Annotated in this window: 57 protein-coding genes and 1 pseudogene (1 of these 58 cut by a window edge); 38 read left to right on the top strand and 20 right to left on the bottom strand. The window is 49.8% G+C overall.

The features are described from left to right. Positions 1-310, bottom strand: partial view of an NUDIX hydrolase gene (locus tag HMPREF2700_RS04445; protein WP_070590524.1) — the beginning only. It extends 581 nt beyond the left edge of the window; the window shows 310 of its 891 coding nt (coding positions 1-310); the start codon lies at positions 308-310; its stop codon lies off the left edge, out of view. Positions 311-433: 123 nt separating this feature from the next. Here HMPREF2700_RS04445 and HMPREF2700_RS04440 point away from each other — a divergent pair, with 123 nt between their 5' ends. The 13 genes from HMPREF2700_RS04440 to HMPREF2700_RS04380 all read left to right on the top strand — a co-directional run bounded on the left by HMPREF2700_RS04440 (position 434) and on the right by HMPREF2700_RS04380 (position 15,867). Further along, on the top strand, positions 434-1,018 hold the full coding sequence (locus HMPREF2700_RS04440) for a beta-class carbonic anhydrase (RefSeq protein WP_004520226.1): 585 nt from the start codon (positions 434-436) through the stop codon (positions 1,016-1,018). An 18-nt stretch (positions 1,019-1,036) separates the two neighbouring features. After that, positions 1,037-1,642, top strand: coding sequence for a nicotinate-nucleotide adenylyltransferase (nadD, locus tag HMPREF2700_RS04435; RefSeq protein WP_003749340.1), 606 nt, complete (start codon positions 1,037-1,039; stop codon positions 1,640-1,642). A 58-nt stretch (positions 1,643-1,700) separates the two neighbouring features. Continuing rightward, positions 1,701-2,087, top strand: coding sequence for a ribosome silencing factor (gene rsfS / locus HMPREF2700_RS04430; RefSeq protein WP_002246503.1), 387 nt, complete (start codon positions 1,701-1,703; stop codon positions 2,085-2,087). 108 nt (positions 2,088-2,195) lie between these two features. After that, the gene (hrpA, locus tag HMPREF2700_RS04425; protein WP_083303949.1) at positions 2,196-3,590 is read left to right on the top strand and encodes an ATP-dependent RNA helicase HrpA; all 1,395 of its coding nucleotides are present in this window, start codon (positions 2,196-2,198) and stop codon (positions 3,588-3,590) included. Between the two features lie 473 nt (positions 3,591-4,063). After that, on the top strand, positions 4,064-4,282 hold the full coding sequence (locus HMPREF2700_RS04420; RefSeq protein WP_049359303.1) for a hypothetical protein: 219 nt from the start codon (positions 4,064-4,066) through the stop codon (positions 4,280-4,282). Between the two features lie 54 nt (positions 4,283-4,336). Further along, positions 4,337-4,624 carry a helix-turn-helix domain-containing protein gene (locus tag HMPREF2700_RS04415; RefSeq protein WP_003684799.1) on the top strand — a complete coding sequence of 96 codons (288 nt, stop codon included), beginning with the start codon at positions 4,337-4,339 and terminating at the stop codon, positions 4,622-4,624. Continuing rightward, the gene (locus HMPREF2700_RS04410; RefSeq protein ID WP_239665059.1) at positions 4,614-5,573 is read left to right on the top strand and encodes a reverse transcriptase family protein; all 960 of its coding nucleotides are present in this window, start codon (positions 4,614-4,616) and stop codon (positions 5,571-5,573) included. The genes HMPREF2700_RS04415 and HMPREF2700_RS04410 overlap by 11 nt, the downstream gene beginning before the upstream one ends. Positions 5,574-6,006: 433 nt before the next feature. Next, entirely contained in the window at positions 6,007-6,675 is a 669-nt protein-coding gene (locus HMPREF2700_RS04405) for a hypothetical protein (protein WP_070590522.1), read from the top strand. A 157-nt stretch (positions 6,676-6,832) separates the two neighbouring features. Then, entirely contained in the window at positions 6,833-8,410 is a 1,578-nt protein-coding gene (gene lpt3 / locus HMPREF2700_RS04400) for a lipooligosaccharide phosphoethanolamine transferase (protein ID WP_210389863.1), read from the top strand. Between the two features lie 395 nt (positions 8,411-8,805). Beyond that, the gene (locus HMPREF2700_RS04395; RefSeq protein ID WP_070590516.1) at positions 8,806-9,888 is read left to right on the top strand and encodes a reverse transcriptase family protein; all 1,083 of its coding nucleotides are present in this window, start codon (positions 8,806-8,808) and stop codon (positions 9,886-9,888) included. Between the two features lie 24 nt (positions 9,889-9,912). Then, positions 9,913-12,777 (top strand): DUF3418 domain-containing protein, encoded by a 2,865-nt coding sequence (locus tag HMPREF2700_RS04390; protein WP_070590512.1) that lies wholly within the window; start codon positions 9,913-9,915, stop codon positions 12,775-12,777. Between the two features lie 58 nt (positions 12,778-12,835). Further along, the gene (locus HMPREF2700_RS04385) at positions 12,836-14,443 is read left to right on the top strand and encodes an AAA family ATPase (RefSeq protein WP_070590509.1); all 1,608 of its coding nucleotides are present in this window, start codon (positions 12,836-12,838) and stop codon (positions 14,441-14,443) included. After that, positions 14,434-15,867 (top strand): VWA domain-containing protein, encoded by a 1,434-nt coding sequence (locus HMPREF2700_RS04380; protein WP_070590467.1) that lies wholly within the window; start codon positions 14,434-14,436, stop codon positions 15,865-15,867. Before HMPREF2700_RS04385 ends, HMPREF2700_RS04380 begins: the two co-directional genes overlap by 10 nt. 90 nt (positions 15,868-15,957) lie before the next feature. Here the strand turns inward: HMPREF2700_RS04380 and HMPREF2700_RS04375 are convergent, their stop codons facing one another. The 3 genes from HMPREF2700_RS04375 to HMPREF2700_RS04365 all read right to left on the bottom strand — a co-directional run bounded on the left by HMPREF2700_RS04375 (position 15,958) and on the right by HMPREF2700_RS04365 (position 18,002). Next, positions 15,958-16,728, bottom strand: a complete 771-nt coding sequence (locus HMPREF2700_RS04375; RefSeq protein WP_070590463.1) for a ParA family protein — start codon at positions 16,726-16,728, stop codon at positions 15,958-15,960. 67 nt (positions 16,729-16,795) lie between these two features. Continuing rightward, complete coding sequence (gene rsmG, locus HMPREF2700_RS04370; RefSeq protein WP_070590460.1) at positions 16,796-17,425, bottom strand: 16S rRNA (guanine(527)-N(7))-methyltransferase RsmG; 630 nt, start codon at positions 17,423-17,425, stop codon at positions 16,796-16,798. Positions 17,426-17,507: 82 nt separating this feature from the next. Then, a complete protein-coding gene (locus HMPREF2700_RS04365; protein ID WP_070590457.1) occupies positions 17,508-18,002 on the bottom strand; it encodes a hypothetical protein in 495 nt (164 codons plus the stop codon). Between the two features lie 431 nt (positions 18,003-18,433). Here HMPREF2700_RS04365 and HMPREF2700_RS04360 point away from each other — a divergent pair, with 431 nt between their 5' ends. From HMPREF2700_RS04360 to HMPREF2700_RS04350, 3 genes are all read left to right on the top strand, one after another. Beyond that, positions 18,434-19,906: a malate:quinone oxidoreductase gene (locus tag HMPREF2700_RS04360; RefSeq protein ID WP_070590454.1), complete on the top strand. Its 1,473-nt coding sequence runs from the start codon at positions 18,434-18,436 to the stop codon at positions 19,904-19,906. Positions 19,907-20,049: 143 nt separating this feature from the next. Continuing rightward, positions 20,050-20,832: an indole-3-glycerol phosphate synthase TrpC gene (gene trpC, locus HMPREF2700_RS04355; protein ID WP_070590452.1), complete on the top strand. Its 783-nt coding sequence runs from the start codon at positions 20,050-20,052 to the stop codon at positions 20,830-20,832. Between the two features lie 63 nt (positions 20,833-20,895). Next, positions 20,896-21,267 (top strand): DUF488 domain-containing protein, encoded by a 372-nt coding sequence (locus tag HMPREF2700_RS04350; protein ID WP_070590450.1) that lies wholly within the window; start codon positions 20,896-20,898, stop codon positions 21,265-21,267. A 72-nt stretch (positions 21,268-21,339) separates the two neighbouring features. On the opposite strand, the gene HMPREF2700_RS04345 is transcribed toward HMPREF2700_RS04350, so the two are convergent. From HMPREF2700_RS04345 to argG, 5 genes and pseudogenes are all read right to left on the bottom strand, one after another. After that, entirely contained in the window at positions 21,340-21,972 is a 633-nt protein-coding gene (locus HMPREF2700_RS04345) for a DUF421 domain-containing protein (RefSeq protein ID WP_070590448.1), read from the bottom strand. Between the two features lie 12 nt (positions 21,973-21,984). Next, on the bottom strand, positions 21,985-22,434 hold the full coding sequence (locus HMPREF2700_RS04340) for a DUF3290 domain-containing protein (RefSeq protein ID WP_070590445.1): 450 nt from the start codon (positions 22,432-22,434) through the stop codon (positions 21,985-21,987). Positions 22,435-22,562: 128 nt separating this feature from the next. Beyond that, a complete protein-coding gene (locus HMPREF2700_RS04335) occupies positions 22,563-22,778 on the bottom strand; it encodes a hypothetical protein (protein ID WP_049330864.1) in 216 nt (71 codons plus the stop codon). Then, positions 22,771-22,990, bottom strand: a pseudogene (locus HMPREF2700_RS04330) (DUF4177 domain-containing protein). The gene HMPREF2700_RS04335 and the pseudogene HMPREF2700_RS04330 overlap by 8 nt, the downstream one beginning before the upstream one ends. 42 nt (positions 22,991-23,032) lie before the next feature. Beyond that, entirely contained in the window at positions 23,033-24,376 is a 1,344-nt protein-coding gene (argG, locus tag HMPREF2700_RS04325; RefSeq protein ID WP_049322465.1) for an argininosuccinate synthase, read from the bottom strand. Positions 24,377-24,486: 110 nt separating this feature from the next. Here argG and HMPREF2700_RS04320 point away from each other — a divergent pair, with 110 nt between their 5' ends. The 3 genes from HMPREF2700_RS04320 to HMPREF2700_RS04310 are packed head-to-tail and all read left to right on the top strand — an operon-like array spanning position 24,487 to position 26,876. Then, positions 24,487-25,287, top strand: a complete 801-nt coding sequence (locus HMPREF2700_RS04320; protein WP_070590443.1) for a competence/damage-inducible protein A — start codon at positions 24,487-24,489, stop codon at positions 25,285-25,287. After that, positions 25,287-25,913: a phosphatase PAP2 family protein gene (locus HMPREF2700_RS04315; RefSeq protein ID WP_070590441.1), complete on the top strand. Its 627-nt coding sequence runs from the start codon at positions 25,287-25,289 to the stop codon at positions 25,911-25,913. Before HMPREF2700_RS04320 ends, HMPREF2700_RS04315 begins: the two co-directional genes overlap by 1 nt. Positions 25,914-25,925: 12 nt before the next feature. Continuing rightward, the gene (locus HMPREF2700_RS04310) at positions 25,926-26,876 is read left to right on the top strand and encodes a YheT family hydrolase (protein WP_070590438.1); all 951 of its coding nucleotides are present in this window, start codon (positions 25,926-25,928) and stop codon (positions 26,874-26,876) included. Positions 26,877-26,970: 94 nt separating this feature from the next. Here the strand turns inward: HMPREF2700_RS04310 and HMPREF2700_RS04305 are convergent, their stop codons facing one another. From HMPREF2700_RS04305 to HMPREF2700_RS04280, 6 genes are all read right to left on the bottom strand, one after another. Then, the gene (locus HMPREF2700_RS04305) at positions 26,971-27,264 is read right to left on the bottom strand and encodes a helix-turn-helix domain-containing protein (protein ID WP_003684039.1); all 294 of its coding nucleotides are present in this window, start codon (positions 27,262-27,264) and stop codon (positions 26,971-26,973) included. Between the two features lie 404 nt (positions 27,265-27,668). Then, complete coding sequence (gene map / locus HMPREF2700_RS04300) at positions 27,669-28,448, bottom strand: type I methionyl aminopeptidase (RefSeq protein WP_003683983.1); 780 nt, start codon at positions 28,446-28,448, stop codon at positions 27,669-27,671. 63 nt (positions 28,449-28,511) lie between these two features. Further along, the gene (locus HMPREF2700_RS04295) at positions 28,512-29,117 is read right to left on the bottom strand and encodes a prolipoprotein diacylglyceryl transferase (RefSeq protein WP_070590436.1); all 606 of its coding nucleotides are present in this window, start codon (positions 29,115-29,117) and stop codon (positions 28,512-28,514) included. Between the two features lie 67 nt (positions 29,118-29,184). After that, positions 29,185-29,796, bottom strand: coding sequence for a BON domain-containing protein (locus tag HMPREF2700_RS04290; protein ID WP_039862284.1), 612 nt, complete (start codon positions 29,794-29,796; stop codon positions 29,185-29,187). A gap of 73 nt (positions 29,797-29,869) precedes the next feature. Further along, complete coding sequence (locus HMPREF2700_RS04285; protein WP_003749391.1) at positions 29,870-30,463, bottom strand: phosphoheptose isomerase; 594 nt, start codon at positions 30,461-30,463, stop codon at positions 29,870-29,872. 4 nt (positions 30,464-30,467) lie between these two features. After that, positions 30,468-30,815: a YraN family protein gene (locus tag HMPREF2700_RS04280; protein WP_070590433.1), complete on the bottom strand. Its 348-nt coding sequence runs from the start codon at positions 30,813-30,815 to the stop codon at positions 30,468-30,470. 65 nt (positions 30,816-30,880) lie between these two features. Here HMPREF2700_RS04280 and rsmI point away from each other — a divergent pair, with 65 nt between their 5' ends. Together rsmI and HMPREF2700_RS04270 are read left to right on the top strand one after the other, a co-directional pair. After that, positions 30,881-31,768, top strand: coding sequence for a 16S rRNA (cytidine(1402)-2'-O)-methyltransferase (rsmI, locus tag HMPREF2700_RS04275; protein WP_070590431.1), 888 nt, complete (start codon positions 30,881-30,883; stop codon positions 31,766-31,768). A 217-nt stretch (positions 31,769-31,985) separates the two neighbouring features. Further along, complete coding sequence (locus tag HMPREF2700_RS04270; RefSeq protein WP_070590430.1) at positions 31,986-32,606, top strand: DUF1269 domain-containing protein; 621 nt, start codon at positions 31,986-31,988, stop codon at positions 32,604-32,606. 233 nt (positions 32,607-32,839) lie between these two features. Here the strand turns inward: HMPREF2700_RS04270 and HMPREF2700_RS04265 are convergent, their stop codons facing one another. The 3 genes from HMPREF2700_RS04265 to HMPREF2700_RS04255 form a co-directional block, all read right to left on the bottom strand. After that, positions 32,840-33,649 carry an alpha/beta hydrolase gene (locus tag HMPREF2700_RS04265; protein ID WP_070590427.1) on the bottom strand — a complete coding sequence of 270 codons (810 nt, stop codon included), beginning with the start codon at positions 33,647-33,649 and terminating at the stop codon, positions 32,840-32,842. Positions 33,650-33,763: 114 nt separating this feature from the next. Next, positions 33,764-34,753: a peptidylprolyl isomerase gene (locus tag HMPREF2700_RS04260; RefSeq protein WP_070590425.1), complete on the bottom strand. Its 990-nt coding sequence runs from the start codon at positions 34,751-34,753 to the stop codon at positions 33,764-33,766. Beyond that, positions 34,750-37,149, bottom strand: a complete 2,400-nt coding sequence (locus HMPREF2700_RS04255; RefSeq protein ID WP_349267191.1) for an LPS-assembly protein LptD — start codon at positions 37,147-37,149, stop codon at positions 34,750-34,752. Before HMPREF2700_RS04255 ends, HMPREF2700_RS04260 begins: the two co-directional genes overlap by 4 nt. 69 nt (positions 37,150-37,218) lie before the next feature. Here HMPREF2700_RS04255 and amgK point away from each other — a divergent pair, with 69 nt between their 5' ends. The 3 genes from amgK (at position 37,219) to HMPREF2700_RS04240 (ending at position 41,808) form a co-directional block, all read left to right on the top strand. After that, a complete protein-coding gene (gene amgK, locus HMPREF2700_RS04250; protein WP_003749406.1) occupies positions 37,219-38,223 on the top strand; it encodes an N-acetylmuramate/N-acetylglucosamine kinase AmgK in 1,005 nt (334 codons plus the stop codon). Positions 38,224-38,305: 82 nt separating this feature from the next. Further along, on the top strand, positions 38,306-40,201 hold the full coding sequence (mnmG, locus tag HMPREF2700_RS04245; protein ID WP_070590418.1) for a tRNA uridine-5-carboxymethylaminomethyl(34) synthesis enzyme MnmG: 1,896 nt from the start codon (positions 38,306-38,308) through the stop codon (positions 40,199-40,201). A 140-nt stretch (positions 40,202-40,341) separates the two neighbouring features. Then, a complete protein-coding gene (locus tag HMPREF2700_RS04240; RefSeq protein ID WP_070590415.1) occupies positions 40,342-41,808 on the top strand; it encodes a KAP family P-loop NTPase fold protein in 1,467 nt (488 codons plus the stop codon). A 76-nt stretch (positions 41,809-41,884) separates the two neighbouring features. On the opposite strand, the gene HMPREF2700_RS04235 is transcribed toward HMPREF2700_RS04240, so the two are convergent. Next, complete coding sequence (locus tag HMPREF2700_RS04235; protein WP_070590412.1) at positions 41,885-42,478, bottom strand: 5-formyltetrahydrofolate cyclo-ligase; 594 nt, start codon at positions 42,476-42,478, stop codon at positions 41,885-41,887. Positions 42,479-42,556: 78 nt separating this feature from the next. Between HMPREF2700_RS04235 and HMPREF2700_RS04230 the strand changes: the two genes are divergently transcribed. From HMPREF2700_RS04230 to HMPREF2700_RS04170, 13 genes are all read left to right on the top strand, one after another. Beyond that, the gene (locus HMPREF2700_RS04230; protein ID WP_070590410.1) at positions 42,557-42,799 is read left to right on the top strand and encodes a hypothetical protein; all 243 of its coding nucleotides are present in this window, start codon (positions 42,557-42,559) and stop codon (positions 42,797-42,799) included. Between the two features lie 177 nt (positions 42,800-42,976). After that, a complete protein-coding gene (gene rpsB / locus HMPREF2700_RS04225; protein ID WP_002230071.1) occupies positions 42,977-43,705 on the top strand; it encodes a 30S ribosomal protein S2 in 729 nt (242 codons plus the stop codon). 123 nt (positions 43,706-43,828) lie between these two features. Continuing rightward, positions 43,829-44,683 (top strand): translation elongation factor Ts, encoded by an 855-nt coding sequence (tsf, locus tag HMPREF2700_RS04220; protein WP_012779539.1) that lies wholly within the window; start codon positions 43,829-43,831, stop codon positions 44,681-44,683. A gap of 216 nt (positions 44,684-44,899) precedes the next feature. Beyond that, entirely contained in the window at positions 44,900-45,619 is a 720-nt protein-coding gene (gene pyrH, locus HMPREF2700_RS04215) for a UMP kinase (RefSeq protein ID WP_002243681.1), read from the top strand. Positions 45,620-45,782: 163 nt separating this feature from the next. Then, a complete protein-coding gene (gene rlmH, locus HMPREF2700_RS04210) occupies positions 45,783-46,253 on the top strand; it encodes a 23S rRNA (pseudouridine(1915)-N(3))-methyltransferase RlmH (protein WP_049329270.1) in 471 nt (156 codons plus the stop codon). A gap of 170 nt (positions 46,254-46,423) precedes the next feature. Further along, complete coding sequence (gene pyrE, locus HMPREF2700_RS04205; RefSeq protein ID WP_003682682.1) at positions 46,424-47,065, top strand: orotate phosphoribosyltransferase; 642 nt, start codon at positions 46,424-46,426, stop codon at positions 47,063-47,065. A 99-nt stretch (positions 47,066-47,164) separates the two neighbouring features. Continuing rightward, positions 47,165-47,560: an MJ0042-type zinc finger domain-containing protein gene (locus HMPREF2700_RS04200; RefSeq protein WP_039862294.1), complete on the top strand. Its 396-nt coding sequence runs from the start codon at positions 47,165-47,167 to the stop codon at positions 47,558-47,560. Continuing rightward, positions 47,557-48,870 carry an amino-acid N-acetyltransferase gene (gene argA, locus HMPREF2700_RS04195; protein ID WP_070590408.1) on the top strand — a complete coding sequence of 438 codons (1,314 nt, stop codon included), beginning with the start codon at positions 47,557-47,559 and terminating at the stop codon, positions 48,868-48,870. The genes HMPREF2700_RS04200 and argA overlap by 4 nt, the downstream gene beginning before the upstream one ends. Positions 48,871-48,914: 44 nt before the next feature. Beyond that, positions 48,915-49,694: an exodeoxyribonuclease III gene (locus tag HMPREF2700_RS04190; protein ID WP_003684015.1), complete on the top strand. Its 780-nt coding sequence runs from the start codon at positions 48,915-48,917 to the stop codon at positions 49,692-49,694. Continuing rightward, entirely contained in the window at positions 49,681-50,025 is a 345-nt protein-coding gene (locus HMPREF2700_RS04185) for a hypothetical protein (RefSeq protein WP_003682692.1), read from the top strand. The genes HMPREF2700_RS04190 and HMPREF2700_RS04185 overlap by 14 nt, the downstream gene beginning before the upstream one ends. Positions 50,026-50,035: 10 nt before the next feature. Further along, positions 50,036-50,569, top strand: coding sequence for an alpha/beta hydrolase (locus HMPREF2700_RS04180; protein ID WP_070590404.1), 534 nt, complete (start codon positions 50,036-50,038; stop codon positions 50,567-50,569). Between the two features lie 159 nt (positions 50,570-50,728). Next, positions 50,729-52,840, top strand: coding sequence for a TonB-dependent receptor (locus HMPREF2700_RS04175; protein WP_070590401.1), 2,112 nt, complete (start codon positions 50,729-50,731; stop codon positions 52,838-52,840). A gap of 170 nt (positions 52,841-53,010) precedes the next feature. Continuing rightward, complete coding sequence (locus HMPREF2700_RS04170) at positions 53,011-53,706, top strand: thiol:disulfide interchange protein DsbA/DsbL (RefSeq protein ID WP_070590399.1); 696 nt, start codon at positions 53,011-53,013, stop codon at positions 53,704-53,706. A 165-nt stretch (positions 53,707-53,871) separates the two neighbouring features. Here the strand turns inward: HMPREF2700_RS04170 and ffh are convergent, their stop codons facing one another. Further along, a complete protein-coding gene (gene ffh / locus HMPREF2700_RS04165; protein WP_070590396.1) occupies positions 53,872-55,242 on the bottom strand; it encodes a signal recognition particle protein in 1,371 nt (456 codons plus the stop codon). Positions 55,243-55,423: 181 nt separating this feature from the next. On the opposite strand from ffh, the gene ccsA reads away from it, so the two are divergent. Further along, a complete protein-coding gene (ccsA, locus tag HMPREF2700_RS04160) occupies positions 55,424-56,236 on the top strand; it encodes a cytochrome C assembly family protein (RefSeq protein WP_070590394.1) in 813 nt (270 codons plus the stop codon). Positions 56,237-56,284 lie beyond the last annotated feature (48 nt).

Raw genomic sequence — 56,284 nt, 5'->3', positions numbered from 1 at the left:
ACTTTTCACCGCGCCAACCTTTGAGCCAACCGCACTCGCGCCATTGTTGCGCCAGCGTTTGCAAACTGTCGCCCATTTCCGGCCAGCTGTCTGTTTTCAAATTCAGGCCGTCTGAAAGGGTCGACTGCCTGCCTGTCCAATCTTGCCCGAGGCGTTCGCGCCATAACGGGTTCAGACGGCCTAAAGGCAGGCCGTTGAGATACAGAATGCACCAATCGTCGGATGCGCCATAGCTTGTCTGCGCCCAATCCCACAATGCGTCGTGGACATCGGGGGTGAATACCTGTTCAAAACGGAAAGACTGAGACATGGCACATCCTCCAAAAGAACTAAAGATACGTCGATTTTAGCCGTTTACGGCGAATTTGCAAAACGACCATACCCCTTGAAAACCGCTATAATAGAGTAAACCATCCGAAACGAGCACATCATCATGAGTGAATTGACCGATATCCTTTCCTACAACCAACATTTCGTTGAATCGGGAGAGTACGAAAAATATTTCACCAACAAATACCCCGGCCGCGAGCTGGCCATTCTTTCCTGCATGGACGCACGCATTATCGAATTGTTGCCCAATGCCTTGGGCTTGAAAAACGGCGATGCCAAGCTCATCAAAAACGCCGGCGCGCTGGTGACCCACCCTTGGGGTTCGGTAATGCGCAGTTTGTTGGTGGCCGTATTTGAACTCAAAGTCAAAGAAATCATGGTCATTGCCCACCACGACTGCGGTATGCGCGGATTACACGCCGAAGAGTTCCTCCAACGCGTACACGACAGCAATATCCCCGACGACCGTATCGAAACCCTGCGCAATGCCGGTATCGATTTGGACGGCTGGCTGACCGGTTTTGACAACGTTGAAGACAGCGTGCGCCATACCGTTGAGCTGATTCGCAAACATCCGCTGATGCCCGACAACATCGCCATCCACGGCTTGGTCATCCACCCGACCACAGGCAAGCTCAACCTGATTGTTGACGGCAGCCTGCCTGCTTCAGACGGCCAAAACATCTAACTCAGATACCACCACGAAATGAAAAACATCGGATTATTCGGCGGCACGTTTGACCCCATCCACAACGGCCACCTCCACATCGCCCGCGCCTTTGCCGACGAAATCGGTTTGGACCTTGTCGTCTTCCTGCCGGCAGGCGACCCGTACCACAAAGACAGCACGCGCACGCCGGCACAAGAGCGCCTTAATATGGTCGAACTCGCCATCGCCGACGAGCCGAAATTCGCCGCCAGCGACTGCGACATCGTCCGTGACGGCGCGACCTATACGTTTGACACCGTCCAAATCTTCCGCCAGCAGTTTCCCGGCGCGCAACTGTGGTGGCTGATGGGCAGCGACAGCCTGATGCAACTGCACACATGGAAAAAATGGCAAACCCTCGTGCGCCAGACCCATATCGCCATCGCCATGCGACAGGGCGACAACCTCAACAAAACCCCGCGCGAATTGCACGCATGGCTCGGCGAAGCCCTGCAAAACGGCAGCGTCCGCATCCTCAACGCGCCGCTGCACAACACCAGCTCCACCCAAATCCGTGCCAATCTCGCCAAAACCCACCATTCAGACGGCCTGCCACAACCCGTTGCACAATACATCCGCCAACACAAACTCTATGAAAAATAGCGTTTATTCAGGCAGATAAGCTATAATGCCGTCTGAAAACATTTCAACTAGGAAAATAATGAACGAACAAGAATTGCAAGACCTGCAAAAAATGGTCGAAGTGGCCGTAAACGCCCTCGAAGACATTAAAGCTAAAGACATCTCTGTTTTGGAAACCCAAGACAAAACCTCCCTGTTCGCCCGCATGATTATTGCCAGCGGCGACAGCACACGCCAAGTCAAAGCACTGGCGAACAACGTTGCCGTCGATTTGAAAGAAGCCGGTTTCGAAATCCTCAGCACCGAAGGCGACAGCGGCGAATGGACGCTTGTTGACGCAGGCGACCTCGTTGTCCACGTCATGCTCCCTGCCGTGCGCGACTTCTACGATATCGACACCTTGTGGGGCGGAGAAAAACCGAGTTTCCACGCCGGTATGCAAAAACCTTGGCACGCCGCCGACTAAAACGGTTTATCCATACAAAGGCCGTCTGAAACTTGAAAGCAAGCAAGTTTCAGACGGCCTTTTGCTATAATTCCATTCTTTTCACATTATTTAATTCATTGCACCATCATGCCGCATCCCGATTTCGCCCAAACCCTCTCAAAAGACCGCCATTTTCTGCGATCTGCCTTTAAAAACCCCAATAAATACGGCGGCTTGGCCAAGGTTGAGGAAAAATATAAAAAATCGCACGACCTCTATCTGCAACGCCTGTCCAAACTGCCCAAGCCCGAATTTGACAACACGCTGCCCGTTCACGAAAAACTCGACGAAATCAAAAAAGCCATTGCCGAGAATCAGGTAACGATTATTTGCGGCGAAACCGGTTCGGGCAAAACCACGCAGTTGCCCAAGATTTGTTTGGAACTCGGACGCGGGGCGGCAGGATTGATCGGGCATACCCAGCCGCGCCGTTTGGCCGCGCGTTCCGTGGCGGAGCGGATTGCTGAAGAGCTGAAATCCGAAATCGGCAGCGCGGTCGGCTATAAAGTACGCTTTACCGACCACACCTCGCGCGATGCCTGCGTCAAGCTGATGACCGACGGCATCCTGTTGGCGGAAACCCAGACCGACCGTTATCTCGCCGCCTACGACACGATTATCATTGACGAAGCGCACGAACGCAGCCTGAACATCGACTTCCTCTTGGGCTATTTGAAACAACTGCTGCCGCGCCGCCCCGATTTGAAAGTCATCATCACCTCGGCAACGATAGACGCAGAACGCTTCTCCCAACACTTCAACGGCGCCCCCGTTTTAGAAGTGAGCGGACGGACGTATCCCGTCGAAATCCTCTACCGACCGCTGACCAGCAAAGACGAAGACGACGCAGAAGTTGAGCTGACCGACGCGATTGTTGATGCAGCCGACGAATTGGCACGCTATGGCGAAGGCGATATTTTGGTGTTTCTGCCAGGCGAACGCGAAATCCGCGAAGCCGCCGAAGCCCTGCGCAAATCCACGCTGCGCCGCAACGACGAAATCCTGCCCCTGTTTGCACGCCTGTCGCACGCCGAGCAGCACAAAATCTTCCACCCCTCCGGCGCAAAACGCCGCATCGTGCTGGCGACCAACGTCGCTGAAACCTCGCTCACCGTGCCGGGCATCAAATACGTCATCGACACCGGCCTCGCGCGCGTCAAACGCTATTCCGCACGGGCGAAAGTGGAGCAGCTTCATGTCGAAAAAATCTCCCAAGCCGCCGCCCGCCAACGCTCCGGCCGCTGCGGCCGCGTCTCCGCAGGCGTATGTATCCGACTGTTTTCAGAAGAAGATTTCAACAGCCGCCCCGAATTTACCGACCCAGAAATCGTCCGCAGCAACCTCGCCGCCGTCATCCTGCGTATGGCATCACTGAACTTGGGCGACGTAGCAGCATTCCCATTTTTAGAAATGCCCGATTCGCGGTATATCAATGACGGGTTTCAGGTGTTGTTGGAATTGGGGGCGGTGGAGGCCGTCTGAAAAGTAAAGCCCTTAGTTTGCATTGGTAAACCCAAATATCTCAGACGGTATTGGGTTTTGTATCAGTCTTCAAAAAGACTTACTCAGAAAGCAACATTTTTTAACTGACAGTCAAAAAATGTTGCACTTAAAAAGCGTGTCTGCTATTATGCCAACCTGTGGACGAGCTGCAATCGGCTCGATGCATTTCAAAAGATAATAATCTGATGTACCGAACATGACAGTGGCACTTTCGTGTCGTTTACCCTAAAAGGTAAACTACTTCCTCGTTCTGATTAGGAATGGGTAGCCAAAGCAAAGTTAGCAACCTAAGCCTAAAAAAATCAAATAAACGACTGGAAGCTGCTTATTGCATTGAACGCAATGCAATAAGCAGCAATATGAAAGCAACCTGTGCTATCCATACTATTTCTTAACAGTTCGGTATTGTTTGACGACTGGGCAATGTCGCCCTGTTAAACGAAAGATTTATTATGAAAATTCTTTTGAAAAATACCATTGATACTTTGAAACAGTTGAAAATGGAAATGCATGATGGTATGGATAGCAGCACACAAGCAAAACTAGACCAAGTTATTCAGGATTTAGAACAGCATAATGATTTAACAAAATCTAAATTGCTGCAAATTTTGGGAGAAATTTTGGAGTGGTTGCCGGTAATTCGCGGCATTATGCAATTACTGGATAAATAGTAGGCTTGGGTGCAACAGGTTGCTTTTTATTATTCTATGATAAGGAGCTAGATAATGAATATTGGTAGGGCGATTAAATTATGTCGCAACCAAAAAGGATTTACCAAAACTAAACTGGCAGAAAATTCTGGATTATCAGTTTCTTATTTAACGCTGTTAGAACAGGGTAAGCGAGACCCAAATTTATCTACACTTGAAAAAATCTGTCTAGCTTTACAAATTCCATCAACGGTTTTAATGTTTTTGGCAGCAGATGCAGATGAAAAAGCTGGTATGAGTACAGAATTATCAGAAAAATTATCAGCATTGGCTTTATCTGCAATTGGTGACAATGATGAATAAACCTGTTTCTTTTTGCTATCCACACAAACCCATAGCCAGTTTAGAAAAACTGGCTATTTGCTTGGGCATTACATTAGAAGAGTTGTTTTATTTACGGCAATATTCTGATTCATTCTATTTCTTGCATGAGCATAAATTAAAACCTGATGGTACTTTTCGGGATACCTATAATGTTCGTGATAGATTAAAAATTATTCACGAAAAAATTGCTAAAAAATTTTTCAAAATATTGAATTACCCCGAATATTTGCAAGGAGGAATTCAAAAACGCAGCAGTATAACTAATGCTAAAGAACACATCGGAATGAACATTCTCATTAAAGAAGACATTTCTAATTTTTTTCCAAGTATCAGCAAAAAAATAGTTCATCAAGTATGGACTGGATTTTTCCACTTTCCTCATGATGTTGCCGATTGCTTAGCTGAATTGGTAACTTATCAAGGATACTTGGTGCAGGGAAGTAAGGTTAGTGGCTTTTTGTGTAATTTGATTTGGTGGCAGCGTGAAGCAGATTTGGTTGCTGAATTTCAAAAACAAGGACTTGTTTATACCAGGTTTGTTGATGATGTAACGGTTTCTACCAAAAGGAATTTAAGCAAAGCAGAAATGCAAAAAATTATCAGTAAAATTTATTCACTCTTTCATAGTGTTGATGCAAAACCTAATCGAAAAAAGCACAAGGTTATGCATAAAGGTCACCAGCAAACTGTGAATAATATGAATGTTTCAGTAGACAAGCCAACACTACCAAAAGAAAAACGAAAAGAAATTCGCTCCATAGTTTTTAAATGCGAACAGGCCTTTAAACATAAGGAAATACATGTTACCACTTATGAAAAACTGTTTAATTCAGCAAAAGGCAAGGTACTTTATTTAAAACAATTTCATATAGCACAAGCCGAACAATTATTACAACGATTGGAGAATATACAACCAAAATACTTTTAGTAGTCTAAAAATGCTTAAATGCCTATCTGAAAAATAAAAGACCGTCTAAAAAACGGCCGAGAATTGATGTCCGACCTAGAATCATGCAGAACACAAAAAACAACTACAACACACCCTCCACCCCCCATAGGCAGCCTACCCCATACAAATAAACCAGACCTACCTAAAAGTCACTCACTCTACCGCCTGATCAGACTCAGCGAATAAACGGCACATCTACTCAGTAACACAAAATTTACTTACATTTTGTCGTTTACTTTCCTGTTTTTGAAAATGCCCGATTCGCGGTATATCAATGATGGTTTTCAGGTGTTGTTGGAATTGGGGGCGGTGGAGGCCGTCTGAAAATAAGTAGGGCAGGCATTTATGTCTGACGAAAACCGGAGAACGCCAACATAATTACTTTATCATACAAATATTGAAGGAATAGTAAATGAGCGATATTTTAGAAAAACTCAGCAACGGATTATTACAGAGATTGATGAGACTCGAATGGTTTTTGGCATCATTGCTGATAATTTCATTTTTCGATATGTATTTAAATTTAAGACATGGATTTTCTATTACAGCACTTTTAAATAAACAGAAAAATTTAGACCTGTACAGCATTTTTGAATCTGTTATCCTTTTTTCTTTTATTTTTTCTGTAATTGTTCCTATTATTCAAGGAATTTATTTTTCTGTTATCTTAACTATTCTATCAAAACTTAATATTTATATGTTTGAAAACGAAAATACAGATTATAGAAAATCATTGTACCGATTAAGAAGAAAAGCAGTGAAAGAAAATAATTCTGTATTATGGAGTGCTTATCAAGAAGAAAAAGCAAATTTACAAAAAATAAACTTTATTTTTTCTGCAACATGGGGAATTCTCATTTTTTCGATCCTAGGTTGCTTTGGAAAGTCTGGTAAATCCATATTGATAGATATCGTGATAATACTGAATTCCGTTGCAGAAAATAATATTTTATTAGGCATGGTTATATATTTTTTATTTTTTATAATATCTTTTTGGTGTTTTTCCATATTGCAGCGTTCCTTTTATTTGCGTGAAGACATATTGCCATATTGGGAAGATGACAAAAAAGCTAACTCCTAATTTTTTGTTGGGCACAAATACCCGACACAATCCGACAAACAACAAAACCGTTTCAGACGACCTCATTCTTGAAAAACAATCTGTAAACAGATAGCTGCTGAAGAATACCGTTGCCGAGTCCCCAAACCCAGCCCGCAACTTTTATTGTGAACTTCCCATTATGAAAAAATCCCTTTTCGTTCTCTTTCTGTATTCATCCCTACTTACTGCCAGCGAAATCGCCTATCGCTTTGTATTCGGGATTGAAACCCTGCCGGTTGCGAAAATTGCGGAAACGTTTGCGCTGACATTTGTAATTGCTGCGCTGTATCTGTTTACGCGTTATAAGGCGACACGTTTGTTGATTGCGGTGTTTTTCGCGTTCAGCATTATTGCCAACAATGTGCATTACGCGGTTTATCAAAGTTGGATGACGGGTATTAACTATTGGCTGATGCTGAAAGAAGTTACCGAAGTCGGTAGCGCGGGCGCGTCGATGTTGGATAAGTTGTGGCTGCCTGTGTTGTGGGGTGTGGCGGAAGTCGTGTTGTTTTGCAGCCTTGCCAAGTTCCGCCGTAAGACGCATTTTGCCGCCGATATATTGTTTATTGCGGCGATGTTGCTGATTTTTGGACGTTCATTCAGTACGACGCAGGAACACGGTATTTCGCCCAAGCCGACATACAGCCGCATCAAAGCCAATTATTTCAGCTTCGGCTATTTTGTCGGGCGTGTATTGCCGTATCAATTGTTTGATTTAAGCAAGATTCCTGTTTTCAAACAACCTGCGCCAAGCAAAACCGGACAAGGCAGTGTTCAAAATATCGTCCTCATCATGGGCGAAAGCGAAAGCGCGGCGCATTTGAAACTGTTTGGCTACGAACGTGAAACTTCGCCGTTTTTAACCCAGCTTTCGCAAGCCGACTTTAAGCCGATTGTGAAACAAAGCTATTCCGCCGCGTTGATGACGGCTGTGTCCCTGCCCAGCTTTTTTAATGCGATACCGCATGCCAACGGCTACGAACAAATCAGCAGCGGCGATACCAATATGTTCCGCCTTGCCAAAGAGCAGGGCTATGAAACGTATTTTTACAGCGCGCAGGCGGAAAACGAGATGGCGATTTTGAACTTAATCGGTAAGAAATGGATAGACCATCTGATTCAGCCGACGCAGCTTGGCTACGGCAACGGCGACAATATGCCTGATGAGAAGCTGCTGCCGCTGTTCGACAAAATCAATTTGCAGCAGGGCAAGCATTTTATTGTGTTGCACCAACGCGGTTCGCACGTCCCATACGGCGCATTGTTGCAGCCGCAAGATAAAGTATTCGGCGAAGCCAATATTGTGGATAAGTACGACAACACCATTCATAAAACCGACCAAATGATTCAAACCGTATTCGAGCAGCTGCAAAAGCAGCCTGACGGCAACTGGCTGTTTGCCTATACCTCCGATCATGGCCAGTATGTGCGCCAAGATACCTACAATCAAGGCACGGTGCAGCCTGACAGCTATCTTGTGCCGCTGGTGTTGTACAGCCCGGATAAGGCCGTGCAACAGGCTGCCAACCAGGCTTTTGCACCTTGCGAGATTGCCTTCCATCAGCAGCTTTCAACATTCCTGATTCACACGCTGGGCTACGATATGAAGGTTTCAGGTTGTAGCGAAGGTTCGGTAACGGGCAATCTGATTACAGGCGATGCAGGCAGCTTAAACATTCGCGACGGTAAGGCGGAATATGTTTATCCGCAATAAGCGGCGTGAAAAACAATAAAGACAAATTATCTTATTTATCTTGCGGTAGGTTTAAATTTTAGCTAGAATAGAAGAGATGTATATCAATAAGTCTCACAATATATTTTAAGCAAAATATTTGCTTGGGGCTATTGCCCTAATAGGAAAGCATGTACCAGGTGGGCTTCGCCCATTACTGATGTTGTAAAATTAGAAATAGGGAAATATTCAAACTTTTATTGGTTCTATTTGGTGAGAAATCATTGTTGGAGATAGCGCTTAATCCATCATTGATGAATAGGGCTCTAATGTACATTAGGTTTGGGCAATTGAAAATTGTTAGGTATTTCCCAAGCTGGAGAAGGACGCTTTTCCAGAGCGGCAGCCGTTCAGGCTGCCTTTTTTTTAGGATAATTATGGATATTTTGTTTGCTCCTGCTGTACCTGCATGTGCATATAGGCAAGAAGAGAGTTTGTTCAAACCAAAATTAAGCCACTCCAAATCATACGAATGGTTTAATAGCCCGCTATTTAAGATTCGGTATGAAAAAGCATTATTTGTAGTTCTGAGGACAACAGATAAGATATTCTTTATTATTGATAATAAGAACATTTATTATAATATGATTGAGACAAAAGGGAGAGTATGTCATACGCCTTGTTATGAATTAAAAGGGCTTCATTCTCGTTTAGCTCAATTTTTAGTACGTATAAAAAAGCCTAGGTATCTTTATTCTGGAGTAAAAGGTTTATCTTATTTGGATAATGCCCGTGTGCATTCGGTTTATTATGAAACATTCAAAACGGATATTTTGGGGTTTTATTCGGCTACAACTCAAGCTATTGTTTTTAAATTTTTTAGAAATAAAATGCAATGTAGCCATAAGGTTGCTAATATTTTAGCAGAATTATGTACACTAGAAGGAAAGTTACCAACCGGCAGTCAGCTTAGTATGATTCTAGCCTTTTGGGCAAATTCAGATATGTTTGAGCAGTTAAACCAACTTGCTCAAGAACATCATTTGGTAATGACAGTTTATGTTGACGATATTACATTTTCGGGTGCAAAAATTCCTGCTGGGTTTCGTCAACAAGTCGCACAGATAATGTCAGAGCATGGTCATACCATGAATAAAAAGAAAACACGACTATATCAGGCTAATTCTCATAAAGAAATTACAGGTTTGATTATTAATAGAGCTGGTGACAGTCCTATTCCTCCTAATCGATTTTATTTAAAGTTACACAATAAATTAGCAGAATTTAATCAAATTTATGCTGAAATAAAAAATGGTAAATCCAAAATGGAAGAAGATACTTTAAGACAATTAATTAATCATCTGATTGGTCTATTAAATTATGCTTCTCAATTTGATAAAAAATATAAGCTGGTAAAAAAGCATATTCAGAAGCAGCATGATGATTTAATTCAATGTCTACAAAAACAAGGGGAAGAAAAACGAGGTTTTTGTATAGAATTTACACCAGTTGCACCATAGGTTTGACTACACTCTTCAATAAATATGCAAGATAGATTCTTACAAAAATACCACCTGACCAAACTCGGCGAACAAATGGCGCGTCTGCCTATCGACCCGAAAATCGCGCGCATTTTGCTGGCGGCGAAGAAACACGACTGCATGGCGGAAATATTGGTGATTGCGTCCGCGCTGTCGATTCAAGACCCGCGCGAGCGGCCGCTGGAAGCGCGTGATGCCGCGGCCAAGGCGCATGAACGCTTTACTGACAAGCAATCTGACTTTCTTGCCTATCTGAATATTTGGGACAGCTTCCAGCGCGAGCGCGACAAAGGTTTGTCCAACAAGCAGCTGGTGCAGTGGTGTCGTCAATATTTCCTGTCACACCTGCGTATGCGCGAATGGCGCGAGCTGCACCACCAGCTTGCCCAAACCGCGATTGAAATGGGTTTGACCACCAAAGAAGCTGCGTTTAGGCAACCTCCTACCCAAGAACAATTAAGGCCGTCTGAAAGTCAAGGCGACCAAGATTTGGCGGCCAAGCTCAAACAAAAACAACTGGATAAGAAACAACACCGCGCCCAAATCCGCGCCGCCAAAGAAGCGGGCTACGAACAAATCCACCGCGCCCTGCTGACCGGCCTTATCGCCAACGTCGGTATGAAATCGCCCGACGGCAACGATTATACCGGCGCGCGCGGCAGCCACTTCCACCTTTTCCCCGCCTCAGCCCTGTTCAAAGCCAAACCCAAATGGGTGATGGCGGCAGAATTGGTTGAAACCACGCGCCTTTACGCGCGCGATGTCGCCGTTATCCAGCCCGAATGGATAGAGCAGGAAGCGCCGCATCTCGTCCGCTATCATTATTTCGAGCCGCACTGGGAACAAAAACGCGGCGAAGTTGTCGCCAGCGAACGCGTGACGCTTTACGGCCTGACCGTATTGCCGCGCCGCCCCGTGTCTTACGGCAAAGTTGCGCCCGAAGAAGCGCGCGAAATCTTTATCCGCGGCGCATTGGTGGCGCAGGAAAGCAATCTTCAGACGGCCTTTTTTGCACACAATAAAAAGCTGATTAAAGAAATTACCGAACTCGAACACAAATCGCGCAAGCAAGACGTATTGGTCGATGACGAAGCCCTGTTTGCGTTTTATAACGAACGCCTGCCCGAGATGGTGTGGAAAGACGCGAAAGGCGGCGTTTGGGGAAGCGAAGAGGGCGGACAAACCCAGTCGGACAAGACGGCAGATCAAAACGGACAAGCAAACCAGCGCAACGCAGGGCGTGTGGCGCAAGTCGCGCACGCGGATTCCAACGATGCGGACAACCGCGAGCGTGAACCGAGTTCACATACCCGGCAAAATGTTTCAGACGACCCCAAACCCAAAAAGCAGCCCGTATCCCCAAAAGGCCGTCTGAAACCTTTACCCCTTGCCGATATCCGCACCTTTGAAGCCTGGCTCAAAACCGCCGAGCGCGACAATCCGCGTCTGCTGTTCCTCAGTCGCGACGATCTGATGCAACACGCCGCCGCGCACATTACCGAAGAGCAGTTCCCCAAATTCTGGCAAACCGCAGACGGCAAGTTCAAACTTTCCTACCGCTTCGAGCCGCACCATCCGCTCGACGGCGTGACCATGACCGTGCCGCTGACCGTCCTCAACCGCCTGCACGCGCCGTCGCTTGAATGGCTGGTGCCCGGTATGTTGCGCGAAAAAATCCAGCTGCTGATTAAAGCACTGCCGAAGCAAATCCGCCGCATTTGCGTGCCCGTACCCGATTTCATCACCAAATTTCTCGAAAGCAATCCCGACCGCCAAGCGGCCATCATTCCTCAGTTGGCACACTTTATCGCCAAAAGCGCCGGCGACATGCGGATTCTCGAGCAAATCGACCAAGACGCATGGGCAGGGCAAGAATTGCCCGAACACTGCTATCTGAATCTGCGCATTATCGACGACGGGGGACAAGAGCTTGCCGGTGGCCGCAAACTGCACGAATTGCAACAACAGCTCGGCCAAGCCGCCGCCGTCACCTTCCGCGACAACACCCAAGAATTCGAGCGCGACAACGTTACCGCATGGGACATCGGCACCTTGCCCGAATCCATCAAATTCGCCCGCGGCAAACAACAGCTTACCGGCTACCTCGGCCTGCAAAAAGAAAAAGACGGCCACATCGCCCTGCGCCTGTTCGACACGTCCGCCGCCGCCGAACAAGCCCACAGATTAGGCGTGATCGAACTCATGAAACTGCAACTAAAAGAACAAGTTAAAGACCTGAACAAAGGCATCCAAGGCTTTACCCAAGCCGCCATGCTACTCAAACACATCAACGCCGACACCCTGCGCGACGACCTCACCCAAGCTGTCTGCGACCGCGCCTTTATCGGCGAAGACGAGCTGCCGCGCAACGAAAAAGCCTTCAAAGAACAAATCAAACGCGCCCGCAGCCGCCTGCCCGCCGTCAAAGAAGCCCTCAGCCGCTACCTGCAGGAAACCGCCGCCGCCTACGCCGAACTGAACGGCAAACTCGGCAAACACCCACTCACCCACCTCCTGCGCCAACGCCTGCAAACCCTGCTCGCCGCCGGTTTCGCCACCCGCACCCCGTGGGCACAATGGCCGCGCCTCCCCATCTACCTCAAAGCCATGACCCTGCGCCTCGAAAAATACAGCAGCAACCCCGCCCGCGATGCAGCCCGCGAAGCCGATATTCAAGAGCTGGAACAAATGTGGCAGGAAAAAACCGACAGCCTGATCAAACAAGGCCTCCCCGTTTCAGACGGCCTTGCAGGGTTTAAATGGATGATTGAAGAATTGAGGGTGTCGCTGTTTGCACAGGAGTTGAAGACGCCATATCCGGTGTCGGTGAAGAGGTTGTTGAAGGAGTGGGAGGGGTTGAATAAGTAGTGATATTATTTAATACATTTATAGGAAAATTTCTAACTTACATAAAAGGTACAACACAATGAAAAGCGAAAATAATTATGAACGTATTGTTCAAAATTCTAAAAAATTCCAACACTCTCAGAAGAATGAGATGCAGAAACGCATAACAGATTTGCTACAACAACTCACAAATGGCATTCATGAACGCGACCAAATTATGGCGGTTTCCCTACTTGGAGCGATTGCCGGACATAATACTTTCCTATTTGGACCGCCGGGAACTGCGAAAAGTCTGATTTCCCGCCGTTTGGCATGTGCATTTGAAAATCCGCAATACTTTGAATACTTGATGAACCGTTTCAGCACACCTGAAGAAGTATTCGGGCCTGTATCTATTAAAGCATTGAAAGAAGACCGATATGTCCGAAAAATCGAAGGCTATTTGCCAACTGCCAATTTTGCATTTTTGGATGAAATTTGGAAATCTAGTCCTGCAATTTTGAATAACCTGCTGACCATTATCAATGAGCATATTTTTAAAAATGGCGATGAGAGGTTTAATGTGCCACTTAAAGCCCTGATTGCGGCTTCCAATGAAATTCCACCTGAAAATCAAGGTTTGGAAGCACTGTATGACCGCTTTATTATCCGTCTGCTTGTACCGCCGATTGAACATGAAGAGAACTTCAACCGTTTGCTGGATAGCAAGCCAAGCAGCGACAAACCTGAGATCAGTGAAGATTTACGGATTAGTTATCATGAGCTTGCCAAATGGCGCGAACAACTATACGCAGTTAAATTAAGTACAGATACATTACTGATTATTAAGTATATCAGAGAAGAATTAGCAGTACAGTTTGATAAGTTAGGTGTTTATGTATCTGACCGTCGTTGGCAGCGTGCAGCAGTATTATTAAAGGCTTCTGCTTTTTGCAACGGACGCAAAGAAACCAATCATAGCGATTTGATTTTACTGAAATATTGCCTGTGGACGACACCTGAAAATCGGGAATCGGTAGAAAAAATTGTGATGAATGCCATTAAATCCTGTGGGTTTGATACAGGTATTGATTTAGCTGGATTGGACAGGGAAAAGGCGAGTTTGGACAAGGAAATAAATAAGGAGCTTTATTATTCACAAGATATTTATGATACAGTTGAAATGAATGGAAAAAAATATTTTCCCGTACAAGCTACATTTATAGATTCATATAACAATTATTCTAATAAAAATTATCGGCTACTTGTTCCATTTAAGAAATTTCACAGTAAAGATATATTCAATCCTATTGATGAACAAGGGAATACAATTGACAATGTTGAATGTCAATTTGATGGGCAAGGAAGTTGTTCATTAAAACTAAAAATTAATAGAGGATATAATCGTGATACATATGAACCTTTAACATTTAAACCTAAGATTATGTTCCACAAAGGCGATAAAAAATCTAATGTAAATAAACGGTTGATTTATTCACTTTCTCAAGCCGTATCCGACATTCGCAAGCAATTGATTGATATATTGAAACAAGTTGAGAAAAAATACGAAGAATACCAACAGTACCTGCAAAGCCCTTTTGCAATCCAAGCTGATATTGATATTGCCGTATCGGGTATATTAGATCAAATTGACAAACTCAATTTGCGGATTAAAGACTGCGAACGGTTGGGGTCATTATGTCGTTAAGCAATAAACTATCCGAACAAATAAGATGGATTAAGGCTTCTTTGCAAACAGATTATCAAGATTTGTTCAAACAGCACAGTTGGTTACACGGACAGGTTCAACAAAAGTTATTCAGTTGGGGGCATCAAACCAAGTTGGACTTATGGCAAAGAAGTCCGTTCGCCAAACATGAAGAAAATCTTAAAAATCATCAACATACAGGAATTTTTAGTCAACTACCTGTTGATGATTACCAACTTTTCTGTAAATTTTCAGGCTTACCATTTGAAAAAGAGTTTTGGCAACAGGAGTTGGTACGAAGCAAGCAGACAAAATTTCATAAACAGAACTTGCCTTTGAAATTGTTGACGGAAAAATGGCAGCAACAGTTGGACAAAGCTAAAGTACTATGGCAAGCGGAACAAATTAATCAGTTAAGACAAAAGGTTTTAACCCAATTAAAACAAGAGTTAGAAGTAATTAAGCAGCTTTCGCAACAGCTGGAACAACTGGGCTTTGGTATAGGAGATGATATTGGTAATTTGACCCCACAAGATATTGAAGAAATGAAACGTTGGCTGAATTACTTGACCCAAGATAAGAATGCCCAACAGATTGCCGAATTACTAGGCAAAATGCGCCAAATCGAACAATCCGAAAAAATCGAACAGGTAAAACAGACTGTTTACACAAAAAGCCCACAAATTGATGTGAATTCGCGCGAAGAAATTATCGGATTACGTTTAGGTAAAGATTTAGAGTATGTATTGCCGTCTGAATTGGCTTTAATGGCAGATGAAGAAACGTCGATTTTATTTGATTTGAAGTTTTTGGAATCCAAATTAATGTGTTTTGAATTGCAAGGAATGACCTATTGCGATGCCACAACTGAAATTATAGTTGAACAAAAAAGCCAAGAAGATGAAAAGCCTGGTCCGATGATTTTATGTGTGGATACCAGCGATTCAATGAATGGGTTTCCTGAAAATATCGCTAAAGCAATGGCTTTGTTTTTAGGAACAAAAGCTAAAAGCGAAAACCGCCCTTGTTTTATTATCAATTTTTCTACAAGAATCGAAACTTTTGAAATAATGGATAAAACAGGGATTCCTAATTTGATTGCTTTTTTGCGTCAATCCTTTCACGGAGGTACAGATGCAGCACCTGCCCTGCATCATGCGCTAAAAATAATGGAACAAAAAAATTATCAAAAAGCGGACTTATTGATGATTTCCGATTTTGTTATGAACAGCCTGCCTGAAGATTTGTTATCGGCAATAGCAATACAGCGGGAAGCAGGCAATCAGTTTAATTCTTTAGTTATTGGTAACGATTTTATGAGTGAACGCTTAAAAACACATTTTGACCATGAATGGATATACAATCCTAATACACAGAAAATTCAAGAATTAGTCCAGTTCAAAAAAGATGTTTTTGACAAATAAACTGTAAATTGTGGATTTCATCTCTATAAAAAAGGCCGTCTGAAAGTATTTCCTAACTTTCGGACGGCCTTTTTATATTCATATTTCTGTTTATTTTTCCAAACGTGCAATCAGTTCATCAGCCAAGTCCAGATAAGCCTGCGTGCCTTTGGCGTGGGCGTCGTAGGCGAGGGCAGGGAGGCCGTGGCTGGGGGCTTCGGCGAGGCGGATGTTGCGGGGGATGACGGTGTCGAAGAGCAGGTTGCCGAAGTGTTGTTTGAGCTGTTCGCTGACTTCGACGACGAGGCGGCTGCGGCTGTCGTACATGGTGCGGACGATGCCGGTTACGTCGAGGTCGGGGTTGATGGCTTGGCGGATTTTGCGGACGGTGGCCACTAAGTCGGAGATGCCTTCGAGGGCGTAGTATTCGCAAAGCATGGGGACGATGACGCCGTTGGCGGCGACCAGGCCGTTGAGGGTGAGCAGGGTCAGGGACGGGGGACAGTCGATAAGGACGTAGTCGTAGTTGTCGGCAACGAGCTGCAGGGCGTTTTTGAGGCGGATTTCGCGTGCGATTTCTTGGACGAGTTCGACTTCTGCGCCGGCCAGTGTGCGGTTGGCGCCCAATACGTCGTAGCCGCCTTCTTTGCTGTGGACGACGGCGTTGGGAATGTCGGTTTCGCCGAGGACAACTTGGTAAACGCCGTTTTCGATGGTGGCTTTATTGATGCCGCTGCCTGTGGTGGCGTTGCCTTGTGGGTCGAGGTCGACGACGAGGACGCGGCGGCCTTTGGAGGCTAGGGAGGCGGCTAGGTTGACGGTGGTGGTGGTTTTGCCGACTCCGCCTTTTTGGTTGGCGACGGCGAGGATTTGTGCGCTCATGTGCTTTGCTGTCGTGTTAAGTGTGAATGGCTGGATTGTACCGTTATTCGGTATGCTTGGGTTGTTTTCAGACGGCCTTTTTGCGGATGATGACGATATGGCGTTCGGCATTGAGTTGGGGAACGTGCAATGCTTCGACTTTTTCGACGGCGACGCTTTCGGGCAGTTTGTCGATTTCTTCTTGTGGGTATACGCCTTTCATGGCTGCCCAGTAGCCGCCGTCTTTGAGGAGGTGCTCGGTCCAGTTGACGAAGTCGGTGAGTTCGGCAAAGGCGCGGCTGGTGATGACGTCGGCGCGGCAGTCGGCGGCGGCTTCTACGCGGCCGCTGATGACGCGGACGTTTTTAAGGCCGAGTTCGATGACGGCTTGTTGCAGAAAGGCGGTTTTTTTGGTGTTGGCATCGAGGAGGGTGATGTTAAGGTCGGGGCGGCAGATGGCGGTGGGTATGCCGGGCTGTCCACCGCCGGAGCCGACGTCGAGCATGGTTTGCGCGTGTTCTATATAGGGCAGGAGGGTCAGGCTGTCGAGCAGATGATGGCTGATGGTTTGGGCGGGATCACGCAGGGCGGTCAGGTTGTAGGTTTTGTTCCACTTTTGCAGCAGGGCGGCATAGTCTAGCAGTTTGGCCTGTTTGGCTTCGTCGATGTCCAAACCCAGTGCCTGTATGCCGTCGCGGAGCTGTTGCGCCTGATTCATTTGTTATTCCTTATTGGTTAAAACGCGTTGGATGTAATGGTAACGGAAAGTATGCCGTCTGAAAATGTTTGTGCCTGTTGAATCAACGTTTCATTTTGTGAAAGACGATGGGCTGCTCCGGCGCGCGCGTGAGCTGTTTGGGCAGGGTCAGCATGGCGATGATCCATACGGAGAGGGTGTAGTAGAACACGCCTTGTCCGCGCATGCCTGCCAATGCGGCATTGCCTAAGATGGCTTCAAAAATCAAGCCTGCCGCCGCCGAGGCACACGCTGCGACACCGGCAAGGAAGATGGCGTAACGCGAATGCCGGCGCATCATTTTTTTATACGCCAGCTTGGTCAGTCCGCCGGCAATCGGCAGGTTGAGGAAGGCAAACATGCCGCAGACAAACCATGCGACGGAGTCCTGCCAACCGCTTTGCCATACCCATGCGCCATCTTTGACCGTGACCAGCAGGCCTTGGCCGTCTGAAAAGGCGATTTGCACGATATTGTGCAATATCATCGCCAGCGGCAGGGTGAGGAACATCAGTGCGACCAATAGGGGGCGGTAGGGCTTTTCTTGAGTCAGGTACATGGCGGCTTGCCTTGGGGAAATAAGTTGAAATGATAGCAGATCGGCGGTTGATTCACGTTAGTTTGCCACCGAAATTGCTGACAAAAACAGTCAATTAAAAAAGAAATGAAAAATTCTTTTTTCTTGGCAAACATTGGCAGATAAAGGGTAAGAAAACGTTTTCAGACGGCCTAATCTATTATTTTTATATGAACCGAACAGAAAATCTTTGCATTTCTCCGTAAAATCTACTAAATTCTCAATAACATATTATAAAGACCTGAAATCTGGAATCCAAACCGAAACTGCCTCCCGCTATTTACGCTCGGAAACTCAGCAGGCAACAAAAGTTTCACACACTACAAAAACAAAGCAATTCCTCTGAAATCAGTTGTTTATAATGATAGATAACCACAAGGCAAACCATGCCTGACTTTAGTAGGAGTAAAACCATGGCTGAAGCAACCGATGTCGTATTAGTAGGCGGCGGCATTATGAGCGCCACTTTGGGCGTATTGCTCAAAGAACTCGAACCATCTTGGGAAATCACCCTGATCGAACGCTTGGAAGATGTAGCGTTGGAATCATCAAATGCATGGAACAATGCCGGTACGGGACACTCTGCGCTGTGTGAATTGAACTATGCGCCCCTGACTGCCGACGGCACGATCGATCCGACCCGCGCCCTCAATATTGCCGAACAATTCCATATCAGCCGCCAATTTTGGGCGACTTTGGTCGAAGAAGGCAAACTGACCGACCGCACTTTCATCAATTCCGTCCCCCATATGTCGCTGGTGATGAACACCGACCATTGCAGTTATCTGCAAAAACGTTTCGACGTGTTCAAAAACCAAAAACTCTTTGAAAAAATGGAGTTTTCTACCGACCGCACCAAAATCGCCGAATGGGCGCCGCTGGTTGTCAACGGCCGTGATGAAAACCAATCCATCGCCGCCAACTACTCCGCTGAAGGCACAGACGTCGATTTCGGCAGCCTGACCCGCCAGATGGTCAAATACTTGAGCGACAAAGGCGTAAAAATCAAATTCAACCGTCATGTCGACGACCTCAACCGCGAATCGGACGGCGCATGGGTGCTGAAAACCAGCAGCACCAAAGACGATGACGACCCGTTGACACTCCGCACCCGTTTCGTCTTCCTCGGCGCAGGCGGCGGCGCACTGACCCTGCTGCAAAAATCCGGTATCCCCGAAGGCAAAGGCTACGGCGGCTTTCCGGTTTCCGGCCTCTTCTTCCGCAACAGCAATCCCAAAACGGCCGCGCAACACAACGCCAAAGTGTACGGCCAAGCCTCCGTCGGCGCGCCCCCTATGTCCGTTCCGCATTTGGATACCCGCAACGTGGACGGCCAACGCCATTTGATGTTCGGCCCGTATGCAGGCTTCCGCCCCAACTTCCTCAAACAAGGCTCGCTCATGGATCTGCCGATGTCCATCCAAATGGACAACCTCTATCCTATGCTCCGCGCCGGTTGGGCTAATATGCCGCTGACCAAATACCTCTTGGGTGAATTGCGTAAAACCAAAGAAGAACGCTTCACTTCGCTCTTAGAGTATTATCCGGAAGCCAATCCTGACGACTGGGAACTGATTACCGCCGGTCAGCGTGTGCAAATCATCAAAAAAGACCCGAAAAAAGGCGGCGTACTCCAATTCGGTACCGAAATCGTCGCTCATGCCGACGGCTCGCTGGCCGCATTGCTGGGCGCATCTCCCGGTGCATCGACAGCAGTTCCTCTGATGATCAAACTCGTCCACCAATGCTTCCCAGATCATGCCGAATCATGGTCAGGCCGTCTGAAAGAATTGGTGCCCGGCTACGGTATCAAGCTGAACGACAATCCGACTTTGGCGGACGAAATCATCAGCCACAACGCGACCGTTTTGGGCATTCATCACTAAATTGAAGCAGACACAAAGGCGGGCATTCTTGCCCGCCTTTTTTCAAACCATTAAAATAGCGGCATTCAGGCCGTCTGAAATCTAATCTGCGGCAGTATGTTGCACGATTCAAACCCGAAAATCAGCCCCAATAGAAAAACGCCATGACCGATATTCTCAACAAAATACTTGCCACCAAAGCAGAAGAAGTGGCCGCCCAAAAAGCCGCCGTTTCCTTGGAAGACATCAAAGCCCAAGCGCAGGCTGCTGCGCCGGTTCGCAGCTTTATCGGCTCGATCCGTGAAAAACACGCGAAGAATCTGCCTGCCATTATTGCCGAAGTCAAAAAAGCCAGCCCGAGCAAAGGCCTGATCCGTTCTGATTTTCATCCTGCCGAAATCGCCGTTGCCTATGAAAAAGCGGGCGCGGCCTGTTTGTCCGTGTTGACGGACGAACCTTATTTCCAAGGATCGCCCGAGTATTTGAAACAGGCGCGTGTGGCCGTGGCGCTGCCGGTTTTGCGTAAAGATTTCATCATTGACGAATACCAAATCTATCAGGCGCGCGCGTGGGGGGCGGATGCGGTTCTTCTGATTGCTGCTGCCTTGGAAGCCGGGCAGCTTGAGCGTTTTGAAGCCGTTGCCCACGAATTGGGCATGACTGTATTGTTGGAGTTGCACGATGCGTCCGAGCTGGAAAAATGCCGCAACATGACCACGCCGTTGTGGGGCGTCAACAACCGCAACCTGCGTACGTTTGAAGTGACCCTGCAACAAACCATCGACCTCTTGCCTGAGTTGAGCGGCAAAACCGTTGTCACCGAAAGCGGCATCCGCAACAAAGAAGACATCGATTTCATGCGCGGCCACGGCGTGCACACTTTCCTGATCGGCGAAACCTTTATGCGTGCCGACGATATCGAAGCCGAAGTCAAAAAACTGTTCTAAACCTAAAAAACATCAGGCCGTCTGAATTTTCAGACGGCCTGAATCGATTTGAAGGCAGACATAATGTTTACCGTACAACGCATTTACGCTTATCAGCCCAATCCCGAGCAGACCGCCGTCTTTATCGACCGCCTCTATCCGCGCGGCATCCGCAAAGAGGTTTTTGCCACTGCACTTTGGCTGAAAGACATTACACCCAGTGCAAACCTGCGCCGCTGGTATCATGAAAATCCGGCTCAAAATTTTGACGGTTTTGTCAGCCGTTATCATGAAGAGCTGCAAGGCGATACCGAGCAGGCCGCCATCAAGCGGCTGCTGGATTTGGAAAAACAGCACGGCAATATCTTGTTGCTGACCGCCGTCAAAGCCCCCCGACATTCCCATGTCTCTGCGCTGGCTCAATTTTTGGGTGCAAGGTTTGAATATCGCGATTAAAAAATCAGTGTTTGAGCTGAATACAAAAAGGCCGTCTGAAACTTGCATTTCAGACGGCCTGCTATTTTCAAATCAAGAAGGATAACGGTGTGCCACCAATTTTCCGTCTATGTATTCGCCGATATAGACTTGCGAGGCTTCAAGGTGGAGGCGGTCAAGCTCTTGTTGCAGCCACTCTTCATCACGCTTAATGATTTCGAGGATGTCGGGGTCAACTTGGCCGTCTGTAATCAGCGGATAGCGCAGGCTTTCGTCGCCGTACTTAATGACGGCGAGCTGGCCATTTTGTTCCATCACGGCACGTTTGACGGCAGAGATTTCGTAGATGCCGGCGGCGCGGAGTTTGAACATGAGGTCGTGTGCGCTGATGCCGTTTTTCATACATTCTTCTGCTTGGACTTTTCCGTTGACGATGATCCAAACGGATTTGCCGTCAATTACGGATTTGACCCAGCGGTTGTGGTTTTTGATGAATTTCAGGCTCAAGACCAACAGCGTCCACAAAATCAGTACGAGGAAAAATTGCAACAGGCCGACGCTGTCGCTGTAAATCACGCCGCCGATGATGCCGCCGAGTACAAAGTTTTGTACTTGATCCATGGCGGAGGTCGGCGCGAGGTTGCCTTTGCCTAAGAGGTTGATTTGCAAAATCAAACCTAAAATACCCATCAGCAGCTTGAGGGCGAGCAGGGAGTATGCTTCCATGTGTGTATCCTGTTATTCTTTATCGATGAGTTCGATATTGTTGTTGACCAGATTGATGGGTGTCAGCGTATAGGCGGAGAAGTCATGATTGAAATGGACTTCGTAATATTGGCTTTTGATGCCGACAATCATGCCGTCGGACAGATGCGTGCTGTTGACGATGATGTTTTGTTTTTCAACCTTTTGGTTTTCGATCAAGGCATCGAGAAAGCCAACCATGCGCGAAGTGTCGGCGGCGAAGTTTTGACGTTCGCTGTATGAAAGATATTGTGTGCCGCAGATGAGGATGAGCAGCAACAGCGCAATGATGCTCAGGTCGCGGTATTTGGTGTCCATACGGTGGCGCAGGTACTGCGATACGGCGAGCAGGAGGACGACGAGGGCGGCGAAAATCAGGACGTATTTCAAGTAGTCGTTGAAATACATATGGTTTTCAAGATAAAAGTGGGAAAAGAATTTCATGTTATTTGATAAATATGAGGGGGTAATAAGGCCGTCTGAAACTTACATTTCAGACGGCCTTGTCTATTAAACAAGGATGTTGCGTCAAGGTTTCGGATAAGGCACACATGGTGCTTCCCAAAGTAGGATCAGTTGATAAATCCGTCGTCTTTCATTTTCTTTTCGGAAAAATACTGGCTGATTACCAGTAAGCTGGCCAGAATGATAATGAAAAGACCTGCCATGGTCAGGGTGATTTTGAGAAACAAATCGGCATCGACGAAGGAAAACCAAAGTTGCAAAATCAAGAGCAATACCCAGCTGACGAACAATCCGAGACAGGCATAAACGCCGAGTTTAAACACGTTCTTTTTCCAAAATGACGACGTAGGCTTCACGCACGAAAAACAGCAGCATGCGGCGCTGGTCTTTTTCCATGGTAACGACCTTCCTTCCAGCCTTGCGAAGCGTGGCTGTTGAGGAAATCGCTGAATTTGACCGGATTGATTTTGGCGCTGCCAAAAACCAAACTGGACAGCAGGTTCTCTTGATAAATGACGGCTTTATATTCTTTCATTTTATTCCTTTGAAAATAAGGGGGCTTTAAAGCCCCCTTATTCTACTCCTTATTATTCAACTGCGGTAATACGGAGCCTTCGCCCAATGCCAACAAACCGCTTTGCGAGTAGATACCCAGTTTGGCGCGGGTGTCGGTGATGTCGAGGTTACGCATGGTCAGTTGGCCGATGCGGTCGAGCGGTGTGAACGCTGCATCTTCGACTTTTTCCATACTCAGGCGTTCCGGTTGGTAGGTTAGGTTAGGCGATTCGGTGTTCAGAATCGAGTAGTCGTTGCCGCGACGCAGTTCGAGGGTTACTTCGCCGGTAATGGCTTTGGCGACCCAGCGTTGGGCAGTTTCACGCAACATCAGGGCTTGGCTGTCGAACCAGCGGCCTTGGTAGAGCAGGCGGCCGAGGCGCAGGCCGTTGATGCGGTATTGTTCGATGGTGTCTTCGTTGTGGATACCGGTCACCAAACGCTCGTAGGCGATGTGGAACAATGCCATGCCTGGGGCTTCGTAGATGCCGCGTGATTTGGCTTCGATGATGCGGTTTTCGATTTGGTCGCTCATGCCCAAGCCGTGACGGCCGCCGATGCGGTTGGCTTCGAGGAAGAGTTCGACAGGGTCGGCGTATTCTTTGCCGTTCAATGCAACCGGCACGCCTTCTTCAAAGCGTACGCTGACTTCTTCGGGTTTGACTTCGACGTTTTCGTCCCAGAAGGCAACGCCCATGATGGGTTTGACGATTTTGATGCCGCTGTTGAGGAATTCCAAGTCTTTGGCTTCGTGTGTCGCGCCGAGCATATTGGAATCGGTAGAGTAGGCTTTTTCAACCGACATTTTGTAGTTGAAGCCGTTGGCAATCAGAAATTCGCTCATTTCGTGACGGCCGCCGAGTTCGTCGATAAATTGTTGGTCGAGCCAAGGTTTGTAGATTTTCAGTGCCGGATTGGTCAACAGGCCGTAGCGGTAGAAACGCTCGATGTCGTTGCCTTTGTAGGTGCTGCCATCACCCCAGATGTTGACGTCGTCTTCTTTCATGGCGGAAACGAGCATGGTGCCGGTCACGGCGCGGCCCAAAGGCGTGGTGTTGAAGTAGGCGATGCCGCCGGTGGAAACGTGGAACGCGCCGCATTGGATGGCGGCGATGCCTTCGTGTGCCAATTGCGCGCGGCAATCAATCAGGCGGGCATTTTCTGCGCCGTATTCCATCGCTTTTTTAGGAATAGCGTTGTAATCGTCTTCGTCAGGTTGGCCGAGGTTGGCGGTGTAGGCATAGGGCAGCGCGCCTTTGAGTTTCATCCACAAAAGCGCGGCAGAGGTATCAAGACCGCCGGAGAAGGCGATGCCGACTTTTTGACCGATGGGGAGATTTTGTAAAATGGTATGGTTTTGGCTCATTGGGATTCCTCCAGACTTGAAAAGTTGAAACCATTATCTTATAAATGGAATACATTGTCAGCAATTAGGCCGTCTGAATGTTCGGAGGGCCGTATTAAAGAAACCTCATCATGAACGCTTTTAACCTTATCATCATCGGCGACGAAATCCTGCATGGCAGCCGTCAAGACAAGCATTTCGCCTTTTTTAAATCTTTATTGGAATCGCACGGGCTGAAGCTCAATCAGGTGCAATATCTGCCTGACGAACCCGATTTGCTGGTCAAACAACTGCGCCGCAGCTTTTCAGACGGCCTGCCGACTTTCGTTACCGGCGGTATCGGTTCTACGCCTGACGACCACACGCGCCAAGCCGCAGCGGCCGCTTTGGATTTGCCTGTCGTCCGCCATCCTGAAGCCGCCAAGTTTATCGAAGGCGTGACCCAGAAACGCGGCGAGCCGCTCGATTCGCCGGAACACGCCCAGCGTCTGAAGATGGCGGATTTTCCCGAGGGCGCAGAATTGGTGCCCAATCCGTTTAACAACATCGCCGGATTTTCCATCCGCGAGCATTATTTCTTCCCCGGTTTCCCCGTGATGGCACACCCGATGGCCGAATGGGTATTGGAAACTTATTACGCCGACCGCTTCAACCAAACCGAACGCGGCAGTCGCAGCGTGTATGTGTTCGACCAACCCGAATCGCGCATTACGCCGATTATGGAACATCTTGAGCGCACCTACGCCGGTATCCGTTCGTACAGCCTGCCCACCGTGGGCCGTACCGATTCAGACGGCCGTTATACTCCGCCGCATATCGAGTTCGGCATCAAAGCGGAAGGCGAGGCCTGCCGCTTGCTGGATGCAGCGTGGGAAGATGCGTTGCAGGGTTTGCAGGCGATTGGCGCGACTTTGAAAGAAACGGTGGAATAATGCACTTATCCCCAGCTCAATCCAGACGCGCACTGACTTTTGCCTCTTTGCTGTTTTTACCGCCAACCCTCATCATCGGCATTTGGCTGGCGCAATATGGCGGCTTCGCTTTTGAACCGCCGCTGATGCACGCCGTCCATGCCTACGCGGGAACATGGTTTGACCCGATTGCCACCGTGTTGCACTATCTGGGCAAAACCGCGATTGCCGTGCCGCTGATCGGCGCGGTTGCCGCCGCCCTGTATTTTGCCGATAAGAAGCGCGAAGCACTGTTTTGCGTGTTGGCGGCATTGGTGCCGACTTTGAACATGCTGATTGTGAAGGTTTGGTTTGCCCGCGAACGCCCACTGCTTTGGCCGCGCCTGATTGAAGAGAGCAATTTTTCCTTTCCCAGCGGCCACAGTACGTTTTCCGCCGCCATTGCCGTCATGCTGATATTGCTTTGCCGCCGCACGCGCTACCGCCGCGCCGCTTGGATAGGCGGTATTTCCTTTTCCCTGTTGACCGGGTTTTCACGCATTTATCTGGGCGTACATTATCCCACCGATGTTTGGGCAGGCTGGACAAACGGCACGCTGACTGCCTTGCTGGTGTATATGCTCATCTTCAGGCCGTCTGAAAAATAGAAGAAATAAATCATGAATACACGTTCACCCAACACGCCTTATTGGCTCAGGAACGGCCATGCCGACACCCTGTTTGCCAAGCTGCTGCAAGGCAAGGCGCCCGACTACCGCCGCGAGCTTCTGCCCGACAGTACCGGCAAAACCCAAGTTGCCTACGATTTTGTCGACAGCGCCAATCCCGATGCGCCGCTGATGGTTTTGTTCCATGGACTGGAAGGCAGCAGCGAGAGCCATTACGCGGTCGAGCTGATGAAAGCCGTGCAGCAGCGCGGTTGGAACGGCGTGGTTGCCCATTTCCGCAGTTGCGGCGGCATAGCAAACACCGCGCCCGTGTTTTACCACCTCGGCGATACGCCCGAAATCGCCTTTATGCTCAACATGCTGGCACAACGCTATTCAACCATCTACGCCGTCGGCGTTTCTTTGGGGGGCAATGTCTTGGCCAAATATTTGGGCGAGCAGGGCAGTAATGCCGTTCCGCGCGCTTCTGCCGTCGTTTCTGCACCGGTCGATGCCGTGGCGGCCGGTACGCGTTTTGATCAGGGTATGACGCGACTGATTTACACGCGCTATTTTTTAAATTCGCTGTTGCCGAAAGCCCGAGCGATTCCCCGGTTTCAGACGGCCTTAAGCCAGCAAAACTGCAAAACGCTTGGCGATTTTGACGACCGCTTTACCGCGCCGCTACACGGTTTTGCCGACCGCCACGATTACTACCGCCGCAATTCCTGCAAACCGTTTCTGAAAGGCGTGGATACGCCGTTGCTGTTGCTTAATGCCGTCAACGACCCTTTCCTGCCGCCGGAAGCCCTGCCGACCGGGCGGGACGTGTCCTCGGCCGTTACGCTGCTGCAACCGGCATACGGCGGTCATGTCGGCTTCGTCAGCCGCGATCAAGGCCGTCTGAATCTGCAATGGCTGCCGCAAACGGTGTTGGACTATTTCAAACAGTATCAGCCGTAAACGAAAAGGGCATGTATGTAGACATGCCCTTAGGGTGGAGAAAGTAAAAAGGCCGTTTGAAAACGAATTTCAGACGGCCTTTTGAATAGCCTGATTATTTGCCTTTGTCGGCTTTGGCTTCTTTTTTCAGAGAAGCGTACAACTCAGGGTCGCGGTTTTTCAGCAGGGACGCAACGGCCAAGTCGTCACGGTTAACTTTAGCCAAATCTACGCGCTCGATGTGTACCAAACGCAGCAATTCGCGTACAGGTTTAGGCATATTGCGACCGGATTCGTAACGGGAACCACCGGATTGAGTCACACCAATGCGGCTCCAGAAGTCCATTTGGTTCAGGCCGAGTTTTTTACGGATATCGCGGATGTTTTCAATTTTTTCGAACGATTTCATGAATCTTCCTTATTGTGGTATTTGTTGCATGCCTCTAGGCATAAAAATGGGTCTGCAAGAATGCCGGCATCCCTTTCCTGTAGGCTTTTGGGGTGATATGTGGGCGTATTGCAAATGACTGATCTAGATAATTAGACAGTATATTCGAAAGAAGTTTTCCGCTGTTTGCCATAATTTGTGTAAATATTTCTTAATTCATTATTTCATTAAATTTTCATTATATAAATCATCAAATTATGCGATTATCTTAAATATGGCGTAAGCAAATTTTTACATAATTAAACAATTCAATTTGGGTAAAAACTTAATTCCGAGTTTTTATTCGGTTTTCTAGGTTGAGAATACGAATAAATTTCAGGCCGTCTGAATCTATGTTTTCAGATGGCCTGAAGGTTTTTTCAAGGTTAAGGCTTACCGCTGGCAGGGCTTATGGTGAGGATTTCGTAGCCGGTTTCGGTAACCAAAACTTCGTGTTCCCATTGGGCGGAGAGGGAGCGGTCTTTGGTGACCACTGTCCAACCGTCGTTCAGGATGCGCAGATGGCGTTTGCCTTGGTTGATCATCGGCTCGATGGTGAAAATCATGCCCGGTTTGAGGACGAGGCCCTCACCTTTGCGGCCGTAGTGGACCACTTGCGGCGCTTCGTGGAAACCGCGGCCGATGCCGTGTCCGCAAAATTCTTGTACGACGGAGTAGCCGGCATTTTCGGCAACTTGTTGGCAGGCGTAGCCGACATCGCCGAGGGTGGCGCCGGGTTTGACCGCTTCGATACCCGCCATCATGGAGGCGTGGGTCACGTCGATCAGGCGTTGGGCAATCGGGGAAACTTTGCCGACGGTAAACATACGGCTGGAGTCGCCGTGGAAACCGTCTTTTTTAATGGTCAGGTCGATGTTGACGATGTCGCCTTCTTTCAGCGGCTTGTCGTCGGGAATGCCATGGCAGATGACGTGGTTGACGGAGGTGCAACAGGATTTCGGGTAGGGCGGGTTGCCGTAGTTGAGGGGGGCTGGATAACCGCCTTGAACGTTGACGTGGTAGTCGTAAACGAGTTTGTCGATTTCGTTGGTGGTGACGCCGGGTTTGACGAATTGGCCGATGTAATCGAGAGCTTCGGCGACCAAGCGGCCGAGTTCGCGCATTTTTTCGATTTCTTCGGGGGTTTTGATGATGACTTCGTTCATGAGGTTTCCTTCTTGTTTCAGACTGCATGGAGGCAGTCTGAACGGGACGGGTGTGCCGTCTGTTTAAAACAGGTTGTCGAGATTGTCTTTATTGCGCGGTTTGGCTTGTGGTTTTGCCTCAGGCTCAGCTTTCGGAGTCGGTTTGGACTCGGGGGCTTTGGCTTTTTCCGGTTTGTTTTCTACCGCTTGTGCGGCAGGTTTGTTGCTTGCGGCTTTGTTTTCTACCGGCTGGCTGTCTGCTTTAGATTTGTTTTGAGCGGCAGGGCTGCTGCTGTCGGATTGTGTGTTTTCTGATTTGTCGGCTTCAACGCGTTTGTTTTCTGTGCGTTTGCTGCGGTGTGTAGTGGGGCGGTCATTTTTTACACCTTCTTCCGCTTTTTCGCCTTTTTCGTTTTGTGGGACGATAGGATTGCCGGAGGCGGTTTTTGCGTCGCCGTCTTTGGCAGGCTGAACGGTTTCAGGTTCGACAGTGCCGTTGGGGCGCCAAACTTCAATGCGTGTGTCGGTTTGTTCGGCAGGGCTTTTTTCGGGTACGTCGGTTTTACCGGAGTTTAGGGTGCTGAATACGCCGGCAACAAGGGCTGCGACGGCGATAAAGCTGACAAGGAATAAAGCGCGGATTAGGTGTTTGGGCTTAAGTTGGAAAGGGGTTTTATTATTCTTGGACATGATGGGGCGGGTAATCGTTGGAGGAATGGCCGTCTGAATGTTCAGACGGCCCCGGGTTGCCTGTGAATCAGTTGGCAACGTAGTTTTGATAGAGGGTCACGACTTTTTGTACGCCGACGGTCGTGCTGACTTTTTGGGTCACGCGGGCTTGTTCGTCAGGCGTGAGGATGCCCATCACATAGGTCACGTTGCCGTAAGTCACGATTTTGACGCGTGCTTGGGTGGCCGGGCTGAGGCCCAACAGGGTGGCGCGGACTTTGGATGTACCCCAAGTGTCGTTGGTCACATCACCGAGCGAACGCGCTTGTGAGGCAACAGTGATGTAGTTGTACACGCCTTCTGCGGCTTGTTCGGAACGGGCGATGCGTTCAACAAATTGTTTTTCGCCTTCGGTAGCCACTTGGCCGAGCAGGAGCAGGTGGCGGTTGTAGCCGACAACGTTCAGTTTGGGCTTGTAGCCTTGGACTTGGTTGTTTTGGCGCAGGTAGGAGCGTGCGGTGGTTTCGACGCGCAGTGCCATAACGTTGTCGTCGGTTTGCGCGCCTGTGGTGCGGCGGTCGACGGCGGATTTGGTGCCGACGGCTGCACCGCCGATCAGTGCGCCGACACAGCCGCTCAGACTCAGGCTCAAGAGGGTCGCAGTCAGAACGGGGAGGGCGTAGCGTTTGATATTCTTCATATCCTTTTTCCTTGGGTATGGACGGTTGGGTGTTCAGACGGCCTTTAAGGGATAGGCCGTCTGAAAAAAAGGGTTACATGCCTTCAAGCAGGACGGAGTCGATGCAGTCGCACATGGCGTGAATCAGCAAAATATGGTTTTCCTGAATGCGGGCAGTGCGCGGATAAGGGACGTTGAGCAAAACGTCGGTATCTTTGAGCATGGCGGCGATTTTTCCGCCGTCGCGGCCGGTCATGGCGATGACGTGCATATCGCGTTCGTGTGCCGCTTTGATGGCTTCAATGACGTTGGCGGAATTGCCGGAGGTGGAGATGCCGACCAATACGTCGCCGGCACGTCCGAGCGCGCGCACTTGTTTGCTGAATACGTGGTCGAAACCGTAGTCGTTGCCGATGGCGGTCAGTGCGGAAGTGTCTGTCGTCAGTGCGACAGCGGCCAATTCCATGCGCTCTTTTTCAAAACGGCCGGTCATTTCGGCGGCGAAGTGTTGCGCGTCGGCAGCCGAACCGCCGTTGCCACAGGCCAGGATTTTGCCGTCGTTCATCAGGCATTGCAGCATCAGCTCGGCGGCCTGTGCGGTCGGCTCGACCAGTACTTTTTCGGCTTCCTGCTTGGCGCGGATGCTCTCGGCAAAATGCGCGGAAACGCGTTCTTGTAATGTTGTCATGAGGTTAACCTGTAATATTTTGAATCCATTCGGGTTGGCCGTCGCCCTCAATCAGTACCGCATCCAGGCGGCAGGGCGCATGGTTTAACCCGTGCTTTTGCAGATAATACTCTACACTTCGTTGCAATTTCAATAATTTGGACGGTGAGATGCTGTATGCGGCACCACCGAAACCTCGGTTTTTGCGGTATTTTACTTCAACAAACACAATCGTACCGCCGTTTTTGACGATTAAATCGATTTCGCCGTAGGCGCAATGCCAGTTCCGCGTCAGCAGCGAGCAGCCTTTGCTCAGCAGGAATGCCAGCGCCGCATCTTCGGCCGCCGCCCCCTGTTTGTGGTTTAAGCGCATGAAAAGTTTACCCGTTATATAATTATTGTTTTTAAAGAGACGCCGTTTCAGACGGCCTTGAATCTATGTACACAAAACACCTGCAAAAAGCCGTCGACAGCATCGAAAAACAGACATTATACGTTGTCGCCACACCCATCGGCAATTTAGCCGACATAACGCTGCGCGCGCTGGCCGTTCTGCAAAAGGCCGACATTATCTGCGCCGAGGACACCCGTGTTACCGCCCAGCTTTTGAGTGCGTACGGTATTCAGGGCAAACTCGTGAGCGTGCGCGAACACAACGAGCAGCAAATGGCCGATAAAATTATCGCCCATCTTTCAGACGGCCTGAGCGTCGCCCAAGTTTCGGATGCGGGCACGCCTGCGGTTTGCGATCCAGGTGCGAAACTTGCCGCCCGCGTGCGCGAAGCCGGATTTAAAGTGGTGCCTGTGGTCGGCGCAAGCGCCGTCATGGGGGCGTTGAGCGTGGCAGGGGTGACGGAATCCGATTTTTACTTCAACGGTTTCCTGCCGCCTAAGGCCGGCGAACGCCAAAAGCTGCTGGCCAAATGGGCGGAAGCCGATTTTCCGATTGTGATGTTTGAAACGCCGCATCGCATTGAGGCAAGCCTTGCGGATATGGCCGCGCAGTTCCCCGAACGCCGTTTGACTCTGGCGCGCGAAATCACCAAAACGTTTGAAACCTTCCTCAGCGGCACGGTTGTCGAAATCCAAGCCGCCCTCAAAAACAACAGCAACCAAACGCGTGGCGAGATGGTGTTGGTGCTGCACCCTGCGGTGAAAGAGAAACACAGCGATTTGCCCGAGGCGGCGCAAAACACCATGAAAATCCTTGCGGCCGAGTTGCCGACCAAACAAGCCGCCGAACTTGCCGCCAAGATTACTGGCGAAAGCAAAAAAGCCTTGTACGATTTAGCGTTGGAGTGGAAACGGATTTCAGACGACGCTTGAGGTCTTGCAGGCTTATTTCTCTCAACCTGTGGTGTGAACGATGCGACGATTTCCTACAGGCAAGGCTGGGTATTGTTCGTTATCCGTTTGCCGGTTCTACAGGCTTTATATAGGTAAAGTTTTGTTTGTCGCATTGCTCCCCCCCCCCTTGCAATTTATAATGACACTGCATACAACTAGTATGTTCTTAAATCTTTCAATCTACGGGAGTGGACTTATGAAACAAAACATCATCGTTGCCTTATTCAACATCTCCAGCGAAGCTTATCAAGCCTTTTCTGAATTGAAAGCTTACTCGCAGACAACAGATGCTTTGGTGGCACAAGCCGTTTTGGTTAAAAAGGAAAATGACCTGATTATCCCAGCAGAAAGCACCGACTTTACCGCCAATACGGTCGAAGGCACATGGACGGGCGGCCTCATTGGTTCACTGGTCGGCATTCTCGGCGGTCCTATCGGTGTTCTGTTGGGTGGAGCTACTGGCGCACTCATCGGCAGTGATGCAGGTACTGCCCAAACATTGGAAGAGGGGGCGTTGCTGGAAAATACAGCCAAAAAACTGGATAACGGCAGTACTGCAATCATTATTTTGGCGCAAGAATCCGACGAGGCTGTATTGGATGCTTTCTTCCACCGTTTCAAAACCGTTATTCTCCGGCAAGATGCAGCCGTTGCCCAACAGGACGTATTGGCAGCAATAGAAGCGCAGGAAGAAGTGGCACGTCAGGCACACGAAGCTTGGAAAAAACAGCGCAAAGCCGAGCGCAAAGAGAAAGTGGAAGCCTTCAAGGCCGACATCAAACAAAAATTCGACAAATTGGCAGCCAAGTTGAAATAACACTGCCACCAACCCAAGGTATGTAACCGCTCAAATTTTCCGTTTCGGATGCATGCCAAACCGGTTTGAGGCTACCTGAAAATCTATTTTTCAGGTAGCCTCTCCCTTTTTCATGCCCCGAGACCTTTGCAAAGGTCTCGGCCTTTTTATAATTGGATTTTAGATCGATCCAATAGGTTCAATACGCTTCTAAGTTTGCGTTTCAGACGGCCTCGATGTTTGGCAAACCTGCTTCAACGCTGCCATGCGCCGCGCAAATATTCGATGCAGTCGGTCAGGGCGTAAAACGGGGCGTTGCCGTGATTGGCGTTGGGGTAGAGGGTAAAGCGGACATCTGCGCCGAGGTGGTGCAAAGTGCCGGCAAGGATTTTGGCTTGTGCGACCATGCCGCGGCTGGTTTGGTCGGGACGGTTGTTTCTGCCTTCATGTTCGCCTGCGCCAAGGCGGATGCCGATTCCTTGCGGCAAAGCGTCGGGCAGCCAATCGAGCACGCGGCGGTCTTGCCACCAGATAGACGGCGAAACCAGCAAATAATGGCGGAATCGTTCGGGACGGGTGAACAGGGAATAGAGGCCGTACAGTGCGCCGAACGAATGGCCGAAGACGGCTTGGTTTTGGGTATCGATGCGGTATTTGCTGTCGAGCAGTGCGGAGAGTTCGTCATCGATAAAGCGGCTGAAGCGGTCGGCTTGGCCGTATTGTTTGCGTTCGGATTCGGGCGCATTGTCGGGCAGCGGCGGCGTGTAGTCGAGGGCGCGTTGGCTTAAGTCGCGGATGTTGCCACCGGTGTAGCCGATACCGACAATCAGACAGGCGGCATGGCTTTTGGTGATGGGGTTGATGAGCAGGGATTGCGCCATATTGAGGATGGCGGGGAAAAAGGCATCTCCGTCAAGAATATACAGCACGGGATAGCCGCCTGCCGGACGCTCGCCGAGTGTCGCGGCTTGAATGCGGTAGGTGCGGCCGGTGTGGGCGGAGGTAACGGAGGTTTCTTCGGCTTGCAGCAGGGTGGCGGTTTGCCAGTTGGGACGGATGGGCATGATGGGGTGCTTTAATCAATGGGTTGCTTAAGTAAAAGGAGAGAAGGCCGTCTGAACAATGGATTTCAGACGGCCTTATTGTACGGATTTCTGCTTTTTTAACAATACGCGCGATTAGCGTACGTCAACGTATGAGCTGCTGTGCAGTTCGCGCAGGAGGTTGGTGGTCGCCTGTTGTGCTTTTTGTTGGGACAGGTATTGGCGGACGGCGTTTTGTTGGCGCTCTTCAGGCGTACCTGCTTCGCGGACGTCGTTCAGCTTGATGATGTGCCAGCCGAATTGGGTACGAACAGGGGCGCTGATTTGGTCGGGTTTGAGTTTGTGGACGGCTTCTTCAAATGGGGCAACCATCATGCCGTCGGCAAACCAGCCCAAGTCGCCGCCGTTGCCGGCGCTGCTGTCTTGCGAGTATTGGCGTGCCAAACCGCCGAAATCTGCGCCGCTGCGGGCTTGTGAGTAGATTTTGCGGATGGTGCTTTCTGCGCCGACGGCGGCATTGTCGTTGTCGGCTTTAATGAGGATGTGTTGGGCATGGTATTGGCGTACAGGGTCTGCTTCAGGCAAGGTCACGCCTTGTTGTTTGGCCTGCTCGATGTAACGTGCCACTTCGGAGTCGCTGACACGGCTGTTTTGCATGATGGCCTGTTGGCGCACTTTTTCAACAATAATGCTGTCGGCGATGTCTTGACGGACAGCGGCAGACGGGTTTTTGATGTTGGGGTTGTGCGCGATAACGGCTTCGATTTCGCTATCGGTCGCTTGGATGTTGCGGCGTTTGCCTGCTTGGAGGATCAGGGATTGGTTGATCATTTGTGCCAAAACTTGTTGGCGCAGCTCGTTGGCGTCCATTTGCGTGCCTTTAGGCATGGTTTGACGCGCTTGCGCTACGGCTTGCGCTACTTGGCGGTGGGTAATGACTTCGTTGTCGACAACCGCGGCAATGCCGTCTGAAAGATGTACGCCGCTTTGTACGGCAGGCATGGTAGTGGCGCTGACGACTGGAGTTTTGTTGGCACGCGCTTTGGTCGCTTTGGCTTTAGGAGCGGCGTGTGCGCCTACTGCGAGAGTGAGTGCGGCGACGAGAATCAGGGGTTTGAAGTTCATTGTTTGACTACCTCGTTGGTTTTGCTGTAACCGGGGATGGCTAAGCGGAGTTTTTCGAATGGGTTGTTGCCGATATTGCTCAAGTCTTTGAGTTGGAGGTTGAAGAATACGGCGTTTTTGTGGCTGTTTTCGCCGGTAACATAGCGTTGGCCGACCAAGTTTGCGCTCCAGCAGCCGCAGTTGCTTTTGTATTCTGCACCGATAAGCATTTCCAGCGGTTTTTTGGCTTCGATTTCGTAGTTGTAACGGGCGACGGCGTACAGGTTTTTACTCAACGGCCATTGGGCGGCAAGGTCGACTTGGCTGAGCCTGTCGTAGAAATAGTCGCCGTTGGCTTGCAGATAAATGCGTTCGTTGCGTCCGTATTTGTAGCGCGCGCTTAAGACTTTGCCGGGTTCGGGGTTGTAGGTAATCCCTGCGGCGTAGCTTTCGGCACGGCTTAGGTTTTGGTTGTAGTGGATGTCCAAATCAATGCGGGTGCTCGGGGTAAGGTTGCCGTGTGCAAAGGCTACCCAGTCGGATTGGCTGCGCGGATAATTGCTGACGTTGCCGTCAGGCAGGACGTTGTCTTTTTTGAAATAAAACTTCTGGCCGATACCTGCACGGAAGAGTTCCGCACCGGTGTTGGGGTTGAGGATACGGCTTTGTGTGGCCAGCGTCAGGCTGTTGGCCGAATTGATACGGTCGTTGCCTGAATACAGGTTTTCGCGGAACAGCTGCGAATAGGTAAAGCTGTTTTCGGAGCTGTCGAAATTAGGCAGGTCGTTTTGGGACTTGGTCGGAATGTAGTTGTAAAACACGCGCGGTTCAAGCGTTTGCAGGTATTCTCCGCCGAAGAGCCGGGCCCTGCGCTCGAAAGTCAGGCCGCTGTCGACGTTGATAATCGGCAGGACGCGGCTGACATTGCGGCCGCTTTGACCGTTGAAGCTGTTAAGGCTGTAATAAGTGGCATGTACGCCGACTTTAGGCCGGATGTAGCCCCATTGGTTGTGGAAATCCCATTTGACGCTCGGGTAGAGTACTACGCGGTTGCCGTCTTGCTTGGTGTCGTGGTCAAAGTGGGTGAATTGGCCTAATACGTTGAGTTGAGCCTTGCCGATATGGCTTTGCCAACGGCCGGTCAGGCGGGGCATGATGGCATAAGGCTCGTCTTTATAACCGTCTTGGTTGGCCAGCGTTTGGTATTTTTGTACGCGCAACGAGCCGTCGAAGCTGCCGCCCAACAGTTTGTCGCTGTAATTGAGCCATGCCTGACGGTCAAGGTTGACGTTGCGCGCGATGTCTTCGCGGCCGTAGAAGTCGCGGTAGTAATCGTCGTCGGAAACTTGGTTGTAGTTGATGCCGCCGCTGATTTTGCTGTTCAGCTGCTGCTGGTGTTTCCATTTGAACTGGTAGCGGTTGTTGTGGACGCTTTTTTGGTCGTTGGGCATCCAGTCGCCATCGACTTCGCCGCTGTAATTCGGTTGCAGATAACGGACTTGGCCGCCCAATTGCACGCCGCGTTTACTGATAATGCCCGGGCGGATGGTGGCATCCAAATTTGGGGCAAGGTTGAAGTAGTAGGGCAGGCTCAGCTCAAGGCCGTCTGAACCTGTGGCAATGGTCGGAACGAGCAGGCCGCTTTTGCGGTTGCCGTTGATGGGGAAGTCCGCCCAAGGCGTGTAGAGGACGGGTACTCCGCCGAATACCAGCGAAGCGTGTTTGGCCACGCCGATACCTGTCGATTCATCGGCTTCAATGCTTTGCGCTTGGATATACCAGCTGGCATCGCCGGGCGAACAGGTGTTGAATTTGGTATTGATGAGCTTGTAGAGGCCTTTGCCTTTGAGTTCGGCTTTTTCGCTGACACTTTGAAGGCGGCGGCCGCCTTGTTCGGTATGGAGGCGCACGGCAGTGCCGGAACCGGTTTGGTCTTTGAGGTTGTAAACCAATTGGTCGCCGGATACGGTCGAACCGTTTTGATACAGGGTAAAGCGGTCGCCGGCGGTAACGGTATCGGTGGCTTGGTCGTATTGCGCCCAATCGGCGTTGAGAACATCGGCATTGCGCTCGACGATGACGTCGCCTTCGGCACGGACGCCGACTTGGGTTTGACCTTCTATTTTATCGGCGTTGACGCGGGTGTAATCGGCAGGTAGGGCAGGCTCGCCGCTGCGTTTGATTTCGGCGGTTTCGGTCGGCTTGGCATCTTCGTGGTCGCAAAACAGGCAAGTGCTGCCCAAGGAAAGCGGGTCGGCTTCGCTTTGGCTGGTTTTTGCCGGTTTGGATGCAGCGGTGTGGGCAGGGGTATAGTCTTCCGCCTGCGGAACAGAAGCATCTTCCGCGCGCACGGCTGTTGCGCCAAAGCCCATAATTAAGGCGAGTACCAAGGGTTTGAGTGAAAATAAACGAGCCAAAATCGCCCCTTAAATCGGTTTGCCAGTTAGAATAGCGGTTATTGTAACCTGAAATTCTGCGATACCGCTATGCAACGACAAACCGAATTACAAAACTGGCTGGAGTCTGTTTACCCGAACCAGCCGTTTGAATTGAGCTTTGCGGCAGCCGATGCCGACTTCCGCCGTTATTTCCGTGCGACGTTTTCAGACGGCCAGACCGTTATCTGTATGGACGCGCCTCCTGAGAAGATGAGTGTTGCACCTTATTTGAAAGTGCAAAAACTGTTTAACATGGTTAATGTGCCGCAAGTGCTTCATGTGGATGAAGCGTTGGGCTTTATGGTGTTGAACGATTTGGGCAATACCACATTCCTGACCGCCATGAATCAGGAAAACAGCGAAACCGCCCACAAAGCCCTGCTGCTCGAAGCCATCGACGAACTGATCGAGCTGCAAAAAGCCAGCCAGCCCGGCAAACTGCCGGAATACGACCGCGAAGTCATGCTGCGCGAGATTAATTTATTCCCCGAATGGTTTGTGGCCAAAGAATTGGGCCGCGAGCTGACCTTCAAGCAACGCCAGTTGTGGCAGCAAACCGTCGATACGCTGCTGCCGCCCCTGTTGGCGCAGCCCAAAGTGTATGTCCACCGCGACTTTATCGTCCGCAATCTGATGCTGGCGAAAGGCCGCCCGGGCGTATTGGACTTCCAAGATGCGCTTTACGGTCCGATTTCCTATGATTTGGTGTCGCTGCTGCGCGATGCGTTTATCGAATGGGAAGAAGAATTTGTATTGGACTTGGTCATCCGTTACTGGGAAAAAGCACGCGCTGCCGAGTTGCCCGTGCCTGCCGAGTTTGACGAGTTCTACCGCTGGTTTGAATGGATGGGCGTACAACGCCATTTGAAAGTGGCCGGTATTTTTGCCCGCCTGTACTACCGCGACGGCAAAGACAAATACCGCCCGGAAATCCCGCGCTTCTTGAACTACTTGCGCCGCGTATCCCGCCGTTACAACGATTTGGCGCCGCTCTATGCGTTGCTGGTCGAATTGGTTGGCGATGACGAATTGGAAACAGGCTATACCTTCTAAGCTTGGTTTTAAGATTTGATTCCACTTTTCAGACGGCCTGATCAACAAAAGGCCGTCTGAAACCTTTACAGAACACATAAAAATGACTTACATAATTTACCCCAAAACCTACGACGTGATTGTCGTCGGTGGCGGCCATGCCGGTACCGAAGCCGCGCTTGCCGCCGCACGCATGGGTGCGCAAACCCTGCTGCTCTCACACAACATCGAAACCCTCGGTCAAATGTCGTGCAACCCCTCCATCGGCGGTATCGGCAAAGGCCACCTCGTGCGCGAACTCGACGCATTGGGCGGCGCAATGGCGCTGGCCACCGACAAATCCGGTATCCAGTTCCGCCGCTTGAATGCCAGCAAAGGCGCAGCAGTGCGAGCCACGCGCGCGCAGGCCGACCGCATCCTATATAAAGCCGCCATCCGCGAAATGCTGGAAAACCAAGAAAATCTGGAGCTTTTCCAACAAGCCGTCGAAGACGTCACGCTCGACGGCGAACGCATCAGCGGTGTGGTTACCGCGATGGGCGTGGAGTTTAAAGCACGCGCCGTCGTGTTGACCGCAGGCACGTTTTTGTCCGGCAAAATCCATATCGGTTTGGAAAACTACGAAGGCGGCCGCGCCGGCGATCCTGCCGCCAAATCCTTGGGCGGCCGTTTGCGCGAATTGAACCTGCCGCAAGGCCGTCTGAAAACCGGCACGCCGCCGCGTATCGACGGACGCACGATTGATTTTTCTCAGCTGACCGAACAGCCCGGCGACACACCCGTTCCCGTAATGTCCGTGCGCGGCAGCGCCGATATGCACCCGCGCCAAGTGTCCTGCTGGATTACGCATACCAACACGCAAACCCACGACATCATCCGCTCAGGTTTCGACCGCAGCCCGATGTTCACCGGCAAAATCGAAGGTGTCGGCCCGCGCTACTGCCCGTCTATCGAAGACAAAATCAACCGCTTCGCTGACAAAGACAGCCACCAGATTTTCCTCGAACCCGAAGGCCTGACTACACACGAATACTATCCAAACGGTATCTCCACCAGCCTGCCGTTCGACATCCAAATCGCCCTCGTGCGCAGCATGAAAGGTCTCGAAAACGCCCATATCCTGCGCCCCGGCTACGCCATCGAATACGACTATTTCGATCCGCGCAACCTTAAAGCCAGCCTTGAAACCAAAACCATCCAAGGCCTCTTTTTCGCCGGACAAATCAACGGCACGACCGGCTACGAAGAAGCTGCCGCGCAAGGCCTGCTCGCAGGTGCGAACGCCGTGCAATACATCCGCGAACAAGATCCGCTCCTGTTGCGCCGTGAACAAGCCTATCTTGGCGTATTGGTGGACGACCTCATCACCAAAGGCGTGAACGAACCTTACCGCATGTTCACCAGCCGCGCCGAATACCGTCTGCAACTCAGGGAAGACAACGCCGACATGCGCCTGACCGAAGACGGCTACAAAATCGGCTTGGTGGGTGAAGAACAATGGCGCATGTTCAACGAAAAACGCGAAGCCATCGAACGCGAAATCCAACGTTTGAAAACAACGTGGTACACACCGCAAAAACTCGCCGAAGAAGAGCAGCTGCGCGTATTCGGCCAAAAACTCAGCCGCGAAGCCAACCTGCACGACCTCCTGCGCCGTCCAAACCTCGACTACGCCGCGCTGATGACCCTGCCCGACGCACAACCTGAAACCGCACTTGCCGACAGCGTGATCGAACAAGTCGAAATCCAAGTCAAATACCAAGGCTATATCGACCGCCAAAACGAAGAAATCGACAGCCGCCGCGACATCGAAACCTTAAAGCTGCCCGAGGATATCGATTACAGCAAAGTTAAAGGTTTGTCGGCAGAAGTGCAGCAAAAGCTCAACCAGCACAAACCCGAAACCGTCGGCCAAGCCAGCCGCATTTCCGGCGTAACGCCTGCTGCCGTCGCATTGTTGATGGTGCATTTGAAACGCGGATTTAAAGATGCCAAGTAAGGTTTAATCCGAATAAAGGCCGTCTGAAAGTTTCAGACGGCCTTTTTGATAGTCTCCGATTATTTAAAAGAACAAAAACATAAAAACTGATGACAGAGTAAAATACGTTACACAAAACCTATGACAGACAAAGGGATAATATGGAAACTCAAGCTTTAGAAAAAACTTTTGCCACACACGACGAATTTAACCGTAAGCCGATAGCTGAAAACATCATCAGGCTGCTTACCTCAGATATCGACCTTTCCCCTATGGTCATCGACGGCGGCTGGGGAACGGGCAAAACTGAATTTTGCCAAAAGCTAATTCGGCTCATAGAGCAGCAACAACTCAATTATCAGCCTGTCTATATCGATGCCTTCCGCTCTGACCATAGCGGAGAGCCTTTGCTGGCATTGCTTGCCGAAATCATTAAAGCCTGTACGCCTGAAGATACCGACGGACAGCCCTCTGAACGCAAACGTCTCACAAGAGAAATATCGAAATTAGTAAAATTCGGAATAAAAACAGGGGTTAATGCGCTATCCCACTATTTTCTAAAACAAAGTGTGGATGATTTGGCAGAAGAATTTCAACAGATTACAAGTGATGAACAAGAAGCAAAAAATGTAGCAGAAACCGTAACCGATGTTGCTACCAAAATTACTGACTACACTATCGATGCAACCGTCGAAGCCTTATTGAAAGAGCAAATTGAAGCAGAAAAAAATCTGGAAACGCTCAAAGCCTGTCTGAAAGAATTGGCAGCGGACAAACCGATTATCCTGTTTATCGATGAACTCGACCGTTGCCGTCCCGACTATGCGGTTGATATGCTGGAAGTTATCAAGCACGTCTTTGATATTGAAAACGTTAAAGTCGTGCTGGTTACGAATACCAAGCAACTGCGCGCAGCAATTAATCACAGGTATGGTGTGGAAGTGGATGCGCAAAAATATTTAGATAAGTTTTTAAAATATAGCTTTGCCTTGCCGGATAAGGTTGTAGCTCAATTTGAGGAAGAGCGAGCTTTGATTACAGTTGAATATTTTAAAAAGTTGATACAGGACAGCCGTATGTATAGCGAGTTACGAGGTTTAATAGAAAAACGAGAAGTCCTGAATTTTATTAGTGATATGGTAGAGCGGAATAATTTATCACTTAGGGAGACGGAACGATTAGTCCGATTTTTAGAGATATACTATTCTTTAAGTGACGGACTAGATAACTTGATAAGTGACGGACTAGATAACTTGATCTTGTTGCGTATTACGGGTGTATTTATCTTCTGCTTCTATCCGAATTTAATTGATAATATTAATAAAAATCGAACTGATGCCAAAGATTTTGCTCAATTGTTTAATATTCAATCTTGGCCAGATATACCAATTAATTATGGCAATTCCAAACATGTGGATGTTATTGCGGTGATGTTAATTCTACATAGTAAAATTGAAGATCCTCATTTAGCATCACTAAAACCTCATGATAAGTCCTATTGGGAGAAAGAAATAAATACATGTTTTTTTGCAAATCCATCTTTCGGTTGTTATTTTGGAAAAGATCAGATTTTATCTGTCTTGAAAGAAACTTTCCGAGTACTCAGTCTTGAACAAACGCTACAATAAAATTAAAGGCCGTCTGAAACCCCAAAATCAGGTTTTCAGACGGCCTTTTATCATCTTAAATAAACCGATAATTATCCTATCGAGGCCGTCTGAATTTCAATACGCCAAGCTCGGAGACAAAGCCGTTTAGGGGGATGTCGTGGGGTTCGGTCGGCAAGGTGTCGGTCAGTTGGCAGCCGAAGCCTACGCCCAAGGTTTGGGTTTGCAGGCGGTATTTCGTGGCGGAGAGGGTGGCGTCGTAATAGCCGCCGGCTTGTCCGAGGCGGTAGCCGCGTTTATCGATGCCGACGATGGGGACCAGCAGCAGGCTGAGTTGGTGGACGCGGATTTTTTTGCCGGTAAATTGGGGTACGCTCAATTTGGCGCGGCCGCGTTTGCGTTCTTGTTTGGTACCGTCGGCAGGGTAGGGGGTGAACCACATCCGCCGTGTGTTCGGTTCGATATAGGGCAGGTAGAGTTTTGCGCCGCGTTTTTGTGCGGCACGGACAAAGCCGTCCAATCGCAATTCCTTGCCCATCGGCCAATACACGCCGATTTTCCGTCCTTTTTTGATGTAGGGTTTGAGCAGGCGGTTGATGGTTTCGGTGGCGGCGTTACGCTCGTCGGCGCTCATTTGGGCGCGTGCGCGGCGGAACTGTTTGCGTAGTGCCGATTTTTCGGGATTCCTCATTTTCAGACGGCCTTTCGGGATTGCGGTAGAATGTTGCGATTATAACGATTTTGTTAACATTCAAACAGGACGCACACGATGTGGCACATTGTCGCCATCGGCTATCTTTTTGTTGCCGTGATGTTTTCCGCCGCGCAGCCGAGTATTGCGCGCGCGTTGATTTATTTGATTTTTTGGGCAGTGTTGCCCACCGTGTTCACGGTCTTCGTCGTGACCATCCGCCGCCGCAACCGCTTGATGAAACGACAGGAGCAGGCGGAGTTTAAGGCGGCCCGCCAAAAGGCGGTACAGACGGATGAAAAACAGGACGGAAAGGTATAAAATCCCTTTTCAGACGGCCTCTTATCCGCTATAATCCGTCAGTTTTCCATTTCGGAAACATGCTTTTATTTTTTTAAACTTATGCCCACTTTCGCCGAAGGGTGCTTGACAATAGGCGCCGCCTATCAAGTTCTATGCGATTGAATGTGTGCTCTTTAACCCTTTCAAGGAAATAACATGTCTCAAATTACTATGCGTCAGATGATTGAAGCCGGTGTTCACTTCGGTCACCAAACCCGTTTCTGGAACCCGAAAATGGCACAATACATTTTCGGTGCGCGCAACAAAATCCATATCGTAAACTTGGAAAAAACCCTGCCGATGTTCCAAGAGGCGCAAGAAGCCGTACGTCGTCTGGTTGCCAACAAAGGTACAGTATTGTTCGTAGGTACCAAACGCCAAGCCCGCGACATCATCCGCGAAGAAGCTACCCGTGCCGGTATGCCTTTCGTTGATTACCGCTGGTTGGGTGGTATGCTGACTAACTACAAAACCGTTAAGCAATCCATCAAACGCTTGGAAGAAAAAACTGCTGCCCTGGAAAACGCTGCTGAAGGCGGTTTCAACAAAAAAGAAATTCTGGAAATGCAACGCGACGTTGAAAAACTGGAACGTTCTTTGGGCGGTATCAAAAACATGAAAGGCCTGCCTGACGCGATTTTCGTTATCGATACCGGCTACCAAAAAGGTACTCTGGTTGAAGCTGAAAAATTGGGCATCCCTGTTATCGCCGTAGTCGATACCAACAATAGCCCTGACGGCGTGAAATACGTTATCCCTGGTAACGATGACTCCGCTAAAGCTATCCGCCTGTACTGCCGCGGCATTGCTGACGCAGTTTTGGAAGGCAAAAACCAAGCGCTGCAAGAAACTGTAGCCGCTGCCCAAGAAGCTGCTGCCGAGTAATTCGGTACACAGAAGAGGGGCGTTATGCCCCTTTTCTCAAATCCCGTTCTGAAATCCGTTTCAGACGGCCACTATTTCCAAACACGGCAATCGCCGTGTTCCCAAAAATCTAGGAGATTCAAAATGGCAGAAATTACTGCAAAAATGGTTGCCGACCTGCGCGCCGCTACCGGCCTGGGCATGATGGAATGCAAAAAAGCCTTGGTTGAAGCTGAAGGCAACTTCGATAAAGCCGAAGAAATCCTGCGTATTAAATCTGGTGCGAAAGCCGGTAAACTGGCTGGCCGTACTGCTGCCGAAGGCGTATTGGCTTACGCGATCAACGGCAATGTCGGTGCATTGGTTGAAGTAAACTGCGAAACCGACTTCGTTGCTAAAGACGCCGGCTTCGTAGAGTTCGCCAACTTCGTTGCTAAAACTGCTGCCGAGAAAAAACCGGCTTCTGTTGAAGAACTGAGCGAACTGGTTGAAGCAGAACGCAAAGCCATCATCGCTAAATTGGGCGAGAACATGTCTGTTCGCCGCTTCCAAGTGATCGACACTGCCAACCAACTGGTTGCCTACATCCACGGTGCTTTGGCTACCGAAGGCGTATTGGTTGAGTTCAAAGGCTCTGAAGACGTAGCACGCAAAATCGGTATGCACATCGTTGCCGCTAAACCACAATGCGTAAGCGAAGCCGAAGTAGATGCTGAAACCGTTGAAAAAGAACGCCACATCTACACTGAACAAGCTATCGCTTCCGGTAAACCTGCCGACATCGCCGCTAAAATGGTTGAAGGCCGTATCCGCAAATTCTTGGCTGAAATCACTCTGAACGGCCAAGCGTTCGTGATGAACCCTGATCAAACTGTTGCCCAATTCGCTAAAGAAAACGGCACTGAAGTGGTTAGCTTCGTACGCTACAAAGTAGGCGACGGTATCGAGAAAGCCGTTGTTGACTACGCAGCCGAAGTTGCTGCCGCTGCTAAAGTGTAAGGCACTTATGAAAAAGAAAGCACCTAGATTCCAAACGAATCAGGGTGCTTTTTTTTGAGAAAACCGTTTACGGTACCTATTTTAAGACGACCGAATATAAAGGCCGTCTGAAAACAAAACAATAATAGAACGACACACCATATCATTGTAATCCGACCGTTTGAAATTCAGACGGCCCAATTCCGACCGACGACATTCAAGAAAGCAAGGTATCCCATGACACAGCAAATCAAATACAAACGCGTATTACTGAAACTCTCCGGCGAATCCCTGATGGGTTCCGATCCGTTCGGCATCAATCACGATACCATCGTTCAAACTGTCGGCGAAATTGCCGAAGTCGTTAAAATGGGCGTGCAAGTCGGTATCGTTGTCGGCGGCGGTAACATTTTCCGCGGCGTATCTGCACAAGCAGGCAGCATGGACCGCGCCACTGCCGACTACATGGGCATGATGGCAACCGTGATGAACGCGTTGGCACTCAAAGACGCATTTGAAACTTTGGGCATCAAGGCGCGCGTACAATCCGCACTTTCCATGCAGCAAATCGCTGAAACTTACGCCCGTCCTAAAGCCATTCAATATTTGGAAGAAGGTAAAGTCGTGATTTTTGCCGCCGGTACCGGTAACCCGTTCTTCACGACCGACACTGCCGCCGCATTGCGCGGCGCGGAAATGAACTGCGACGTGATGCTCAAAGCCACCAACGTTGACGGCGTGTATACTGCAGACCCGAAAAAAGATCCATCAGCAACACGCTACGAAACCATTACTTTTGACGAAGCCTTGTTGAAAAACCTCAAAGTGATGGATGCCACCGCTTTCGCCCTCTGCCGAGAACGCAAGCTCAATATCGTGGTATTCGGCATTGCTAAAGAAGGCTCGCTCAAACGCGTGGTAACCGGCGAAAACGAAGGTACACTGGTTCACTGCTAATCATTGAAAGGCCGTCTGAAACAGCCGAACGGGATACATTCGGCTTTCAGACGGCCTTTTATTTTCAGTCGGTTGAGGTGGGTATTGGCTCATGGTTTGAAAAGGTTAAGAACTTGCTTGACCATAATCCCCAACCGACAATTCGATAACAAAAGGATACTCCATGAATATCACCGTCTTGGCTGTCGGCACGAAAATGCCGCGTTGGGTGGATGAAGCCGTCAGCGAGTACGCCAAACGCTTCGGGCGCGATGTCAATTATGCGCTGAAAGAAATCAAGCCAGAGAAACGCGGCGCGGGTGTGAATGCGGCTCAGGGTATGGCGGCTGAAGAAAAACGCCTGTTGGAAGCCATACCGCAGGGCGCGTTTTTGGTGGTATTGGATGAGCGCGGCAAAGCGCCGACTTCGGTCGAATTGGCACAACATTTGAAAGGCTGGCAGCAAAACGGCGAACACGTCTGCTTTATTATCGGCGGCGCAGACGGCATGACTGACCGTTTGAAACAGCAGGCAAACATGATGATGCGCCTTTCCAGCCTGACCTTGCCGCACGGCATGGTGCGCGTTTTATTGACCGAGCAGCTTTATCGCGCCGTTTCGATTTTGCACAATCATCCGTATCATCGGGAATAATCCGTTTTGATTGCAGGGATAAGACGGCAATGCCGCCTTGTCGGTTTGAAAGGGAATAGGGCAAGTCGGTTTAAAGCGGGGTTGAACCTGTTTTCAGACGGCCTGATTTTTCCGCATGAATCCTTTATAATCGTTTCTTTGATAAATCAACATCTTTCGGGAGAACCCAAATGTCCGATTTCCGTCAAGACTTCCTCAAATTCGCTTTGGCACAAAACGTGTTGAAATTCGGCGAATTTACGACCAAGGCCGGCCGTCAGTCGCCTTATTTTTTCAATGCCGGTTTGTTCAATGACGGCGCATCGACTTTGCAGCTGGCGAAGTTTTACGCCGAGGCCATTATTGCCAGCGGCGTGAAGTTCGATATGCTGTTCGGCCCAGCCTATAAAGGCATTATTTTGGCGGCGGCAACAGCGATGATGTTGGCGGAAAAAGGCGTAAACGTACCGTTTGCCTACAATCGCAAAGAAGCCAAAGACCACGGCGAGGGCGGTGTGTTGGTGGGCGCGCCTTTGAAAGGCCGCGTGCTGATTATCGATGATGTGATTTCCGCCGGTACATCCGTGCGCGAATCGGTCAAACTGATTGAGGCCGAAGGCGCAACGCCTGCCGCAGTGGCCATTGCGCTCGACCGCATGGAAAAAGGCACTGGCGAATTGTCGGCGGTGCAGGAAGTCGAAAAACAATACGGCCTGCCGGTGGTTTCAATTGCCAACTTGAATGACTTGTTCACGCTCTTGCAAAACAATGCCGAATTTGGTGGCTTTTTCGAGCCGGTCAAAGCCTATCGCGAACGTTACGGCGCGGTTTAAACCATAACATCATGCTCAGGTCGTCTGAAACATTTTTCAGACGGCCTGAAACATTGGCTAAAATATATTTTTGATTCAATACACTTACGGAAAATACTCATGCCTGCTTGTTCTTGTCCTCATTGTAAAACACCACATTGGGTGAAAGATGCCCAGTTGAACGTGGCGCAGGGTTTCGTGGTCTGCACGCGTTGTTCGGGGATGTTTAAGGCCAAGGATTATCTGTCGGGCAACCTGCCGGCCGATCCGGCTCATCTGCCTGTGGCGGTAACGGATGTGCGCCTCGTGCATAACATCGGCGCGCAAATCCTCAAACATTCCAAACTCTCGCGCAAAGAAATTTCCGATTTGCTCAACAGCGCGCTCAAGGAAGAGCCTAAGGCGGAAGAGCAGGCGGCGGTCAAAACGCGCAAGGACGGTTTCAACTGGACGTTGGCATCGCTGATTGCGCTGACGGTTTTGATTATGCAACTCTTTTATCTTGCCCTGCTATGAGTGCCATCACCCATTTTGTCGCCAGCTTTCGCGAGGCCGCGCCCTATATCCAATATTTGCGCGGTAAAACCATGGTGGTCGGCGTTACCGACAGCCTGTTGGAAGGCGAAACCCTGATTCGTTTGGCCGCAGATTTGAATCTGTTGGCCAGCTTGGGCTTGCGTTTGGTCTTGGTACATGGTTCGCGGCATTTACTTGACAAATTGGCTTCGGGTCGGAATTTTGTTCCGAAATACAGCGGCAGCCGCCGGATTACCGATGAAGCGACTTTAATGGAAGTGAAGCAGGTGGCGGGGATTATCCGCAGCGATGTGGAAGCCGCCTTGTTCAGCAGCGTATCCGCACAGCAACGGAGCAAGCCGCCGGTTATCGCGTGCGGCAACTTTATTACCGCCCGTCCGTTGGGCGTGATCGACGGCGTGGACATGGGCTATACCGGTACCGTCCGCAAAATCGACGCGGAAGAAATCCGTTTGCGTTTGGATAGCGGCGCGGTGGTGCTTATCAGTCCTTTGGGGCATTCGTACAGCGGCAAAACCTTCAATCTGAGCATGTGCGAAACCGCTCAGGAAGTGGCCATGGCTTTGCAGGCGGAGAAACTGGTTTTCTTGACCGAAGAAACCGGTATCCGCCGAGCCGACGGTTCGTTGGCCAATACTTTGTCTGTCGGCGAAGTGCAGGAACTGATACACGACAATCCCGATGCGCCGGCCGATTTGCTGCATGCGGCGGTAGGCGCGTTGGAAAACGGCGTATCGCGGGTGCAGATTCTCAACGGCCGTGAAGACGGCAGCCTGTTGCGCGAGCTGTTTACCCGCGAGGGCAGCGGTACATCTATTGCGCGTGAGCCGTTTGTTTCCATTCGTCAGGCACGCAGCGACGACATTCCGCACATCATCGCCTTAATCCGTCCGCTGGCGGAACAAGGCATCTTGTTACACCGCAGCCGCGAGTATTTGGAAAACCATATTTCCAGTTTTTCCGTATTGGAACACGATCAAAACATTTACGGCTGCGTGGCGTTGAAAACCTTTGCCGAACCGGACTGCGGCGAATTGGCCTGTCTGGTGGTGTCGCCCGAAGCGCGTGACGGCGGCTACGGCGAATTGCTGTTGGAACATCTGTTTCAAAAAGCACGCGCCTTAAATATCAAAACGCTTTTCGCCTTATCCACGCACACGGGCGAATGGTTTGTCGAACGGGGCTTTCAGACGGCCTCGGCCGATGACCTGCCTGCCGAACGCCGGCAGGAATACAATGCCAACGGCCGCAATTCCAAAGTATTTGTTTATGACTTGCAGGCCGTCTGAAAACCTTAATCCTATTATCCGTTTTTAAAAATTACTCAAATCTTATGTTGAAAATTATCTCTGCCAACGTCAACGGCATCCGCTCCGCCTATAAAAAAGGTTTTTATGAATACATCGCCGCTTCCGGTGCCGACATCGTCTGCGTGCAGGAACTGAAAGCTCAAGAGGCCGACCTGTCAGACGATATGAAAAATCCGCACGGTATGCACGGCTACTGGCATTGCGCCGAAAAGCGCGGGTACAGCGGCGTGGCGGTGTACAGCAAACGCAAACCCGACAATGTGCAAATCGGCATGGGCATTGAAGAATTTGACAGGGAAGGCCGTTTTGTCCGTTGCGATTTCGGCAAGTTGTCGGTAATTTCGCTGTATCTGCCCAGCGGCAGCAGCGCGGAAGAGCGCCAACAAGTGAAATACCGCTTTTTGGACGCGTTCTATCCCATGCTCGAAGCCATGAAAAACGAAGGGCGCGACATCGTCGTCTGCGGCGACTGGAACATTGCCCACCAAAACATCGACTTGAAAAACTGGAAGGGCAATCAGAAAAATTCGGGCTTCTTGCCTGAAGAGCGAGAATGGATAGGCAAAGTCATCCATAAGCTCGGTTGGACGGATATGTGGCGCACACTTTATCCTGATGTGCCGGGCTATACCTGGTGGAGCAACCGCGGACAAGCGTATGCGAAAGATGTCGGGTGGCGTATCGATTATCAGATGGTTACGCCGGAGTTGGCCGCCAAAGCCGTTTCCGCACATGTTTATAAAGACGAAAAATTCTCGGATCACGCCCCTTTAGTTGTGGAGTATGACTATGTTGCCGAATAAGGTTTTGGGTAAATATGATTGGAATATAAACGGCAAAACCGGCGTAGGCGCGGCGTGGGTCGTGGCGGCATTTGTGCTGCCTATGCTGGTGTGGGCGGTGTTTATGCTGGCGCGGATGTCCGGCTGGGTTGCACCGACCAAGGCCAATCCGACTTGGGCGTTGGTATGGCTGCTGTTTTCCCTGCCTTGCCTGCTGATTGCGGCCAAATGCTTTGCTTGGAAGGGTTGGCGGCTGGTTGCCAACATCGTACTTTGTCTGGCGACTTGTGCCATCCTCAGCGTGCCTGCCGCATTGCTGATTGCATTTACACTCAACGACTTGCTCAAATAGGCCGTCTGAAATGCAGAGCTTCGAACTCGAAGAAATGGCACTGTTTCTGATACGCGATGCGGATGAAGCGGAAATGTGGATAGACCGCTGGGCGGTCAGCTATCCGATTGTTCAAACTGCCGAAGCCGATAGTCGGCAAACCATTTCCGAATGGCAACACGCCATTCAGACGGCTTTCGACCATATCGTCAGCAGAAATATTGCCGTCGTGGCTCATGGTGCCGGCGTGTCCGCATTTTTAGCATGGCTGTATCAAGCCGACATCATGACGCAAAAACGCCTGACCAATATTATTTTGGTCTCGCCGCGTCCAGAAGCTTTTCCCGAGGACGAAATCCATACGTTCCAGCGTGTCCGCTGCCCTTGCCGTACAGCGCTGGTTATCGCCGAAACAAACGGCACGCCACGCGATTGGGCGCAAGAACAGGCAGACCGTTGGCATGCACGCCTGCTTCAATCGCCGCATTCCGGCAAGTTAAACGGCGCACTCGGCGGCTGGCAATGGGGCATGAAGCTGATGCAGGAAATGCTGTTGAGTAAATAGTTTGAAGTGTCTATTGATAAACAAAGGCCGTCTGAAACCGATATGTATTTCAGACGGCCTTTGTTTACAAATATCATGTTAAATATAATTAAAAGAAACTATTCTCATTTCTTTTTTGAAGCAATATAATTCGGTTGTTTCGTTAAATTGAGTATAAAAATGCAAATACCATTTCATTTGGCTTTATTACCCACGCTGATTATCGCTTCCTTCCCTGTTGCTGCCGCCGATACGCAGGACAATGGTGAACATTACACCGCTACTTTGCCCACTGTTTCTGTGGTCGGACAGTCCGATACCAGCGTACTCAAAGGCTACATCAACTACGACGAAGCCGCCGTTACCCGCAACGGACAGCTCATTAAAGAAACGCCGCAAACCGTTGATACGCTCAATATCCAGAAAAACAAAAATTACGGCACGAACGATTTGAGTTCCATCCTCGAAGGCAATGCCGGCATCGATGCTGCCTACGATATGCGCGGCGAAAGCATTTTTCTGCGCGGCTTTCAAGCCGACGCATCCGATATTTACCGTGACGGCGTGCGCGAAAGTGGACAAGTGCGCCGCAGCACCGCCAACATCGAGCGCGTCGAAATCCTGAAAGGCCCGTCTTCCGTGCTTTACGGGCGCACCAACGGCGGCGGCGTCATCAACATGGTCAGCAAATACGCCAACTTCAAACAAAGCCGCAACATCGGAGCGGTTTATGGCTCGTGGGCAAACCGCAGCCTGAATATGGACATCAACGAAGTGCTGAACAAAAACGTCGCCATCCGTCTCACCGGCGAAGTCGGGCGCGCCAATTCGTTCCGCAGCGGCATAGACAGCAAGAATGTCATGGTTTCGCCCAGCATTACCGTCAAACTCGACAACGGCTTGAAGTGGACGGGGCAATACACCTACGACAATGTGGAGCGCACGCCCGACCGCAGCCCGACCAAGTCCGTGTACGACCGCTTCGGGCTGCCTTACCGCATGGGTTTTGCCCACCCGAACGATTTTGTTAAAGACAAGCTGCAAGTTTGGCGTTCCGACCTCGAATACGCCTTCAACGACAAATGGCGCGCCCAATGGCAACTCGCCCACCGCACGGCGGCGCAGGATTTCGACCATTTCTATGCAGGCAGCGAAAACGGCAGCCGAATCAAACGCAACTACGCTTGGCAGCAGACCGACAACAAAACCCTGTCGTCCAATTTCACACTCAACGGCGACTACAACATCGGCCGTTTTGAAAACCACCTGACCGTAGGCATGGATTACAGCCGCGAACACCGCAACCCGACCTTGGGTTTCAGCCGCACCTTTTCCGCCTCCATCAACCCCTACGACCGCGCGAGCTGGCCGGCTTCGGGTAGATTGCAGCCCGTTCTCACTCAAAACCGACACAAGGCCGATTCCTACGGCATCTTTGTGCAAAACATCTTCTCCGCCACGCCCGATTTGAAATTCGTCCTCGGCGGCCGTTACGACAAATACACCTTTAATTCCGAAAACAAACTCACCGGCAGCAGCCGCCAGTACAGCGGCCACTCGTTCAGCCCCAACATCGGCGTAGTGTGGAACATCAACCCAGTCCACACACTTTACGCCTCGTATAACAAAGGCTTCGCGCCTTATGGCGGACGCGGCGGCTATTTGAGTATCGACACGTCGTCTGCTGCCGTGTTCAACGCCGACCCCGAGTACACCCGCCAATACGAAACCGGCGTCAAAAGCAGCTGGCTGGACGAACGCCTCAGCACTACGTTGTCCGCCTACCAAATCGAACGCTTCAATATCCGCTACCGCCCCGACGCGCAAAATGATCCCTACACTTGGGCAGTCAGCGGTAAACACCGTTCGCGTGGCGTGGAATTGTCCGCCATCGGGCAAATCATACCCAAAAAACTCTATCTGCGCGGTTCGTTGGGTGTGATGCAGGCGAAAGTGGTTGAGGACAAGGAAAATCCCGACCGAGTGGGCATCCATTTGAATAACACCAGCAACGTTACCGGCAACCTGTTTTTCCGTTATACCCCAACCGAAAACCTCTACGGCGAAATCGGCGTAACCGGTACAGGCAAACGCTACGGTTACGACTCAAGAAATAAAGAAGTGACCACGCTTCCAGGCTTTGCCCGAGTTGACGCCATGCTTGGCTGGAACCATAAAAACGTCAACGTTACCTTTGCCGCGGCCAATCTGCTCAATCAAAAATATTGGCGTTCGGACTCTATGCCGGGTAATCCGCGCGGCTATACTGCCCGGGTAAATTACCGTTTCTGATGAAATCAGGCAAAGGCCGTCTGAAAATAAGGCTATGATCTAAGCCATATTTCAGACGGCCTTTTATAAAGGTTGAAATAAAACTAAACACATTTTTTCACTCAAATCGAACACACCTCCAACAAAATGCCATAAAATCGGCCCATTGATTTGAATGTAAAGAGATACCTATGAAACTGAAAACCTTAGCTTTGACTTCATTGACCCTGTTGGCATTGGCCGCTTGCAGCAAACAGGCTGAAACCAGCGTTCCGGTAGACAGCGCCCAAAGCAGCGCATCTGCTCCGGCAGCCCCTGCCGAATTGACCGAAGGTGTCAATTACACCGTATTGTCCAATCCGATTCCGCAACAGCAGGCCGGCAAAATCGAAGTATTGGAATTCTTCGGCTACTTCTGCCCGCATTGTGCCCATCTTGAGCCGGTTTTGAGCGAGCACATCAAAACGTTTAAAGACGATACCTATATGCGCCGGGAGCATGTCGTGTGGGGTGATGAAATGAAACCTTTGGCACGTTTGGCGGCCGCAGTGGAAATGGCCGGTGAATCAGATAAAGCCAACAGCCATATTTTCGATGCGATGGTTAACCAAAAAATCAATCTGGCCGATACCGATACCCTGAAAAAATGGTTGTCTGAGCAAACTGCATTTGACGGCAAAAAAGTATTGGCTGCATTTGAAGCGCCCGAAAGTCAAGCGCGTGCGGCTCAAATGGAAGAGTTGACCAATAAATTCCAAATCAGCGGCACACCGACCGTTATCGTTGGCGGCAAATACCAAGTCGAATTTAAAGACTGGCAGTCCGGCATGACCACGATTGATCAGTTGGTGGACAAAGTACGCGAAGAGCAGAAAAAGCCGCAATAAGTTGAGGATTGAATGAGCAAAGGCCGTCTGAAAATAGGATTTCAGACGGCCTTTTATATGAGATGTTATAGAAAGAAATGGTTGTTTAAAGCCTCATGGTTTAAATCAGAATGCAAAACAAAAACGCCGTCTGAAATTTCAGACGGCGTTTTCTGTCAAATCGGCTTATAAACCTGGGAACATGCCTTTCATTCCCTTCATGCCTTTGGCCAAGCGCATCAGTTTGCCTAAACCGTTGCCGCTGAACATCTTCATCATTTGCTGCATTTGTTCAAACTGTTTGAGCAATTTGTTCACTTCCTGCACGGTCGTACCCGCACCCATTGCAATACGGCGTTTGCGGCTGGCTTTGAGCAGGGCAGGGTTGGTGCGTTCTTTAGGGGTCATCGAGTTGATGATGGCTTCTACTTTGCCCATCGCTTTTTCAGCCGTGCCTTCGGGGATTTGTTTCGATATTTGGCCTAGTTCGCCTGGCATTTTCGACATCAAGTTTTCCAAGCCGCCCATATTGCGCATCTGTTGGATTTGTTCTTTAAAGTCATTGAGGTCGAAGCCTTTGCCTTTTTGCAGTTTTTTCGCCATTTTGGCAGCGGCTTCTTCATCAATACCTTTTTGAACGTCTTCAATCAGGGTCAATACGTCGCCCATGCCGAGGATACGGCTGGCAAGACGGTCGGGGTGGAAAGGTTCAAGGCCATTGATTTTTTCGCCGACGCCGATAAATTTAATCGGTTTGCCGGTTACATGGCGTACGGACAATGCCGCACCGCCGCGCGAATCGCCGTCCATCTTGGTCAATACGACACCGGTCAGCGGCAGGGCTTCATTAAATGCCTGAGCAGTGTTCACCGCATCCTGACCCAACATGGCATCGATAACGAACAAAGTTTCAACCGGGTTGACCGCCGCATGAAGCGCTTTGATTTCGTTCATCATCTCTTCATCGATTGCCAAACGGCCGGCGGTATCGACCATCAAGACATCGTAAAAATGTTTTTTGGCATAATTGACGGCGGCAGTTGCAATTTCAACCGGTTTTTGGTTGGTATCGGATGGGAAAAAGTCCACGCCGACCTGTTCGGCCAACAGGCGCAGCTGTTCAATCGCGGCAGGGCGGTAAACGTCGGCAGATACCACCAAAACTTTTTTCTTCTGATCGTTTTTCAGCAGGCGGGCGAGTTTGCCGACAGTTGTTGTCTTACCGGCACCCTGCAAACCAGCCATCAAAACGATGGCAGGCGGTGAAACCGATAAATCCAGCGTTTTGTTTTCCTTGCCCATCAGTTCGACTAAGGCTTGGTTGACCACGCCGATAAAGGCTTGGTCAGGCGTCAGGCTACCGACGACTTCTTGGCCAAGGGCCTGTTCTTTGACTGTGTTGACGAATTCTTTAACGACGGGCAATGCAACGTCGGCTTCCAGCAGGGCAAGACGAACCTCGCGCAAGGCTTCTTTAATATTGTCTTCGGTCAGCGTTGATTGGCCGCGAATATTTTTAAGTACCTTGCTGAAGCGGTTGGTCAGGTTGTCTAACATACTTATCCTTGATAATGAGAATAGCTGCCCAATACAGGGCATTCTTTGTTAAAATAAAATTCGGATTATTTTACACGATAGTCCGAAGTTATGCTTCAAGAACACAAACACGACAGCCAGGCCGTCTGAAACCCTAACGGCTGTCCGTCAAGTGTTCATATGTCTATTGAGAAAGTTATTTATGCCGATTGTTTTAATCTGCCTTATGCTGGTGTATGCCGGATTGGGCACATTTTCCTGGTTGCAACATAAAAAGCACAATAATAAGTCTTACCCGCTGAAAACCGAGCTGCTGATTTTGAGTGGCGCATTATTGGTACATGGCGCAGCATTGATGTTCCCAGTATTGCAGGATAGGGTATTGATTACCGGTTTTGGTTATTCGCTCAGTCTGATAGTTTGGCTGATGCTGATGATGTACTGCCTGGGCAGCTTCTTTTATTGTCTGCGCGGGGTGCAGCTCTTATTGTATCCCTGTGCCGCATTGACCTTATTGTTGGGTTTCCTTTTCCCAGGTGATTTTTCAGGCCGCCAAATCGTAGACCTATTGCCGCTGTCGCACATCGCATCATCATTGCTCGCATATGGACTGTTTGGCATCGTTACCTTATTTGCCATCCTGATCCTTTTGCTCGACCGCAATCTGCACAAACGCCGTTTTTCCGCATTGGTCAGCTTCTTGCCGCCATTATTGAGTTTGGAAAAACTCATGTTCCAAGGTATGTGGGCAGGATTCGTCTTATTGACCTATTCCGTTATCAGCGGTACGTTTTTTGCAGAAACCATTTTCGGCAAGCCGATGACCTTCACGCATAAAACCATCTTCAGTATTATGTCGTGGCTGATTTATGGCGCATTATTGTTGAAACACAGCATGACCGCATGGCGCGGCAAAAAAGCTGCCGTTTGGACTATTGTCGGATTTGTCAGTCTGATTTTTGCCTATGTAGGCAGTAAATTCGTCCTAGAAATTGTCCTTCAACGTATTGGATAAATAGAAAACATAAAAAAAGGCCGTCTGAAAGAGCAATTCAGACGGCCT

Origin of the sequence: Neisseria sp. HMSC068C04 (genome assembly GCF_001810105.1) — a bacterium.
GTDB lineage: Bacteria > Pseudomonadota > Gammaproteobacteria > Burkholderiales > Neisseriaceae > Neisseria > Neisseria flavescens_B.
The sequence above is the reverse complement of the archived record's forward strand: the minus strand, read 5'-3'. Positions and strand labels throughout refer to the sequence as shown.

Coding starts and splice junctions, on each gene's coding strand:
- HMPREF2700_RS04240 (WP_070590415.1), top strand. CDS start 40,342: ATGGAAACTCAAGCTTTAGAAAAAACTTTTGCCACACACGACGAATTT.
- mnmG (WP_070590418.1), top strand. CDS start 38,306: ATGACTTACATAATTTACCCCAAAACCTACGACGTGATTGTCGTCGGT.
- HMPREF2700_RS04190 (WP_003684015.1), top strand. CDS start 48,915: ATGTTGAAAATTATCTCTGCCAACGTCAACGGCATCCGCTCCGCCTAT.
- HMPREF2700_RS04385 (WP_070590509.1), top strand. CDS start 12,836: ATGAAAAGCGAAAATAATTATGAACGTATTGTTCAAAATTCTAAAAAA.
- HMPREF2700_RS04235 (WP_070590412.1), bottom strand. CDS start 42,478: ATGAGGAATCCCGAAAAATCGGCACTACGCAAACAGTTCCGCCGCGCA.
- pyrH (WP_002243681.1), top strand. CDS start 44,900: ATGACACAGCAAATCAAATACAAACGCGTATTACTGAAACTCTCCGGC.
- HMPREF2700_RS04390 (WP_070590512.1), top strand. CDS start 9,913: ATGCAAGATAGATTCTTACAAAAATACCACCTGACCAAACTCGGCGAA.
- HMPREF2700_RS04185 (WP_003682692.1), top strand. CDS start 49,681: ATGTTGCCGAATAAGGTTTTGGGTAAATATGATTGGAATATAAACGGC.
- argA (WP_070590408.1), top strand. CDS start 47,557: ATGAGTGCCATCACCCATTTTGTCGCCAGCTTTCGCGAGGCCGCGCCC.
- HMPREF2700_RS04410 (WP_239665059.1), top strand. CDS start 4,614: ATGATGAATAAACCTGTTTCTTTTTGCTATCCACACAAACCCATAGCC.
- rsmI (WP_070590431.1), top strand. CDS start 30,881: ATGTACACAAAACACCTGCAAAAAGCCGTCGACAGCATCGAAAAACAG.
- HMPREF2700_RS04200 (WP_039862294.1), top strand. CDS start 47,165: ATGCCTGCTTGTTCTTGTCCTCATTGTAAAACACCACATTGGGTGAAA.
- HMPREF2700_RS04440 (WP_004520226.1), top strand. CDS start 434: ATGAGTGAATTGACCGATATCCTTTCCTACAACCAACATTTCGTTGAA.
- HMPREF2700_RS04315 (WP_070590441.1), top strand. CDS start 25,287: ATGCACTTATCCCCAGCTCAATCCAGACGCGCACTGACTTTTGCCTCT.
- trpC (WP_070590452.1), top strand. CDS start 20,050: ATGACCGATATTCTCAACAAAATACTTGCCACCAAAGCAGAAGAAGTG.
- HMPREF2700_RS04180 (WP_070590404.1), top strand. CDS start 50,036: ATGCAGAGCTTCGAACTCGAAGAAATGGCACTGTTTCTGATACGCGAT.
- HMPREF2700_RS04345 (WP_070590448.1), bottom strand. CDS start 21,972: ATGGAAGCATACTCCCTGCTCGCCCTCAAGCTGCTGATGGGTATTTTA.
- HMPREF2700_RS04320 (WP_070590443.1), top strand. CDS start 24,487: ATGAACGCTTTTAACCTTATCATCATCGGCGACGAAATCCTGCATGGC.
- HMPREF2700_RS04280 (WP_070590433.1), bottom strand. CDS start 30,815: ATGCGCTTAAACCACAAACAGGGGGCGGCGGCCGAAGATGCGGCGCTG.
- nadD (WP_003749340.1), top strand. CDS start 1,037: ATGAAAAACATCGGATTATTCGGCGGCACGTTTGACCCCATCCACAAC.
- HMPREF2700_RS04270 (WP_070590430.1), top strand. CDS start 31,986: ATGAAACAAAACATCATCGTTGCCTTATTCAACATCTCCAGCGAAGCT.
- rsfS (WP_002246503.1), top strand. CDS start 1,701: ATGAACGAACAAGAATTGCAAGACCTGCAAAAAATGGTCGAAGTGGCC.
- HMPREF2700_RS04420 (WP_049359303.1), top strand. CDS start 4,064: ATGAAAATTCTTTTGAAAAATACCATTGATACTTTGAAACAGTTGAAA.
- HMPREF2700_RS04380 (WP_070590467.1), top strand. CDS start 14,434: ATGTCGTTAAGCAATAAACTATCCGAACAAATAAGATGGATTAAGGCT.
- tsf (WP_012779539.1), top strand. CDS start 43,829: ATGGCAGAAATTACTGCAAAAATGGTTGCCGACCTGCGCGCCGCTACC.
- rpsB (WP_002230071.1), top strand. CDS start 42,977: ATGTCTCAAATTACTATGCGTCAGATGATTGAAGCCGGTGTTCACTTC.
- HMPREF2700_RS04365 (WP_070590457.1), bottom strand. CDS start 18,002: ATGTACCTGACTCAAGAAAAGCCCTACCGCCCCCTATTGGTCGCACTG.
- HMPREF2700_RS04290 (WP_039862284.1), bottom strand. CDS start 29,796: ATGAAGAATATCAAACGCTACGCCCTCCCCGTTCTGACTGCGACCCTC.
- rlmH (WP_049329270.1), top strand. CDS start 45,783: ATGAATATCACCGTCTTGGCTGTCGGCACGAAAATGCCGCGTTGGGTG.
- HMPREF2700_RS04350 (WP_070590450.1), top strand. CDS start 20,896: ATGTTTACCGTACAACGCATTTACGCTTATCAGCCCAATCCCGAGCAG.
- ffh (WP_070590396.1), bottom strand. CDS start 55,242: ATGTTAGACAACCTGACCAACCGCTTCAGCAAGGTACTTAAAAATATT.
- amgK (WP_003749406.1), top strand. CDS start 37,219: ATGCAACGACAAACCGAATTACAAAACTGGCTGGAGTCTGTTTACCCG.
- HMPREF2700_RS04265 (WP_070590427.1), bottom strand. CDS start 33,649: ATGCCCATCCGTCCCAACTGGCAAACCGCCACCCTGCTGCAAGCCGAA.
- HMPREF2700_RS04395 (WP_070590516.1), top strand. CDS start 8,806: ATGGATATTTTGTTTGCTCCTGCTGTACCTGCATGTGCATATAGGCAA.
- map (WP_003683983.1), bottom strand. CDS start 28,448: ATGAACGAAGTCATCATCAAAACCCCCGAAGAAATCGAAAAAATGCGC.
- rsmG (WP_070590460.1), bottom strand. CDS start 17,425: ATGAATCAGGCGCAACAGCTCCGCGACGGCATACAGGCACTGGGTTTG.
- hrpA (WP_083303949.1), top strand. CDS start 2,196: ATGCCGCATCCCGATTTCGCCCAAACCCTCTCAAAAGACCGCCATTTT.
- HMPREF2700_RS04375 (WP_070590463.1), bottom strand. CDS start 16,728: ATGAGCGCACAAATCCTCGCCGTCGCCAACCAAAAAGGCGGAGTCGGC.
- HMPREF2700_RS04230 (WP_070590410.1), top strand. CDS start 42,557: ATGTGGCACATTGTCGCCATCGGCTATCTTTTTGTTGCCGTGATGTTT.
- HMPREF2700_RS04170 (WP_070590399.1), top strand. CDS start 53,011: ATGAAACTGAAAACCTTAGCTTTGACTTCATTGACCCTGTTGGCATTG.
- ccsA (WP_070590394.1), top strand. CDS start 55,424: ATGCCGATTGTTTTAATCTGCCTTATGCTGGTGTATGCCGGATTGGGC.
- HMPREF2700_RS04360 (WP_070590454.1), top strand. CDS start 18,434: ATGGCTGAAGCAACCGATGTCGTATTAGTAGGCGGCGGCATTATGAGC.
- HMPREF2700_RS04340 (WP_070590445.1), bottom strand. CDS start 22,434: ATGAAATTCTTTTCCCACTTTTATCTTGAAAACCATATGTATTTCAAC.
- HMPREF2700_RS04295 (WP_070590436.1), bottom strand. CDS start 29,117: ATGTCCAAGAATAATAAAACCCCTTTCCAACTTAAGCCCAAACACCTA.
- HMPREF2700_RS04305 (WP_003684039.1), bottom strand. CDS start 27,264: ATGAAATCGTTCGAAAAAATTGAAAACATCCGCGATATCCGTAAAAAA.
- HMPREF2700_RS04310 (WP_070590438.1), top strand. CDS start 25,926: ATGAATACACGTTCACCCAACACGCCTTATTGGCTCAGGAACGGCCAT.
- argG (WP_049322465.1), bottom strand. CDS start 24,376: ATGAGCCAAAACCATACCATTTTACAAAATCTCCCCATCGGTCAAAAA.
- HMPREF2700_RS04175 (WP_070590401.1), top strand. CDS start 50,729: ATGCAAATACCATTTCATTTGGCTTTATTACCCACGCTGATTATCGCT.
- pyrE (WP_003682682.1), top strand. CDS start 46,424: ATGTCCGATTTCCGTCAAGACTTCCTCAAATTCGCTTTGGCACAAAAC.
- HMPREF2700_RS04260 (WP_070590425.1), bottom strand. CDS start 34,753: ATGAACTTCAAACCCCTGATTCTCGTCGCCGCACTCACTCTCGCAGTA.
- HMPREF2700_RS04415 (WP_003684799.1), top strand. CDS start 4,337: ATGAATATTGGTAGGGCGATTAAATTATGTCGCAACCAAAAAGGATTT.
- HMPREF2700_RS04405 (WP_070590522.1), top strand. CDS start 6,007: ATGAGCGATATTTTAGAAAAACTCAGCAACGGATTATTACAGAGATTG.
- HMPREF2700_RS04285 (WP_003749391.1), bottom strand. CDS start 30,463: ATGACAACATTACAAGAACGCGTTTCCGCGCATTTTGCCGAGAGCATC.